Source organism: Mesorhizobium sp. M3A.F.Ca.ET.080.04.2.1, assembly GCF_003952525.1.
Classification (GTDB): domain Bacteria; phylum Pseudomonadota; class Alphaproteobacteria; order Rhizobiales; family Rhizobiaceae; genus Mesorhizobium.
In genome coordinates this window covers 346,030-403,700 of record NZ_CP034451.1, presented here as the reverse complement: position 1 = coordinate 403,700, position 57,671 = coordinate 346,030, and the positions used below count along the sequence as shown (strand labels likewise).

The window sequence follows — 57,671 nt, the reverse complement described above, 5'->3', positions numbered from 1 at the left end:
GTTTTCCAGCCACGCCAGCCCGGCGATCTCGGCGGCGACCAATTCGTCGTCGCCTTTCCCGATGCGCTCCCGGCTCTTCTTCCAAGCCGGATTCGACAGCGGTTTGATCAGGTCGACGAGATATCCGTCGCGGTTTATCGCACGGAATGTCCCCGACGAACGCTCGAGCAGATGCAACAGCTTGCGACGAAAACACACGGGACTGCTGATGCATTTGTATAAATTCAGGTTTTGGCGCTCGGAAACGGATCAAGCGCTCGCTGCTTGCCGCCACCGAAAAATCAAAAATGGCAAGAGTTGTCAAAAATATGGGAATTGACAGTCAAAATATCACATGCAACATAGGTACTGCCAACAAAAAGCCGCTAAGGCTGGCGGCGCGCACAGCCTGTCCCGGACAACGAGTAGGCTGCGTATGACGACCGAGGGAACAGGTCGCGAGAGGGAGTTCTTGCGTGAATAGCTACAAGTTCTCGGATGATGTGCCCGATGCGATACGCCAAAAGGCGATCGCCTGCCTGGAGGACTGGGACTGCATCGGCAAAGACAAGGTGCTTGATGTCTATCCGCTTGCCGGTGGCGCAAACAACATAAATCTGGTGGTTGCCGACGGTCAAAAGCAATGGGCCGTGAAGCTTCGTGATCCCGGTGCCGAGCACTTCAACAATGCTGCGCTGGTGGATGCAATTCATGGCCAGGTCGAGGCGTCACGCTTGGGCGTCGCTCCTTCGATCTATGCCTATTCCCCGGCTGGCGATTTCATTTCCGAATTCATCGTCGGCGAAACGCTGAGGCCTGCCGCAATCCGCGAAAAGGCATACGCGGCGCAAATGGTCGAGGCTATGCGCAAATTGCACAAAGCTGATCCTGGTCGCCGGCGCTTTGACGTCTTTGAAGATGTTCGTGTGTTCCTGCGCGGCGCCGAAGCCGTCAAAGGATCGCTTCCGGAAGGTTTTGATGAATGTTGGATAGCTGCTCAGGCGTTGGAAGCCGTGCTTGTGCGTTCAAATCCACCGATGGGTTTCATCCACGGCGATCTGGTCCCGCAAAACTTCCTTATGTGTGAGCAGGGGATCAAGTTCGTCGATTTCGACTACTGCGGCTACTCGTTGACAGCCCTCGATCTGGCCGGGGCCACGTCTCAGGCCGAAATGACGGCGGAGGAAACCGAAAACTTTCTCCAGCTTTACGATCCCGACCTCGACGACGGCCAGCGGGCCCGTGTCGGCATCCTGCGCTTCGTGAATGCGCTGCGCGAAGTGTCCTGGGCTGCAATGGCCGAACCGCGCATGAGCGAGCGAGCGACGCTGCTTACCGGTTGGAGCTACAAGCACCACAGCGACGTAAACATGGTCTTGGCCAGAGAATTTCTCGCCGCCACGCCACTGGACGAGGTGGCGGCTCGCGCCGCGGTCGTGAGGCATGGCGCACTGTTCTAAATCGCGATTGTTCCAGCACGAAGGATTTGCACGATGGGAATGCTGAATGGATTGCTGGCGGTCGTCACCGGCGCGGGGCAGGGAATTGGTCAAGGTATCGCTGAGCACCTGGCGGGCGAAGGTGCATCGCTTGCCCTCATGGGGCGTACCGAAAAATCCCTGAAGGAGACAGTTGCGAAGGCCGAGGCCGCTGGAGCTTCAACGGTTTCAGTCCATGTCGGCAGTGTCTCCGACGAGGCCGATGTCGAGCGGGTGATAGGCGAGATCGTAACGCGACACGGCAAGATCGATGTCCTTGTAAACAACGCGGGTATCGTTGACCAGGCCGAATTTCTCGACGTGCGATACGAAAGATGGCTGGAGGTGATCGGGACGGATCTCAACGGCACGTTCCTGATGACCCAGCGCGCCGCGCGTCGAATGAAGGACACTGGAGGCGGAGCCGTCATCAACATCGCCTCAATTGATGCCAACGGCTGGGATGGTCCGCAGTCATCCTATGTTGCCGCCAAGGCCGGGGTGGTGGGGTTCACCAAGAATGCCGCGAAGGATCTTGCTGCGCACAACATCCGGGTCAACTCGGTCAGCCCCGGCTGGACCCACACAAAAATGATCGAAGATTTCGTCTCCGCCGAGGCGCTGAACTACATGCTCACCCGCTTCGAGCGAGTGCCGATGCGGCGTCTTGTCAGGGTCAAGGAAGTGGCGGAAGCCGTAGGCTTTCTCGCTTCAAGCCGGGCGTCGGGCATTACCGGCATCGACGTGCCGGTCGACTGCGGGACGCTTGCGACATTGCACTTGTATGAATCGCTGCCCGCCTGAGGCCGCAATCACGACTTTTGTAATGATGCGTTAGCTCCGCAACCGGATTAGATCATGCAAAGCACACAGTTTTATATCGATGGCCGTTGGGTGGAGCCGCAGGAGAAGCGACTGCTCGATGTTATTGACCCTTCCAGCGAACTCGCGGTGGCGCAGATTTCGCTCGGCGGTGTGGCCGATATAGATCGGGCCGTTGCTGCGGCCCGCCGCGCCTTTCCTCTGTGGAGCGACGTCGAACTTCAAGACCGCGTCGAACTGCTCAAGCGGTTGATCGAAATCTACACCGCCAGGATTGATGAAATGGCCACGGCCATCTCTTCGGAGATGGGCGCGCCCCTGACGCTTGCAAGAACCGCACAGGCGGCCTCAGGCCTGTCACATTTGAAGATATTCCTAGCCGAGTTCGAGGATTTTCAGTTCGAACACGTGCTCAGCAGCCAAGCGCCAGATGATCGTATCATACGCGAACCTATCGGGGTTTGCGGTCTGATCACGCCTTGGAACTGGCCAATGAACCAGGTTTGTCTCAAGGCAGCCCCTGCCATGACCGTCGGATGTACAGTGATCCTGAAGCCGTCGGAAATAGCCCCACTATCCTCGATGCTGTTTGCTGAATTTGTCGATCGGGCGGGGTATCCGGCAGGAGTCTTCAATCTCGTCAATGGAGATGGCCCAACAGCCGGTGAGGCGCTGGCGCGACATGGTGATGTCGACATGATTTCGTTCACCGGTTCATCCCGGGCTGGTGCCGCCGTCTCTCGTGCTTCTGCCGACAACTTCAAGCGTGTTGCGCTCGAGCTCGGAGGCAAGAGTCCCTACATCATTTTCGACGACCTCGATGTCGCCGCCGCCGCGGCGCGCTGCGCGCGCAGTTGCTTCACCAACACCGGCCAGTCCTGCGATGCGCCGACCCGCATGTTGGTCGAGCGGTCTGCCTACGAGCAGGCTATCGACGCAGCGCGCGCCGTCGCAGCTGAAATGCAGCCTGACGACCCACGAAAAGAAGGCAGCCATATCGGACCGCTCGTCTCCAAGGCCCAATTCGATAAAGTTCAAGAGCTGATCTTTGCTGCACTTGGCGAAGGCGCGCGCCTGGTCGCGGGCGGGCCGGGCAGACCGGCAGGTTTCGACAAGGGTTACTTCGCGCGGCCGACCATCTTCGCCGACGTGACAAACGACATGCGAATTGCTCGCGAAGAGGTCTTCGGACCAGTTCTTTCAATCATGCCCTTCGATAGTGAGGAGGAGGCAATCCGCATCGCCAACGACACCGTATATGGTCTGAGTTCCTATGTTCAGAGCGGGGATCCCCTGCGCGCGCAACGGGTTGCCCGCAAAATCCGCGCCGGGATGGTCAGATTGAACGGGGCCTCCCGAGGGCCCGGCAGTCCGTTCGGCGGATACAAGCATTCGGGAATCGGCCGTGAGGGCGGACGCTGGGGCATCGAAGAGTATCTCGAAATCAAGGCCGTTGCCGGATGGTCTCGGAGCGCAGCCTGATTGAGGTATCGTATGAAGGTAGCGCACCGATTCCTCGACATTTGATAAATGATGTGGCGAAAGGTGCCTGTTGTTGTTAATTTGAGCGATGTTTTCAAGCACCTCAGCTACAGAGACGAGTTATGAGCGAACTTAGACGAAACCGCATTTTCGACATCCTGCGGGTTTCCGGGCGGGTCAATTTGCTAGACCTGGCAAACGAGCTCCAGATATCCAGCGAGACCGTTCGACGTGATCTCAAGCGAATGGCTGACGAGGGCGTGGTCGAGATCGTACGCGGCGGTGCGACGCTTCCTGACGTTCTGCGCGAGGCGGCGTTCCAGCACTGCCTGAATCTCAACGCAGACCTGAAGCGGAAGATAGCGGCCGCTGCTGCTGCCCTGGTCGAAAACGGCGATACGATCATGATCGGAGGGGGAAGCACCACGTGCTACCTCGCCTTGGCGCTGCGGGATCACCGTAACCTCAGGATCATCACCAATTCCGTGGATGCAGCACGGATTTTAGGGTCGCGAGGAGAGAACGAGGTCCATGCCGTGGGTGGCAGACTGGACGACTATCTAGGGTCGACGGTCGGCGTCGTCGCCGTTGAAAATATCAGACGCTACTCAGCCGAAAAGACCTTCTTCTCGGTTGGCGCCGTCGACGCTTCGATTGGACTGACAAGCGACACGGCCGACGAAGTGGCTTGTTGGCAGGCCATGATCGAAGCGGGTAGCCAGGCGATCGCGCTTATCGATTCCAGCAAGTTCGGGCAGCGTTGCCTTTTCAAATGTGCTTCGTTCGAGGAGATCGATACGATCGTCGCCGACAGGTCCCCCGATCCGGCCTTGGCCGCCAGCTTTGCCGCCCACAAAATCGAATTCATCAATGCGGATGGATCGGGAATGGCCGAGAAGTCGCAACCTCGCATTCATCGTGCGAACTCCTCGAAAGTGCGGGAGCAGGCGTGAACTTAGTTCAGCAAATATAACGAGTAAAACGACAGATGTGCGGCCTGCCAAATCCAGGGAGCTGATGCTCCACGTTTGGCCCTGCAATCTCACTGGTGACGGCTTGGAGAAGCCCGTTACGCGGTGGCGATACCAATTCGCCGCCGAGAGCTTCGATTGGCCGATTGTATTGAAAATGAAGGCTGGTGGGCCGGCCAAATGCAGCTATCGCGACTTGCCGATCGTGCAGTGCGTGCAGATGAGACAAAAAAATGACGCCAAGCGGGATTCGTAAATTCGAGGCAGGCAAGGTCGCCTTTTCGCCATACGGCGACGGGCCGGGCGCGGCGTCCATCAGCCGGCTGGTGGGGCCGGGCGACTCGACCACCATGGGAGCCTACCTTGCCCGCTTCGATGGACGTTCGGTGGCCTGGACTGTCCGATACGATGAGTTGATTGCGGGCATCTCGGGCAAGTTCCGCCTGAAATCTGACGGCGAAGTGCACGAGTTGGGGCCGGGCGACGTTCTGTGGATCCCTGAAGGTACCGAGCTCGAATATCAGGGCGACGACGCGATGGTGTTCATATCCATTGCGCCAGTCGACTGGCGGGCGAGGCAAGCTGCAAATCTGGAAATTGGAGGAGAGCCAGCATGAGCCCGCGCATTGCAATTATCGGCGCTGGAGTTTCCGGCTGCGGGGCTGCGCGCCGCGCAGCCGAACTGGGCGCGAAAGATATCGTCGTCATCGACAAGGCCACACCCGCATCCGGCTCCTCAGGACTGTCGGCGGGCGTCTACAACGCCCAGACTCTTCGTCCGCTGGACATCGAGATCAGAGTTCGCGAGCGCGAATTGCTGTTCCGTTTCGAGCGCGATCGAGGACTGCCGCTCGCCCGCATCGGAAACCTGCGGTTTGCAACACAGGATGCGGACGTGGGCGCCTTCGAACACTCGTTGGCCTTCCAAAGGAGTTTGGGGGCAACGGATGCGCAGATTCTTTCGCGCGCAGAGATAAAAAAGCTGGTCCCGGATCTCGCGATCGATGACGTCACCGCGGCTCTTTACGGCCCCAATGACGGCCATCTCGATGGCCATCTGCTATGCTCGGTCATGGTCGAGGAGGCGCGCGAAAAAGGCGTTCGCTTTCTGCTGAACACCCAACTCAACGCCTATCGCAAGGACGGCTCTGTGCATGTGCTGTCGACCAGCGGAGGCGAGGTCGAAGCCGACATTGTCATCAACGCCGCCGGAGCCTGGGCGCCACAGGTCGGCAAGACATTGGGTCATCCCGTGGCCGTGAACCCAGAGGTTCATGAGGTGGTACGGGTCAAGCTCCCGCGCGATCTCGGCTACACGGTGCCGATGTGCAATTTCTATGTGCCAGGACAGGCGGCCGAAGGTATCTATTTCCGGCAGGACGGCCCGGACTCGCTGATCGCCGGGTTGCACACATATGACTCCGTGCCGGGTCTGGCGGTCACTGATCCCGACAATTTCAGCCCCCCGGACGGCGATGACAATTTTCTCAAGGTAGCCCAGATGGTCAGCGAGCGCCTGAAGGTCGATGACCTAGGCTTTCGCGCCGGATGGTGCGGGCTTTATCCTTTGAGCGCGGATGGGCTGTTCCAGGTCGGACCCTATAAAGCCGACCCTTCCGTGCTTGTCGTGGCGGGCCTTGGCGGTGTCGGCATCACTAGCGGTGTTGTCCTGGGCGCTCTTGCAGCTGAATGGGCGCTGCTTGGAAAGCCGATCACCGTGCCCCAAGGCGAAGTATGTCTGCCGGATCGCCCGTCCCTGCTGCCCGAGGCAGCCTGACGTCCTTCTGCCAGCAAAGGAAACTTGACGTGAAAATCCTGCTCACGAACGATGACGGCTATCTTTCCCCGGGAGTGGCCGCCGCGCGCGACGCTCTTGTCGCTGCGGGCATGTCCGTGGTCACGGTGGCGCCGGACGGACCACGCAGCGGCACAGCCAGATCTGCTTCATTTCGCAAGCCTATCGTTTTGAACCGCGTCGGTGGCGACGATGGAAATCCCGTTTATTCAACCAACGGAACACCGACGGATTGTGTTCGGGTGGCCGTTTTTGCTGGGCTGACCGTCGACGTGGATGCCGTGGTCTCGGGGATAAACGAGGGGGCAAACCTTGGTGACGACGCGACATATTCGAGCACGTTAGGCTCTGCAATTGAGGGTGCCATGCTGGGCTTTCCGTCGCTTGCCGCCTCCCAGCAATCGCGTGACGGCCGTTTTCGGCTGGTTGATCTCGATGGTTATGATTTCGAACCTGGCGCTGCCCTGATGACTCGCCTGGTCAAGCGAATGGTGGAAGATCGCCGCCGTCTGCCAGGACGCTCAGTCCTTAATTTCAACGCGCCTGCAAGACCGGCGAGGTCGGTTGTCATGGCCTCGCTCGATCGAAGGGTGTGGCAACGTTCGAAGATACCCGTCGTTGAAACCGACGGCGGGCGCGGATGGTTGCTGTTTGCCACCCATCCCGAGCAAGACCCGGTTTTCGAGGGGAGCCCTGGTACCGACGTGCGAGCATTGTCCGACGGGTGCGCCTCCGTCACCCCGATGAACTTCGCATGGACCGACCGGCATGCCCGACGGCACTTGCTCGCGTGGACAAGAGGCACGATTGCGGATCTGAATGCCTCGATTGTGGTGGAAGAAAGCAGCGTTCCCTGACCTTGCGAGGCCAATCGCGGCCCAAAATGACATAGGTTTCCGGCGATGATTTGCGGCTTTCAGATTTGACGGCATCGAGCCTTGCTGGAGCGGGGCGCTGGATCGCGTGACTCTTGTCCACCCCGCCAAAATTCACAGGTCTTAATCTCCTCGAGTGCGGCAGATCAATCAGGCCTTGGCGTCGCCCAACCGACATCATCAACTCAATCGCGTGCGAGACCCTAGCGCGGATTGCTGCGGCAAGCTGGCGACCATACCAGTCCGAAATGTGAAGTTTTGTGGCAAATGACGGTAAATTATGTGGACAAAAGTGAGATCATGGTGTTAGCTTTTTGGTAAGTTGCGGAGCCAGGCACCCAGCGCTCCGCGGAAAATCAAATTGGTGCAGCAAGGGGAAACACAACAATGACCGAGCTATCAGGTCTCGCCGGCGCTGGTGCCGGCGGAGCGTCGGGGGACCTCTCCCGCGAACTCGACAAGGAACTGGCGTTACGGCTTCAGAGCCTCCGCATGGACCCGCATGCCTCGTCGGACTGCTTCGCCACATCAAGGCCTATCATCATCGAAGGACTGTTGTGGGCTGCCGTCGGAGCGGCGATCTGGATTGGCACGCTGGTCGTCATTGGCAGAGGTGCGCTATGAGCGGCGATGTCAAGGGAGTGCAGGCCCGCGTTGTGAGCGAGGCCCTGGCGGGCAGGCTGCCGCTTCGCAGCCATGAACGAATCTACAACAGCTATTCGTCATTCACGTGGACGTGCTGCGCTTTTAGCGCCGCCACTTGGGCGTTCCTTATCGGAGGGTATCTGCCCTATGTCGGGGATACGCGCATCGGCATCTTAGGCTATCTGGCCGGGTTGCTGATCGGGATGGCCGCGGTGACGCTGGCTTCCGCCGTTCCTTCGTACAAATATGGCGTGGACACAATCGACGCCGCCAAGTCGTCGTTCGGCACATACGGCGTGCTGCTGCCCCTGTTCGGCCTTCTGGCCACGCTCATCGGTTGGACTTACGTCGTCGTTGCCCTCACGGCGCGCGGTGCGGCCAATGTTGTTCAGACACTTGAGCAGTCCACCGATCGACCTGTCGAGGGCATGGTGATAGTGCTGGCGCTGGCGTCGCTCTTTCTGGTCTGGCTCATTGCAAGCCGCGGGCCGTGGCTTTTCGAGCGTCTGAGCAATTACATAGCGCCCGGCCACATGGTTGTGACCGCCATCATGCTGGGCATCCTTCTGTACCAGTTTGGTCCGGCCGTTTTCGCCATTGACGTTCCGGTCGATCAGGCCTTGGTCAAGACGAAGACCCAAGGCTTCGCGCTCGCCGTCGAGTTCGGCGTATCGAACTCGTTGACTTGGTGGCCCGTCATGGGCGGGCTGACACGTCTTGTCGGCAAGCGGCGCCACATCATGGGTCCTTCCGTCGTCGGCGTCGGCGTGTTGGGCGCTGCCGTGATTTCGATGGTCGCGGCTCTGGCGGCCGTGTCGGCTGGAACCCCCGATCCGACCATTTGGATGATCAAGCTTGGCGGCCCGGTGTTTGGAACGGCCATCATGTCGTTCGTTCTGCTTGCCAATGTCGCTACCATGATCATCATGATCTATCTTTCCGGCGTCTCCATCCAACAGATCCGGCCCCTGACAAGGTTGCGCTGGGACCTTCTTCTTGGCTTGATCCTGCTGCCTGGCATCTATGTCGCGTTTCGCACGGAGTGGGTCATTGCCTCGGTGATGAGTTGGCTGTCGATCAACGGTGTGATGTTCGTCGGCATCACGGGGATCACCCTTGTCGACTACTTCCTTCTGCGAAAGGAGCGGCTCGAACCGGAGCATCTGTTTTCGCGTGACTCCCGTAACATCTATTGGTTCTGGGGCGGCGTGAACTGGGTGGCGATTGTCATCTCGCTGGGGTCTATCGCGCTCTATCTTTGGATGTATGACCCGGTGGCCGCCTCGATGAACGCCTACGCAGGCTATCTGGGTGCCGGTATTCCGACCATGGTCCTGGCTGCGATCGTCTACTATGTCGCAATGCGCGCAATCGTTATTCCGTCAGGCATCGGCGGCTATGGCGAGGCTCGCAAGCCAACTCCTGAGGTCGTGCCGGCACTTTGAGCGATTGGCGCCAGGCTGGCGGGCCGCTCGCGTCGAGCTCTGCCAGCTTGGCACACACTCCCAGGCAAGCTTCGCACCCTGGTGCGAAGTGCTTCTTCTGATGCATTCAATTCTCCGACCTGTTCATTCGCCTGAAGGGCAGGCTTCTGTCACACCCGCCGGCCTGCGCAGGATTTGCGTGACGGCTTGGTCGATCTCGCGCACGATGGCTGCGTGCGCTCGCTTGCCGTCGCCGGCCTCGATCGCCGCGACCACCTCCTCGTGGTAGTCGATTTCGAGAATGCCGGCGAGGTCGTCCTCGAAGCCGATGCGCAGGTTCCTGAGGAAGGGACCCACCTGCATCCACACCGTCTCGATCAGGAAGATCATCTGCTCGTTGCCGCAATGGCGGTAGATCGAGAATTTGAAGTCGTGGTTCTTGCGCAGATAGTCATCGATGTCGCCGCTGCGGGCGGCTTGGGTGAGCTCGGTGCAGTGGCGGCGGATTGCGCGCAGATTGTTGCCGTTGATGAGTTTGGTGGCGAGCTCGGTGGCGTTGCCTTCGAGGATCGTGCGTACATCGGTCAGTTGCTGGAAGCGGTCGGCCGAGATGGTCGGCACCTCGACGCTGCCGTTCGGCATCGGGCTCAGCGCTCTCAGCGCCTGCAGTCGCATGAAGGCGCTGCGCACTGGCATGTCGCTCGTGCCGAGTTCCTTGGCCAGCTTGCGCGAGGTCAGCTTCTGGCCCGGCTGGAACTGACCCGACATCAGCGCCCGAACCAGTTCCAGATAGACTTTCTCATGCAGGGGCACCGTGTCGAGGGCTGTCAGTCCGAATTGTGTTTTGTCGGCCATTGGCTATGCGCTACTTCAGTCGTACCGATGCAATCGTTAACAGTCGTCGCCCGTTGGTAACCCGCCATTAGGCCGCGAGAATAGGCGGCAGCCAACAATGGTCCAACAGCAATACCTGGGCGCTGTCCTGTTGTGGTGGCTGCTGCGCTAGAAACTTGGTGGCGTATTTACCCAGATCAGGACCGTCGTCGTCTGGCCTGGGTTGGACCAGGAATGCTTCCAATTGCTCTTGAAGTAGATGCTTTCGCCCTGCCGCAAATGATGGACGCGGGTCTCCTCGACGGTGATCTTGAACTCCCCGAAAAGAACGTACACGAATTCCTCGCCATCATGGCTGTAGGCGCCGTGACTGTTCACGCCCGGCTCAATAAACCAGCGTTGGCAATCCATCATGTCTCTGCCAGTGGCCAGCTGTTCGATCCTCAGACCCTTGCCGAGCGTCGGCAGAACCTGACCCCCATCGGAAGAGGAAATCACTTCCTTGTTATGTTCCGTCAAGGGCGTGGCCATGAGGGAAGTCAGCGTGACGCCGTAGAATGATGCAAGCGTCTTGCCTTCGGGAATCTGCACGCCCAGCGAAGTACGCTCTATGGAGGCCAGGACCGATTGCGGAATGCCAGTCTGATTGGCAACTTCGCGTATGGTCAACTTACGGGCTTGGCGAAGCGACCTGAGCCTTGCCCCGACAGAATTGGTCGCATTGGCATCAGGCTCATTTCCAGACGTCACAGCGTTGGCATGGCCGGAAGCATCATTGCCCGGAAGAGCAGCCTTTATTGCCGCGATGCTCAAGCCTTGCAGCGTGCGCAGGCGCTTGATGTCCGCAGCCTGTTTAACGTGGTCCTGGTTGTAGATTCGATATCCCGCCGGCGTGACGCGCGGGGTGAGCAGGCCTCGTTCGCCCCAGACCCGTAAAGTGGAAACGGGCACGCCCGTGAGGCGACTGAGATCGGATATCTTCAATTCGGTGCCCGCATTCGGTTCATGCCGCATTTTCATCTCCGGGTCTGCTTCGTCGCGGGGGGCTGCCACCGCCAAGGGGGTCCTTGCCGCGTTTTGCAGACGGTCTTTCAGCACTGAGGTTGCAAAAATAACTCTACATACCGTGCTTGACAATCTACAACTCAGATGTAGAGTTTTCAGGAGCGATCGAGCGCGCCCAAGGCGCCTCCAAAAAACTAAAATATCGCCTGGGAACATAGGAGAACACTGTAGATGTGGCGCGTCGGCATTGACGTCGGTGGCACGTTCACCGATCTTTTCGCATGGGATGAATCAGACAAATCCTACACGACAGCTAAAGTCTTGACGACGAAAGATGACCGCTCAAAGGGCGTCGTCCAATCGATCGAGGCCGCCGGCATTCCCTTCGATCAGATTTCCTTCTTGATGCACGGCACCACCACCGCCACCAATTCCTTGATCGAGCGGAATTATCCGGACGCTGCCTTCATCACGACGGAAGGGTTTCGTGACACTATCGAGATCGGCCGCCAGCACCGCAAGGCTCTCTATGATCCATATCAATCGAAGCCGGAACCGCTGATTCGCCGCCGCAATCGCTTTGCGATCCCGGAGCGCATGTCGGTGAAGGGGGAGACCCGCCGTCCCCTCGATGAGAACATTGCCCAGCAGGTGGCGGAAACGATCGCGCAGCGCGGCATCCAGTCAGTGGGGATTGGGTTCATCAATTCCTACGCAAATCCAGCCCACGAACAGCGGATGCGCGAGATCGTCCGCGAGGCCAATCCGGATGTGCATATCGTCATCTCGGCTGAGACGAGGCCAATTTTCCGCGAGCATGGACGCTTCACGACGACAGCGATCCGGGCATGCATGATGCCTGTAATGACGTCCTACTTCGACCGCCTGGAGGATGCCCTGAAGTCCAAGGGTTTTCGCGGCTCGCTGCTGATCTTGAAGAGCAATGGCGGTGTCATGGGCGCCAAGAACGCCAAGGATCGGCCAGAGGAGCTCATCGAGTCCGGTCCGGCCGGCGGTGTCGCCTATGCGTCTTATCTCAGCCGTACGACCCACTTCGACAACATCATTCATACAGATGTCGGCGGCACCAGCTTCGATGCCTCCATCGTCGAGCACGGCAAGGGGCTCATCACGCGCAGCTATGAGCTGGAATGGGAGGTGCCGGTAAGCGTCCCGATGCTTGACATCCACTCGGTCGGTGCCGGCGGGGGCTCGATCGGCTGGGTCGATGAGGGTGGATCCTTGCGAGTTGGGCCACGCAGCGCTGGCTCGGAGCCCGGCCCGGCATGCTACCGCCGCGGCGGAACCGAGCCGACGATCACGGATTCCAATCTGATCCTGGGCAGGCTGAACCCGTCGCTCTCGGACAAATTCGAGCTAGACGTTGCGGCCGCCGAAATGGCGATTGATAAGCTGGCCGCCAAGATCGGCCTGTCGCGCCTCGAAACCGCTGAAGGCATGATCCGCATATCGTGTGAAACGATGGCGCAGGCGGTCAAGGGTGTGGTCGTGGCCAGGGCTCGCGACCCGCGCGACTTCGTGCTGGCAAGTTTTGGCGGCGCCGGTCCGATGCATGCGTGCTTTGTTGCTCAGGCGATGAACATCCCGAAGGTCATCATTCCAGGCCAGGCAGGCGTCGCCTCTGCCTTTGGCGCCACTGCGATGAACATTCGCCATGACGTGGAGGCCTTTCACTACGCATCCCTTGACGATGTCGACGTTTCGGATCTGAACCGTCTCTACGCCGAGTTGGAGGAAAAGGCCCGTCACCGTCTCCTGGCTGACGGTATCGGAGCCTCGGAAACCAAGATCACCCGCACCGCGCAGATGCGCTATGTCGGCCAGACTTACGAAGTCGACACGGATATTCCGAACGGAATTATCTCGAAGGGCCAGATCGCGTCGATCGCTGATGCGTTCCACAACGCCCACCGGCTCGAATATGGAGTTAGCTCGGACGACTTCCCGATTGCTTTCGTGGCACTTGGTGTGACTGCTGTCGGCGCCTTGAAGGAGCCCCCGCACTTCAACTTCGGAGCTCAGGCAGGCCGCGCCAACGGCGCCAGTCGTGACGTTTACTTCGACGGCCACTGGATCAGGTCGTCGCTATACAGCAACAGCGATCTCAAGCCCGGCTTTACGGTAACGGGCCCGAGCATCGTCGAATATACGGACTCGATAGCCGTGCTCCCGCCCGGCACCAGCGGTGCCGTAGACGACAGTGGCAATCTCATCGTGACAATCGCAAACTAAAAAAGCGACAGGGGAAAGACCATGGCTTCTTCAAGTGCCGCGGCGCAAAAGATCGACCTTCCCGAGCGTATGGACCCGGTCACGTTCGAGGTTCTTCGCAACAGCTTCGAATATGCCTGCAACCGCATGACCACTATCATGCAGAGGACATCGTTCTCGCCGATCCTGGCGGATATTCTCGACTTCTCGAACGCAATCTATGATCCGAAGGTGAGATTGCTGGCGCAGGCCGCGAACTGCCCCGTTCATCTGGCAGCGATGCAGTACAGCGCGGACGCTGCGATTGGCCGCTTCCCGATCGAGACGCTGAAGCCGGGCGATGTGATCGCGTTGAACGATCCATACCAGGGCGGCACGCACATCAACGACATCACCTTCACGATGCCCATTTTCTACGAGGGCGAACTCCTGGGCTTCGCCGTCAGCCGCGGCCACTGGATGGATCTTGGCGGCGGCGCCGCCGGGGGCATGTCGTTCTCGACGCACATCGCCGCCGAGGGTCTGCGCCTTCCGCCGATCAAGCTCTACGAGAACTACGAGATCAATCGCGACTATCTCGCGATCATCATGAACAACACGCGCACGCCGCACTACATCCGCGGCGACCTGCAGGCGCATCTGGGTGCCTTGAAAAGCGCCGAGAGCGAATTGCAGCGCGCGGCTGGGCGATACGGCATCGAAACCGTCAAGGCGGCCATGAACGAACTTATCGGCTACACGGAGCGCATCGTTCGCAAGAGCATCGAGGCAATCCCCGACGGCGTCTACTCGGCTGAAGACTTCGCGGACACGGACGGGTTCTCGCCCGATCCGATCAAGGTCAAGGTGACGCTCACCATTGCCGGTTCAGATATCACCGTCGATTTCGCCGGCAGCGATCCGATTTGCAAGGGCTCGATCAATTCGCCCTTCGCCAACACCGCATCGGCCGCCTACTACTCGCTCCAGTTCTTCCTCGCACCGCATGCGCCGTCCAATGCGGGCATGTTCGCGCCGATTAAGATCATGCTTCCCGACAACTGCTGGCTCAATGCCAAATGGCCGGCGCCCACCATCGGCTGCACGACGCTCGCCTCATCGAAAATCACGAGCGCCATCTGGCAAGCCCTGGCGAAGGCGATCCCCGAGCGAGTGACGGGGTCCACGTGTTCGGAGTGCAACTGGTTCGTGTCGACAGCTGTGAACAAGGAAACGGGCCGCGCCGACGTTTTTTCCGATCTGCCGGCCGGCGGCTGGGGCGGCACGCCGTTTAACGACGGCATGAGCGTGACCATGGATCCGCTTGGAAACTGCATGAACATGGCCGCTGAAACGGCGGAACTGTTCTTCCCCATTGAGTACGAGGCTTTCGAACTACGCCAGGATTCGGCCGGTGCTGGAAAATTCCGCGGCGGCCTAGGGGCCGTTTTCAAGGTTCGCTATCTGTGCGACGGCGAGTTGAACATGGAGACTTCACGCACCCGGGAGGGCAGCCCCGGCGTCAATGGTGGCGGCCGCAGCGCTGTGCAGCGCTCTACCCATCTCTATGCCGACGGCACGGAACTGGTGATTGGCGGCTATTCGCCGAACGGCGCCTGGACGAGCCCGCTCTTGTCTGGCCACCAGTTCTCCTATGACGAGGCATTCAAATTCGAGAGCACCGGCGGTGGTGGTTGGGGCAGACCAGAAGAACGGCCGGCGGAAAAAGTGCTTTCGGATGTCCTCGACGACTACATCTCCATTGCCGCGGCAAAAGAGACGTATCGCGTCGCGATCGATCCCAAGACGATGACCGTCGACAAGGCGGCAACGGCACGACTGCGTAGTGCCTGACTGATGGGCTGCCGGGCGACCAGTGCGCGCCCGGCAGCCCTTTTTTCCGATTGCATGGGTTCTGCCGGTCGCGCTGCGCCGGAGCGGCTTTGCCGTGCCTGCTCGGCTCAGATGACCACAGTCCAACATTTCAAAAATGGGAACACGGCCAATGTGCCGATTAGAGAGGAGCTGACAATGACCAGGCAGCAGACCGACTTTCCAATGGTGAACACAAATCGTCGCCGATTCCTGAGTGCCTCGGTAGCCGGCGCCGCTTTCGGAAGCGGTCTGCTGGCGAGCTTGAACGAGGGGCGAGCGCAGTCGGACGATGTCATTCCGATCGGACAAATGGCTTCACTGACCGGGCCCTTGGCGGTCGACGGCATAGAACACAAGCATGGGCTCGAGATGGCCTGCGAAGAGATCAACGCCGCCGGAGGCATCCTCGGTAAGAAACTGGCGCCGGTGACCGTCGACAGCAAAAATCAGACGGCTGAAGAGGTCAGAGCGGCCGCTCGCTTGCTCATCGATCGCCACGGCGTTCATGCCATCATCAACGGCTACAACGTAGGCGCCAACCAGGCAGAATATGACCCGGTGGCCGATGCCGGCATCATATACATCCACTACAACACATCCATCGGCCACCACGAGACGTTCAAGAGCGACCCTCAGCGCTACTTCGGCATCTTCATGGCTGACCCGGCAGAATACTACTATGGCGTTGGCCTCCCGGTGATGCTCGACCAGATCCGCAAGGCCGGTGTGTGGAAGCCCCAGAACAACAAGATCGCTCTGGTCACGGGCTCGCTGCCCTATTCAATCGTCATCTCGAACGCAATTCGCGAGACCGCACCCAAATACGGGTTCGAAGTTTCGTTCGAGGAGGTGGTCCCCGTTCCAACGACCGAATGGGGCTCGGTGTTGAACAAGGTCCGCGCCGATCCGCCAGCCGTCATCGCCAACACGCATTTCTTCCCGGGTGATCTCGCCCAGTGCCAGGTTCAGTTCCTGCAGCAGCCGACAAACAGTTTGTTCTATTACCAGTATGGCCCGTTGCTGAAGGCGTTCTCCGACATCGCCGGCGAAGCGGCGCGAGGCGTGTTGACCTCGACTGTCATCGGCATCCTGCCGGACGACATCGGCAACTCGTTCCGCAAAGGATACTGGGCTAAATTCGGAGAAAAGGCCGAGGCGGATCCGGGTGCTTCGACCTACTCCGAGACTTACCACTACGCTGTCGCGGCAGCTCTTGCCGGAGGGACCGGTGAGCCGGGAAATGCAAACCAGAACCGTAAGATCGCAACGAACCTGCAGCGCTTCGTATACCGGGCACCGTTCGGCGTTCTGCGCTACGACCCAAGCGTCAACGCGGCGATTCCATATCCGACCGTTTCCTCCGATCCGTCAATCGCCATGCCGCATCTGCTTTACCAGATCAAGGATCCGAAGGCTGAGGTGCCGAAAAAGCTGATCTATCCGCAACCATACAACGAGGCCAATTTCGAACTTCCGCCGTGGTTCAAGTAGGCGCTCGTCGTCCTAGAAGTTGAAAGCGCCGCGCGGAGGTAGACAGCCATGGATGTCTTGAGGGACATACTGCTCAGCGCACTCACCTTGGGTGCTCTCTATGCGGCCAGCTCAGTCGCCTTGTCGTTGATCTGGGGCAGCATTGGGATGCTCAACCTGGCCCACGGCGCCTACCTTGCGGTAGGCGCCTACGGGTCCCTGCTATTGGTGAACGCGCTCGGATTTCCGTGGTGGGCTGGCATTCTTGGCGGAGTGGCGGGCGGAATGCTTATGGGGCTCGTCACGCACCTTTTCCTGGTGCGGTGGGTTTTCGCGAAACCAAATTTCGAGATCAACATCATTATCTTGACGATGGCCCTTTCGACCATCGTCATCGACCTGATCAACAACCTGATCGGCCCAACCTCCGCGCGCCAGCCTTTCAACCTGGATGGCCGCATAGACATAGGAGGGTCAGGCATAGCCTATCAGACCCTGCTGATCATTGGCGGCTGCGCCGTCATGATCTTCGGACTGCAACTGGTGATCAAGAAAACCGAGCTCGGCAGGGCGATCCGGGCAGTTTCACAGGAGCCGACGGCGGCGCGGCTGAATGGAATTCCGCTTCAGCTGGTGGTCCTCAAAGTAATGCTGCTTGCCGGGCTGGTCGCAGGGGCGTCCGGCGTGCTTTTGACGGCGTTCACCACAGTCTATCCCACGGTCGGCTTCGACCCGCTTCTCAAGGCACTGATCATCTGTGTGGTCGGTGGGTTGGGCAGCATCCCGGGAGCGCTGAGCGCCGCGTTCCTGCTGGCTCTCGTGGAAGTGGTCGTCCAATACGTCCTAGGAACGAAATGGGGTTTTCCGGCACTTTTGGTATCCGTCGTTTTTGCTCTGATCATTCGTCCCGATGGCCTTTTCGGGAACCGCCTCCAGGTCAGGAACTGACCATGTCTCGAGATCGGCTCCAAACAGACGTTCTGATCGCGATAGCAGTCTTTGCAGGGCTGGCATTGCTTCCGCTTGTGGCTCCCGGCAGCTATGTGCTCGGGCAGGCCACCCTATTCGCGATATGGGCGGCGGTCGTGACGCAGTGGAATTTAGTCCTCGGTGTCGCCGGGATCCTGTCGATAGGACAAATGGCTCTGTTTGCAGCAGGTGGTTATGCGGTTGCGCTGCTGGGGCTTTACTTTTCGATCTCGCCTTGGTGGTCGCTGCCAATTGCCGGCCTGGCAGGAACGGCAGTCAGCCTTCTGATGGGAGGAGCAACGCTGAGGCTTAGAGGCGCATATGTGGTCGTCGTGACGCTGGCCGCCGCGATGGTCATGTATCAGCTCATCGTCACAGATGTTGCCTGTTTCCGCAAAGTCGAGATCGCCTGCTATTCGCTGACCGGCGGCGCGAGGGGACTGTCGCGGTTTGGCGATTTCGGCTTTACCAGGCTGGTCGATTACAAACATGTGGCGACGGCCGAGTATATGCTCGCACTTGCCTGTCTCGCCGTGGGGACGCTCGTCGCCATCGTGATTGTCCGCAGCCCTTACGGTAGGGCCTTCCAGGCGATGCGCGACAACGAAGTGTGTGCGGCCGCGCGTGGCATCGACGTTGCAAAATATCAGCTGGTCGTATTCGCGGTCGCCGGCTTTTTCACCGGCCTCGCAGGCGGCGTTTACGCAGGCACGATGAAGACCTTCGGGCCACAGGTGCTGGAATTGCCGACACTGCTCTTTTTATTGTCAATGATGATCGTCGGAGGGCGCGGGCGCATCTGGGGTCCGATCCTGGGGACCATCGCATTGGCCATCGTCGATGAATCGTTCCGCGATCTTGCGCAGTGGCGAAACACGGCCTTTGCCGTGGTCTTGATGGTCATGTTGGTTTTCGTGCCAGAGGGGCTGGCCGGTCGCCTTGGCCGGTTCTCGAGGGTTTGGACGCCCCTGGTCGACAGTCTGACGGGCATGCGCGATCGCGGGTCAGTACGATCATGACACAATCAATCAACGAGGCGCCTATACTGCGAGTGGAAGGTTTGACCAAGCGCTACGGCGCCATGGCCGCCGTAAGCGATCTGACCTTCCATGTACGGCAGGGCGAGGTTCTTGGCATCGGTGGCCCGAACGGCGCTGGCAAGACCACCCTTTTTGACACCATCTCCGGCGTCTCAAAGCCGACAAACGGCCGGATCGTATTTGACGGGCACGAAATTTCTGACCGATCGGCGCCGGAAATCTGTCATCTCGGCATTGCCCGAACGTTTCAGCTCAACGCTGTCTTCGACACCATGACGGTCCGCGAGAATCTGGAGAGCTGCGCCTATTTCGGCACGCGAAACCGGATCATTCCATCAATCCGGTTCGATAGAGCTTCCAAGGTGCAAGCCGACGAGGCGATGGAGGTCACCGGTCTCCAGGACTCGGCCAATACGACCGCTTCGGCTCTGTCGGTCTTGCAGAGGAAACTTCTGATGACCGCCTGTGCCATCGCCAGCCGCCCCAAGCTGTTGCTGCTTGACGAGCCTGTCGGCGGTCTGAACGCGCGGGAAATTGACCTTTGTGCCGGCGTTTTTCGCCGTCTGCGCGACTTCCATGGAATCACGATCGTCCTGATCGAGCACGTCATGAGCTTCATGACCGCGATCGCTGACAATGTGCTGATCCTGCATCACGGCCGCAAGCTCTATGAGGGCCCCGCGAGCGGGCTCGCCGAGGACGAACAGGTGGTCGAAGTCTATCTCGGATCCGCTGGCGCGCGAGCTGTCAGGGCAGCCGCAACGGAGAAGCTGTGAGATGGCGGTTCTAGAGATAGAAAGATTGTCGGCCTCCTATGGCGGCGGCGACGTAATCGAAGACGTTTCGCTGCGCATTCCCCAAGGAGAAGTCTTTGGCTTGGTAGGACCGAATGGCCACGGCAAAACCACGCTTCTGCGAGCGATCTCGGGGCTTTTGCCGCGACAGCGTGGAATAGTCCGTTTCGACGGACACGCAATCGACGGGCTGGCTGCCGAGAAAATTGCCCTGCGCGGCATCGTGCATGTGCCGCAGGGTGATCTGGTTTACAAGGACATGTCGGTTTTTGAGAACCTACTCGTTGGGGGCTACACCAACCCCTTGCCGGGACAGACCGGGTCGCGGCTGGATCTCGTCTACGAACTGTTTCCCAAGCTGAAGGAACGATCGGGACAGAAGGCCAATTCGCTGTCGGGCGGAGAGCGGCGCATGCTAGGCATCGGGCGCGGTCTGATGATGGCCGAGGCGAAATTGCTCATGCTGGACGAGCCGTCGCTTGGCCTCGCGCCGATCATCATCGAGGCCATCTACGAGGCAATCCACAGATTGCGCCAAATGGGGCTGTCGATCCTCATCGTAGAAGAGAATGTGAACCGCATCGCCTCGGTGGCCGACCATCTAAGCATGATGAGCCACGGGCATATCGTCTGGAGCGGCGACCCTGGCGAACTGAGCAGTCGGCGGGAGTTGATGGAGACTTATTTGGGAGTCTGAGCGGCTCGTGAATAGCAGGCCCAGCGCCGCAACTCGGCATCTTGCGAGACCCGGAGGGAGGATTTCAATGGCCGATCAGTTGAGCGCTGTCACGCAACGAAATCACGCCATGCGTCGACTGTCCGCGGCAGTCCTGATCAATATTGCCATGGGCGCGATCTATGCTTGGGGCGTCTTCCTGCTGCCCCTGCAGGGTTACCTCGAAATTTCCCGGACGGAGTTGAGTTCCGTTCCAACGGTTGCCTTGATCTGCTTCACGGCAGGCATGGCCTGGCATGATCGCCTGCTTCAGGCACTGGGTGGCATGAATCTCTCCGTCGTCGCATTTGCGCTCGCGGGAGGCGGGTTTTTCTTGTTTGCGGCAATGCCTTGCTACTGGTCACTGCTTGTTGGCTATGGCGGTCTCTTCGGCATCGGGTCGGGCTTGGGGTATGGGCTGGCCCTTGCGCTCGTGTCGACCTTTTCGCCGCAGAAACGACCGCTCGCCATAGGCGTTGCGATGGCGGCATTTGCATCGAGCGGCATTCTGATGCCGTTTGCATTGGCCAACAGGGTCGAGCCTCGCAACGTGGCCTTCGTCTTCGGCTGCCTGGCCATGGCGATACTGGCGACCGGAATAAGCGCCACCGCTCTTCTTGGCGAGGGACACGCGAACCGATCAGGCTTTGAAAGCAGTCGCAAATCACCAGCTCCTGCCATCGCCTCAGATTGCACCTTTCTCAAGCTGGCACTGATTTTTCTCTGTATCTGCATTGTAGGGTTGATGACGGTTTCGCAATTGACTGGGATACTGTCGCCTCTCGGCACGGAGGGCATTGTCGGCTACGGCCTCTCGATTCTGACATCTGGCTACCTCGCCGGTTCGCTGTTCGGAGGCCAGGCGGTGCGACGGCTGGGCGGCCGAAATGCGCTCCTTCTCGCGAATGCCGTGACGGCTGCCGGGCTCGCATTCCTTTATGTGGGAACGCCATCGTTTGGGATGCTGGGCGCCGCCTGCGTTGGTGCCGCATTCGGCTCTTCCGCGTCGCTGATGCCGACACTGGTTGGTGAGCTATATGGTGCTGAAAAAATTGGAGAAATCTACGGCAGGCTGATAGTTTCCTATGGAATTGCCGGGCTGGTCGCGCCTTGGGGGTCAGGGGTTCTCTACGACGCTTTCGGCGGCTATCGGATAGCCATCCTGTTGGGTATGGCCGCCTGCGCTGTTTCGGCAGTCCTTGCGTTGAACCTTAAAACGTCACGGTGAATGCGCGGGCAGGTTCGCCGGCTCGCCGGGTTGCGAGCGCCGGGGTGCCGTCGCGTCGCACCCAAAGCGTTGCGTCGATTTAAAAAGTCTATAACTCTATTGACGAGTTTGTGCGGGATGCGATAGTTTCGGTTGGTCGATCCCGGACCCTAGGCGCCGTTGATGACGCCGTTGCGAGGTGGCACAAATGACTCTTCCCGATCAGGCTCAGGTCGTCATCGTCGGTGGCGGTATCATTGGGGTCAGCATCGCATATCACCTGACCAAGCTCGGATGGCGTGATGTGGTGCTGCTCGAGCGAGGCCAACTGACCTGCGGCACGACGTGGCATGCTGCTGGATTGGTCATGCAACTGCGCACCACCCACACCATGACCGAACTCTGCCGCTACGGAACACGCCTGTTCGACGAGTTGAAAAGCGAGACAGGTCAGGACACCGGCTTTCGCCGCACAGGCAGTCTGCCGATCGCCCGAACGGCAGACCGCTTGATTGAGATCTCCCGCCTCGTGTCGCTTGGGAAGAGCTTCGGCGTGGAAGCGCATATGTTGTCGCCGCGAGAGGTCAAGCAACGCTACCCACTGCTTGACGAGAGTCACATCGTCGGAGGCGCCTTCATTCCAGGTGACGGTCAAACCAATCCCGTCGATTCAACGCAGGCGCTGGCGAAGGGCGCCCGCAACGGCGGAGCCCAGATCTTCGAAAACGTCTCCGTTGCCGGCTTCGAGATCGAAAAGGATAGGATCAAGGGCGTCGTTACAGACCAGGGCACGGTCAGATGCCAGGTGGCTGTCCTGTGCGCAGGTGCCTGGTCGCGTGATCTTGGCAGGCTGGCGGGGGTCAACGTGCCGCTCTACGCGGCCGAGCATATGTACGTGACCACGCAAGCTGATGCGGCGATACCAAGGGATCTGCCCGTTTTGCGCGATACCGATGGCTATCTCTACATTAAGGAGGACGCCGGAAAGCTCTTGGTCGGCGCCTTCGAGCCGCTCGCGAAATCGCTGCCGATGGCGAGCCTGCCCGACAGATTCGAGTTCGGTGAGCTGCCCGAGGATTGGGCGCAGTTCGAACTGCCCATGTCGAAGGCAGTGGAAGTGGTTCCACTCCTGCAATCCGTCGGCATCCGTCACTTCATGAACGGACCCGAGAGCTTCACTCCCGACAACAAGTTCATCCTCGGTGAAGCGCCGGAAGTCAGGGGCTTTTATGTCGCCGCAGGCTTCAACTCGCAAGGTATTCTCAGCGCAGCCGGCGTCGGCAAAGCGCTCTCGGAATGGATCGTCGCCGGCGAGCCTACAATCGACCTGTCCGAGGTAGACATCGCGCGCTTTCACGCCTTCCAGGGCAACCGCAAGTATCTGCACGAGCGCATTTCCGAAAGCCTTGGGCTCTTGTATGCCATGCACTGGCCACACCGTCAGTTCGAGACGGCGCGGCCGGTTCGTGAGACGCCGCTGTTTGCGCGGCTCAAGGCTCGGAACGCGGTGTTTGGGACAGCGGCAGGCTGGGAGAGGGCCAACTGGTTTGCCCCTGAGGGCAGCCCTGCCGAATACGTTTATTCCTATGGAAGGCAGAATTGGTTTGAAGTCGTCGGCGAAGAACACCGCGCGGCGCGCGAAGCGGTGGCACTGTTTGATCTGTCTTCATTCGGCAAGACCTTCATAGAAGGACCAGATGCGGAAGGCGAGCTTCAGCGGATCTGCGCCAACGACATGGCGGTCGCCACCAACAAGATCGTCTATACGCAAATGCTGAATTCGCGCGGCGGCATCGTTGCAGACGTCACATTCACCCGGCTTTCCAAAGATCGGTACATGATGGTGACGGCTGCCGCGAGCCAGGCCCAGGATATGAACTGGGTGAAGCGCAATCTGCGGGAAGAAGCTCGTGTTACAGTTACCGATGTGACATCAGGCTTTGCAGTCCTGTCAGTCATGGGCCCGCGCTCGCGCCAGCTTCTTGAGGCAGTGTCAAGCGCTGACTTCTCCAATGACGCGTTCCCGTTCGGCACCGCGCAGGAAATCGAAATCGGCTATGCGAAGGCATACGCCCTGCGGGTGACTTACGTCGGCGAGCTCGGGTGGGAGATCTACCTGCCAACGGAGTTTGCTGGGCCAGTCTTCGACTTACTGGTCAAGGAGGGGGAGCATGTGGGTCTTCGCCTGGCTGGCTATCATGCGCTGGATTCGCTGCGCAGTGAGAAAGGCTACCGCCATTTCGGCCATGACGTGACGCCCGGCGACACGCCATTGGAAGCAGGTCTTGGTTTCGCGGTGTCTTTCAAGAAAGACAGCGACTTCATCGGTCGCGCCGCGCTGGAAAGGCAGAAGGCTAAAGGGGTCAAGCGGCGCGTGGTGTTCCTGCGCCTGGAAGATGCCGGACCCATTCTTTTGCATGACGAGCCAATCTTGCGCGATGGCAAGATCGTGGGAAGGACAACCTCCGCCGCCTACGGGTATTCACTCGGCAGCTCGGTGGCTCAAGGTTATGTGGACTTGCCTGGTCCCGACTGGAAGCCGTGGCTTTCCGAGGGGCGCTTCGAAGTCGAGCTCGCGGGCATTCGCCACAGAGCGATCTGCCACGCGCGGCCTTTTTATGATCCCGACAACACGCGCCTTCGCCTGTAGGCAACCCGCTTCGAGCGTTATTCTCCGCAGGTGCATGGCTGAAGAAGCGTTGCTCGAAAAGCATACTCAATCACCATCAGCAGACTTACGCGTTGCGGTCTGGCATAACATGGTCTTCCGGCGATGAACGTTCTTGACGATTGCGAGGTGCGCGCGGACCAAGCCCCTCATGCTCCAGTCGCCGCGCGCTTTCGCTCTCGCGGAACAGGTGAGGTCGGCGCAACCTGCAAAGACACGATAAGGTTGCGCCTGCTTCTACTGCCCGGCTTCTCGCATCTTAGTCTGTCTTCTTTCGTCGACCCCCTGCGCTGCGCCAATGCGGTGACGCACGACAGGCTTTTCGAATGGCAAACCTTTGGCCTCGGAGGCAGTCCCGTTGCGAGCTCGAGCGGGATAGCCGTCGAAGTAGGCGCGAACCTTGACAGCTGCGAAGATGAGCAGAAATCCGCCCTTGTGCTTTTTGGCGGCGATCACATCGAAGGTCAATCTTCGCGGCGACTGATCGCATTCTTGCGCAGGCAAGCCCGCAGCAACGTGGCAATCTATGCCATAGGCACGGCGGCTTGGCTGTTGGCGGAAGCGGGGATTCTTCGCGACGGGGTCCGACGCACCATCCACTGGACAAAGCTGGCTGCGCTGTCGGAGACGTTTCAGGACGAGACCGCGGAGGATGCCTTGTTTGTACGTGATGGAAACATCACAACATGCGCGGGCGAGTTCGCTGCGTTCGATCTTGCAGCAGAGATCGTGGAGAATCGCTTCGGAAGCGATCTCGCACACCGGATCTGCGAGCGCTTGATCGCCGACAGATGGCGAAGTGGAGAAAGTTGCCAGTCGATACCTTTAGGCCTGAGGTTCACGGGAGCAGCGGTCAAGCTGCTCCAGGTGGTCAATCTGATGGAGAAAAACACCGAAGATCCGCTCCCGCTCGACGAAATCGCCCGCAGGGCATCGCTGTCGCGCCGCCAAGTCGAGCGCCTCTTCGAAAAGCACCTGAACACCACGCCACGTAGATACTACATGTCGATCCGGCTTGAGAAAGCAAAGCAGCTTCTCGAAACAACCAATATGCCGATCCTCGATATCGCCGTGGCCTGTGGATACCTCTCCTCGTCGCATTTCACCAAGAGCTTCAAGGACCATTTCCGCACGCTGCCGAGCAGACTTCGGGCGACGATGATGGGGCGCAGCACCACGACCTGACCAGCAACGCAGCCTGCAAGGCGCACTCAGACCTTGGGCAAGCTCGCCTTCAGGTTGGTCTCGATCCAAGTCCGGAAGGCAGATAAGTTTCGCTCGCGCCAGCGCTTAGGCAACGCTCGAAGGTAATAGCCGCCGAGCCTGACATCGGTTGCGAAAAGTTCCACCAGGCGCCCGGCAGCAATGTCAGCGCCGGCGTTCAATGGCGTCGCCAAGGCAACGCCCTGACCGGCGAGGGCAGCGTCAAGTCCAAGATTGGCGTTCCAGAGCCTGGGCCCTGCAAGGAGATGGCCGGGATCGTGCCCGATTGCCTTGAACCATGCCAGCCATTGCTGCCGGTCTTCCTCATGGATCAAGGGTACGCGCGAAAGATCTCCCGGCGAGCGCACGCCCGGATTGTCTGCCACCCAGATAGGGCTGGCTACCGGGAACATCCTGGGATGGGCAATCGCGACAGCATCTGAGGGAAGCTCGTCGAGATCGCCAAAACCGATCATGACATCCGCCTCCGATTGTTCAAGGTTCGGCGCCTTGTCCGAGGCGCGCAGCACGATTTCGACCTGCGGCATCAAGCTCTCTATCTGGGAGAGCCGCGGCGTAAGCCATCTGGTGGCAAGGCCCGGCATGCACCAAATACGCAATGTGCCTTTCCGAGTGGCGGCGCGCAGATTATCCGCTGCACCACAGATCAGATTGAAAGCCTGCGATACGGCGCTTTCGAATTGTTGCCCGTCGTGAGTAAGCGAAATCCCTCGTGGACCAGCCAGAACGAGTTTCGTCCCGAGCCATGCCTCAAGGTTCTTGACGTGCCGGCTGATCACGGTGTGGCTCAATCCGATGTCCTGCCCGGCCTTGCGCATGCTGCCGGTGCGCGCCGCCGCCTCGAAAGCCCTTACCATTGCAAGCGGCGGAAGGCGCGTTGCTGGTCGATGGATGGGGCGCATGGCAATCAGATCCAAGCCTTAATTCGATTGACGTTCGGCCGGCAATCTTGGCCACTACATGGGTACAAAATAGCACCGCTCTGGGCAAGATAATCAGATACCTGGCAACCTGCGCGGCGTCGTAATCTTCGCCGAGATTTTCATTCCCAGGAGCGCCAGATGACGAGCAACACTTCGCTGCAGCAAAGGCGGTTGTCAGCCGTGCCACGCGGTGTTGGGAACGCATTTCCAATTTTTGCCGATCGCGCCGAGGGCTCAGAGGTTTGGGACGTTGAAGGCAGGCGCTATATCGATTTCGCCGGGGGCATCGCTGTCCTGAATACCGGCCACCGGCACCCCAAAGTTCTTGCCGCGGTTCACGAGCAACTCGACAAATATACCCATACCGCTTTTCAGGTGCTGCCCTACGAACCCTATATCGAACTTGCTGAGCGGCTCAATGAGCTTGCGCCTTTCCATGGCGATGCCAAGACCATCCTGTTCTCCACCGGGGCAGAGGCGGTCGAGAACGCCATCAAGACCGCCAAGGCGCATACCAGCCGTTCAGGTGTCATTGCCTTCACGGGAGCATTCCACGGCCGCACGATGCTTGCGATGTCGCTGACCGGCAAGGTGGCGCCCTATCGCAAAAAGTTCGGGCCCGGTGTCGCAGGCGTTTACCATGTGCCCTTTCCGGCACCAGAGCACGGCGTGTCTGTTGCAGAGACGTTGCGTGCTTTGGAGTTTCTCTTCCGCGCCGATATCGAACCCAGTGAGGTTGCCGCCATTATCATCGAGCCGGTACAGGGCGAAGGCGGTTTCCATCCTGCCCCGAACGAGCTTCTCGAAGAGCTGCGCAGGATTTGCGATCAGCACGGCATCGTGCTGATAGCCGATGAGATTCAGACAGGCTTTGCGCGCACGGGCAAGATGTTCGGCATCGAAAACACCACCATCGAACCGGACCTGATCACCGTGGCGAAGTCGCTGGCCGGAGGCTTTCCGCTGTCGGCCGTGGTGGGCAAGGCTGCTATCATGGACGCAGCCGAGGCCGGTGGGTTGGGGGGCACCTATGCTGGTAGCCCCGTTGCCTGCGCGGCAGCGCTCGCCGTCCTCGACGTGATCTTTGAGGAGAAGCTGGTCGAGCGCGCCAATGTGGTAGGGGCAAAGATCAAGGCGGCTGTAAGCCGCGCCGCCCAGCGCAATGACACCGTGGCGATCGCCGGTCTGCGCGGGCCGGGCGCGATGGTGGCCTTCGATATCGTCAAGTCGCGAGGCGGCAGCGAGCCGAACGCGGATGCCACCAAGCGAGTGGTCCAGGCAGCGATTGCTGATGGGCTGGTTTTGCTTTCCTGCGGCGTGCACGGCAACACGATCCGCATCCTGGTGCCGCTCAACGTGCCCGACGCCGTACTGGAAGAGGGGCTTGCCAGGCTGGAGCGAGCGCTGGCTGTGGCCAACGTGTAGGGCGCCTATGTTGGACCGATTGAATAAGGACCTGCTGAAGTCCCAGGCATTTTTGAACGGACGGTTTGTCGGTACCGGAGAACTTCCAGTCTTCAACCCGGCAACGGGGGAGATGATTGGCCTGGTGCCGAATTTCGGCGCGGAGGAAGCAACCGCTGCCGTTGAGGCAGCGGCAGCCGCGTTTCGCCCTTGGGCCGGGGTCACGGCCAAGGAGCGCGGCAAAATCCTGAACCGCTGGTATGACCTCATCATTGCCAATCGCGCCGATCTTGCCGTCATCCTTACCGGTGAGCAGGGCAAGCCCTTGGACGAAGCTCTGGGTGAGATCGATTATGCGGCATCTTATGTCGAATTCTACGCCGAAGAAGCTAAACGCGTCGCAGGCGAGATATTGTCGTCTCATCGTGTCGATGCCAGGCTGTTCGTGTTGCGCCAGCCGATCGGTGTGGTCGCCGCAATAACCCCGTGGAACTTCCCGGCGGCCATGATCACCCGAAAGGTCGCGCCAGCTCTGGCCGCTGGCTGTCCGGTGGTTGTGAAGCCAGCGCCCGAAACGCCACTGACAGCCCTTGCGCTTGCCGAGCTTGCCAGCTGGGCCGGGTTTCCGGCCGGCGTCTTCAATGTCATCACTGGTGACGCCGTCGCCATAGGTGGCGTCCTTACCTCGCATCCCAAAGTGCGCGTGGTCGGTTTCACCGGCTCGACCGAGATCGGCAAGCTGTTGGCTCGTCAGTCGACAGGGACGTTGAAGAAAGTTGCCTTGGAGCTTGGCGGGAACGCTCCCTTCATCGTCTTCGACGACGCCGACCTCGATGCGGCGGTCACCGGCGCAATCCAGTCGAAATTCCGCAACATGGGTCAGACCTGTGTCTGCACAAATCGGATCTATGTACAATCGGGCATACACGATGCGTTCGTGGAACGCCTTGTCGACGGGGTCAAAGAACTCATCGTCGGCGATGGCTTTGACAAGGGCGTCACTCAAGGGCCTCTCATCACCGAGGAGGCTGTGCTGAAGGTTGAGTGCCACATTGCCGATGCTGTGGCCCAAGGTGCAGTAGTGAAGCTTGGCGGCAAGCGACATGCGCGCGGCCGGACATTCTTTGAGCCGACGGTGCTGACCGGTATGACCGATGTGATGGCAGTGGCTCGAGAAGAGACCTTCGGGCCAGTGGCAGCGGTGTTCAGCTTCGAGCACGAAGATGAAGTGATTGAAGCTGCCAACGCTGCCGAAACCGGTCTTGCCGCCTATTTCTATTCACGCGACGCGTCTCGAATCTTCCGGGTGATGGAGCGACTGGAATATGGCATGGTCGGCGTCAACACCGGCTTGATCTCGACCGAACTGGCTCCTTTCGGTGGAATCAAGGAAAGCGGCAACTCCCGCGAGGGCTCGCATCATGGCATGGCGGAATTCCTGGAATTGAAATACGCCTGCCTAGCCGTTTCCCTGTAGGAGGTGCCTGCGTGGCGGGTCTCCGCCAGTTGGCGGCGTCACCCCGCAGGATTCTTTCACAGCCTAACCGGACGATCCTCTGGAAGGATCCAAAAGGTTGGTGTTCGTTTAGCGATATGTAATCGTTGACGTCGATCACATCTCCGTGGTGTGTACGTTAACATGCCTCCTTACAGATCCTAGAGGCTAGACGAGATCGGGGCCTCCGACACGGCGACTTCTTCGCTCTGAATTCCCTGCGCATGGAAAAGAGATATCGCGACTCGGGTCATGATATTGGCGAGGAGGATACGCCCTACAAGGTGGTGTGGGGTTCGCGGTCTCGCTCGATACGTCCGGTGGCTTTCTAGGCCGAGATGCTCTGATCAAGCAGAAAGCTGAAGGGATCACGAAACGCGGGCTGGTGCAGATAAAACTGTCGGGCCGGCCAGTGGTGCCGATGCTCTATCATAATGAGCCGCTCATACGATACGGCAACCTTGTTGGTTTCCATCGCGTCTGGTGCCTACGGTCACCGAGTTGGTGCGTCAGTCGGCTTGGTTATGTGAACAACGCAGAATGGGTAACCAAGGAGTGGCTGGCAACAGGCAGGTGGGAAGCAGAAATCGTGATGAAGCGCTATGCCGTGAAGGTTCAGTTCGGGCCTTGGTACGATCCGGAAAACCTTCGTGTCCGCAATTGACTCCGTCGAGCCTACGACCCCAGAGGGGCCGCTCAGTTGCCTGCCGCAGAGCCCGTGACCGTCAGCTTGTCCGCGCGCCCCCTTCCGGGGTTTGCCTGCCGGGCGCGTGGGCCCGCACCGCCGACAGACTAGCGCCCGCAAACGACCCGTCTCATTTTCTCGGTCATGTGCGAAGGCACTTGGCAGCGGTTTGAGCGAGGTCGACGTCAATCCGTCCCGTCGTGGTCTCTTCGTCCGCGGTCATTGCCCGTGGACGGGCTCGTCATTCCCGCCTTCAGTGGATCACGCCGCGCAAAGCGGGCAACTCCGCTCGTGCGGAGGTCGGCCGCGACGACCATTTTCGTCGCGGCTCCCTGTGGCGAGTGCATTCACCAACGCATTGCGCATGCGTTAAGAGCGGAAGCTCTCCTCGTTGGAGTATGGAAACCACCAAAAGTCCTGCTTGGACGCCTTCGGGTCGATCATGACGAATTTGGTGTTCTGAAACTGAGCTAAGCCCTCCGGTCCCAGTTGCCGCCCGGTTCCAGAAAGCTTGCGGCCTCCGAATGGAAGGGCATCATTGTCCAACAAGGGCGCATTTATCCAAACGATCCCGGACTCGAACTCGCGAACAGCACGCATGATCTCGTCCATGTCGAGACTGTAGAGGTTGGCGCCGAGACCGAAACGGGACTGGTTTGCAAGTGTCATTGCTTCGTCGAAGCTCGACACGGAGCAAAGCGGGGCAACCGGCCCGAATGACTCTTCATTGAGAATTTCAAACTCTGGAGCAACGTCAGTCAGAACGGTTGGCTCTACAAACCATCCCTGATTCATATGTGCTGGACGACCGCCTCCAGTCTTTACGCGAGCCCCCTGTTGACGGGCATGCGCAATCATCGCCTCGAAGCGATCTCGCTGCTTGCGGGTTGCCATGGGACCAATATCGACCTGGTCGAAACCATTGCCGACCCTCAGCTTTTTGGTCTCAACAGCCAACTGTTCGGCGAATTTGTCGTAGATCGCTTCATGGACGTAGAACCGCTCAGCGGCCGTACATACCTGTCCGCAGTTCAAATACGCCGCGAACGCAGCGCCACGAGCCGCGATCTCCAGTGGCGCTGACGGCATGACGATAAAGGGGTCATTTCCCGAAGCCTCGATCAGGCATGGCTTGAACGTTTCGGCGCAGGTTCTTGCAACCTGCTGCCCGACGCTGACGGAGCCGGTATATGCTACTCCGTGGGTTTTGGGACTTGCCACGAGACGCTGGCCGACCCTGGCACCTCCCGTAACGACCTGAAACAATCCAGATGGAAGGGTAGAAAACAACTCGGCGAACTTGAGGGTCGTGAGACTTGTCTGCTCATGTGGCTTCACGATCACGGCATTGCCAGCTGCGAGAGCCGCCGCCGCTTCCCAGCAAAGAAGCACGAGAGGGAAATTGAACGGGAGAATGATCACCACCGTTCCAAGTGGCTCCTTGACGCTGAAATGAAACTGGCCAGGGACGGTCGTGCCTGCCAATCGACCGGCCTCGTGCCGAGCCATCTCCGCATAATAGTCAATCGCCGTAGCGCACCACGAGACCTCATCGACAGACTCCTTGTAGGGCTTGCCTTCTTCGAGCGTCAAAGGAGCCCCATAAAGGGCCTTCTTGTTCCTGATTTCGGCAGCGATATCGTGAAGTACAACAGCCCGACTCCTAGGGTCGAGCGCGGCCCAACGCTTCCTGGCAGATATGGCGGCCTCCAGGGCATCGTCAATCTCGGCGTCGGTTGCGTCGGCGATCCATCCCACAGGCCTTTCAGTCGCAGGATCGATGACCTCAAAACGGGTTGCCGATTCGCTTCGCACGTAACGTGCGTCGATATAGAGCGACCCGGAGAGCCGCTCGAGTTCCGAAATTGCGTTCATATGCGCTTCCTTCCCGCGGGCTGATGGCGTTTAATAAGTTTAACGGTATGTCATTTTTTTTTAACACACAAGGGATCCGCCGCGAGCCGGTCACATTGACTTCAATGAGATTGGGGCACCGTATTCACCCCAAACCAGCATCCGGCAGGAGACGGAGTTGCGAATACCTCGCGGCCTAAGAGGCTGGATGCCTACGCCTTTACAAGCAGGCTGCGATCGATTTCCTTCAGCGACCTGCAGCCACTCATAGCCATTGCCACATCGAGCTCCTCGCCAAGATTTCGCATCATCCGCAGGGCGCCCGCCGATCCAGCTATGGCGGTGCCATAGAGCAGGCTTCGGCCAAGCAGAACCGCCTTCGCTCCATTCGCAAGCAACTTGAAAATATCTGAGCCTCGCTGCACGCCGCTGTCTGCAAGGACGGTCAGACGATCACCAACCGCATCAGCAATGTTAGGCAGGACTTCAATAGGCGCGACGGCTCCGTCGAGGTTTCGTCCCCCGTGGTTGGAGACTATGATACCATCTGCGCCGATCTGCAGAGCCAACAGGGCATCGTCTGCGCGCAGGATCCCTTTGATGACCAGATTTCCCTTCCAGTTCGTCCGTATGCGCCGGACGCAATCCCAATCCAGATCAGGCGCCAAAGACATCGAACGCGCGCTTCCTCGGCTCAGGATATTGGCCCTATATTCAGGAGGATAGTTGGCGAAGTTCGGCAGGCCCCCAGCCGCCAGATAGCGGCCTAGGACCCCGACCGCCCACCGTGGATGCGTCGCGACATCGAAGACATTGCGCGGCGAGAATCTGAAAGGAATATCGAAGCCATTGCGGACGTTGTATTCCCGCTTTGGAAGAACCGGCGTATCGACGGTCACAACCAATGTTCGGGCGCCATTTGTCCAGGCTTTTTCAATAAGGTTCTGGGAAAGTTCTTCCCTGTCCCACAGATAAAGCTGAAACCAGATCGGCGTGCCAACAGCTGTTGCAATCTCTCCAACCCCGGTGATCGCTTCTGTCGCTGCACAAAAAGGGATTCCATATGCTGCTGCTGCTCTGGCCAACTCGATCTCGCCTTTGAACCAGACCAGACCTGCGAATGCGGTCGGCGCAGCCAGCAAAGGCGCGCTATAGGTTTCGCCGAAGATCTCGACCTTCTGCGAACGAGGGCTTCCTCCCGTGAGCACCCGTGGCAGGATTCTAGCCGCTTCAAACTGGCGCCTGTTGTGGCGCAGGCTGAACTCGTCTCCTGTCCCGCGATCTATGAATTCAAAGATGCCGCGGGGAAGCTTGGCCTTAGCCAGTTCTCGCGCCTCATTGTAGTTGAGAAAGTCGACCAAGAAGTCCCTCGATAAGGCGCAATGTGGCGGGAGTACTGTACCCCCGCCAGGATCGAGCAGAGCTCAATATCCTCCCTTTCCGGCCGGGCGCACGAAAAGGATCGTCAGAAGCCAGTAGACACCTCCGCCCACGACGGCGGTCGGAAGCGATGCCGTCAGATATTCATAAGGAAAGCGGCTCGCGTAGGATATAGGATTGAGAATATAGTTGTAGGTCACAAATCCGCAGACCATTGCAATGATCGAAGCAGGATTGAAGCCGCCCCAATATCGATACGCGGCGTTGGGGCCGGTCTCAAAAAGGCCACGAACGTTCACGTTGCCACGCCGGATGAAATAGTAATCCACAATTTGGATGCCGCAAAGTGGAGCAAATCCAAGTCCGATAAACGCCAGGAAAGTCCCGAAGTTTGCAAAAAACATCTCAGGTATTAGCAGCCCCACGATAGCCACTGGCGCCAAGGAGATCGCCAGAAGTACCGGCCATGGGGATCTCGACAAAACGGGAATGTGGCGGAGTCCTATCGAGGAGGCGTAGACGCCGGCCACTGCAGTTCCGAGATTGGCCGCTGCCACGAAAATCAAGGCGACAACGCCGTAAATCGGTCCGCCGATTGTTCTCAACCACTGCGCAGGATCGGAGACCTGAAGAACCAGAATGCCTGCAATTCCGATCGCGCACAAAAGCGGAACCGGCGCGCCCATTCCTAGCATGATCGGAAGAGCCGCGGTGCGCCCGTTGGGGGCCATTCGTACCATAGCGCCTATATAGGGCCACCAGGACAGCAGCGAGACGATGCCGATCTCGATCCCCGTTACGTAATTCCATTGCGCGTCGGCGTTAGCAGAAGCTGGCACCGCCGAGATGAGCTTATCCCATTCGTGGGTAAGCAACACGTAGAGCATCCAGAAACCAATGAACACATGGGCGACCAGAACCTTTGCGACGCGATCGACTCCCAGAGAGCCTTTCAGCAAAAAGAAGAAGGTCAGGGACACAGCAACGACAACGGTGATTGGCACCAACACGGCGCCAGACCCTTCGCTGATAATGCCAAGAGCATAGAAAAGCTGTGTGGTCGACCGCCCAAAAAATATCAGCAGCAGCGAGTTCCAACCGACAATCGATATGAATTGCAACATGGCCGGGATGATCCACCCCGAGGTACCGAACTGGGGCTTTGCCGAGGCGATTGAATCGACACCGAAACGGATACAGACTGGAACTGCCGCTAGAGCAACGATAAGCATGCCGATCATGCTTCCGGCGAAAAGTGTGGCAAAGCCCCTCCAGAAACCGAGGTAGTAGCCGACGTACTCCCCGATGATGTAGCACCAGGTTGCCGCGGCAGCGGTGGCGAGAGAAATACCCAATCGCCAGCCTCCCCATGTGCGCTCACCTGGCAAAAGTGGCCATGCGCTCTTGTCGGCTTCAACCAAAAAGTCATCAGCAACCTTTGTCATGCCAAGCCTCCAACCAGAAGCAGGATGACAGGTAGCACCACCCCAAGAGCAATCAGCGCAATCCAGGCCGTTAAATCAAAATCGGCGCTCAAGCTGTCCTGAGCCTCGATGAGGGCCAGGCGTCTCTCAAGCTCGGGTTCAAGTGTTTCGGTTCGCATAGTCTCTCTCCCTGCTATATTTGGTTCATGCCCTTGCACGCTCTTTCACAAGAGGCGATGTTCTTTACGCCGACATGTCAGGTGGCGCCGTTCTGCAGGCTCCCGGCGGAATGCTATTGTCAAAAATTTCATCCATATTGGCATAATTTATTTAACAAACAAGAGGCTTGTCGCCGCTTGACGCGCTTGTATTCGCGTTGCATCCCATCAGAAATGTTTGGTTGTGGAGCATGGCACTTGGCACGCAGACAATTATCGACCGCAATCGGCGACCGGCGGGGCGCAAAGCAGACCGACGAGGCGGCCGATTTGGCTGTGGGAGCGCGCCTAAAGGTTCTGAGAGAGGCCGCAGGCATTTCCCAACGCGAACTGGCCAAGCGGTCTGGTGTGACCCACGCTACGATTTCGCTTATCGAACAGGAGTCGCATGCGCCATCGCTGGTTTCTCTGCATCGCATTCTCCAGGCCTTTCCTGTGAGTTTGGCGGACTTTTTTGCTCTGCCGATCTCCCAGACAAATGTGATTTTCGCCGAAGCTCAGGAGTTGACAGTCGTCTTCCGCGGCGAAACGGATATCCGCATGCTGGCCGCGGAGCGCCGAGACAAGCGGCTACAGCTGTTTTTCGAGCACTACCAGCCCGGCGCGGGAACCGGGGAGGAACCGATCATTCACCAGGGAGAGACGGCCGCTATGGTGATCCAAGGTACTGTCGAGGTCGAAGCCGGTGGTTTAGTTCGCCGCATTGGACCGGAAGGCGGATTTCAAGTCCTTAACGGCGAGCCGTACAAGCTTAAAAACATCGGAGATGAGATTGCTGTCGTTGTGTGTGCATGCACTCCTCCAATGATTTGAGATGGGGCTGGCTGGGTCCTCTAGAAGCGGGGTTCATCGGCGGTGCGCAATGCGCCGGCAAAGAGCGTCCTGAGGGATCGTGAGGCCGCAACGCGAACTCGCGAAGGCAGAACCCGAGTCAGCCGGTTACCCAGCATTTCGACAACGCATAGCCGCCCATCAGTTCCTCGTTGCCATTGGGAGCCCATCCGCCGACCTTCGGCCCGACAGCGTCAATGAAGTCATTGAACATGGGTACAATAACTCCACCCTCGTCGCGTACAATCGACCCCATGTCGGCGTAGATCGCCTTGCGTTTGTCGTGGTCAAGCTCGGCGCGCGCCTGGAACAGCATCTTGTCGAACTTCTCGTTGAAGAAGCGCGTGTCATTCCAGTCGGCCTTGGAGTAATAGGCGGTAGAAAACATCTGGTCCTGGGTCGGCCGGCCACTCCAGTAGGAGGCGCAGAACGGCTGTTTGTTCCAGACGCTCGACCAGTAGCCGTCTCCCGGCTCCCGCCTGACTTCGATCTTGATACCGCACTTGGCGGCGCTCTGCTGATAGAGTTGCGCGGCGTCGATCGCGCCAGGGAAGGCGACGTCTGATGTGCGCAGTAGCACTGAGCCGCTGTGGCCTGACTTCTTGTAGTGGAATGCCGCCTTTTCGGGATCGAACTTGCGTTGCTCAAGTTCAGTGTAAAGCGGATAGGCCTTGTTGATGGGCGTGTCGTTGCCAACTGAGCCATAACCCATCAAGATCTTCTGGACTATCTCCTCACGATTGAGGGCGTATTTTAGAGCCAGACGCAAATCATTATTGTCGAATGGCACCGTGTTGCAATGCATGATGAAGACGTAATGGCCTCTCCCGGCAACGTTGTGGACTGTAACCCCTGGTGCCCGCTTGATCAGGTTGACAATCTTTGGCTCAACTCGGTTGATCATGTGGACTTGTCCGCCTTGCAAGGCCGCAGTACGGGCAGTCGTGTCATTGACGACAATGATTTCGATTTGATCGGCAAAGCCGCGATCATCACGCCAGTAATTAGCAAACTTCTCGCCGCCAAGCCGAACGCCAGCTTCGTTTACCGCGATCTTGTACGGCCCTGTGCCAATGCCCGCTGTCGGATTGTCCTTGCCGCCGTTTGGCTGGATCATCAGGTGGTAGTCATCCATCAGGAATGGCAGATCGGCATTGGGGTCCTTCAGCGTGAATACGACAGTGTCGCCGTCTGCCTTGACGCCGGCGATGCCACCCATGATGCCAAGCGCCCCTGACTGGGACTTTGCGTCTGAATGACGCTCCATGGTGGCTACGACGTCGGCCGGCGTCATTTCCTTGCCGTTGTGGAACTGCACGCCTTTGCGGATCTTGAACGTCCAGACCTTCGCGTCCTTGGAGGAGCCCCACTCAGTGGCGAGCGCCGGCTGCGCCGCGCCGGCGGCGTCAATCTGGACAAGTTGCTCGCCCCACTGGCGCCCGAAGCAATAAGGCACCTGGCTTGTCCATACGGCCGGATCAAGGCTGTCTGTCGTAGCGCCGCCCTGCATGCCGGCCCGCAGGATGCCGCCCTTCTGCGGCGTCTGCGCTTTCGCGGAGCTCGAGATCATTGAATTAGCGACTAGTGCTGTTATTCCGGCTGCTGCCGCGCCACCAATGAATTCGCGTCGATTGATTTCGCTGACGGTAGCTAGACAATTTGTGGCTTTGCGCTCAGTCGACATGCGTAGCTCCTCCCTTGCCGCGTTGTGCGGCTTCTAACGAACGTTAGATCCCGAGCCCGAGACTATCGTCGACTGCTAAACTGTCAAGATGATATATAGAGTTTTTTCTTGGATATCTGCCCGGCAGAGCCTGGTCGCATCGTCTTCAATAGCGCCAAAAAGGCGTGCCATTCTGCGAGATTGCGAAATTTCGTTAGGGCCCCCGAAGTAACGGCGGATTATCGATTCCCGGCGGATCGTGCAACCGAGTTGTAGGTTTTATGCTGGGATGATTGGATTTTCCCAACCGTCGCAGGACGAATGCCTTTTGGTCCTTGGTTGAATGTGGTTGGGGCGCCTGGAGTGGGAAAAAACTGCCCCTATCGATCGGTGCCGCGGCGCGCAGAAGGAGGTCGCTTGATGCTCTTGTTTTCGGACGGAGCCCTCAAAGGGATTAAGATTTGAAACGAGGGCGCCAATCTTGGCGATGACGCGACGTACTCAAGCACGCTGGGCTCTGCCATTCAGGGAGCCATGTTGAGCTTCCTTCGCTTGCCGCCTCCCAGCCATCACGTGACGGGCGCCTTCGGTTGGTTGATCTCGACGGTTATTATTTCGAACCTGGCGCGACTTTGATGGCCCGCTTGGGCAAGCGAATAGTAGAAGACCGCGACCGTCTTCTCCGGCGCTCGGTCCTCAACTTCAATCCGCCTGCAAACCCAGCGAGAATCCTAGTCCTGGCTTCGCTTGATCGCAGGGGTTAGCAAGGCAGTGCGCGCAATCGCTATTCCGTTAGGCGTCGGCGGCTATGGCGAGGCCTGAGGTCGTGCCGGCACTTTCAGCGATTGGCGCCAGGCTGGCGGGCCGCTCGCGTCGAGCTCTGCCAGCCTGGCCAACCATTTGTAGCGAGCACGCTTTGCACTGGCGCGACTGCACGGGCTTTTGATGCACCTTGAAGCTGCGTCTCACCTCGCCGATTTACCGGGCCGCTTTGCGATAAAACGCAGCACCTGGGAACTATCCTAGTACGCTGCATTCTTGCCCATCGTGGCTGGTTGAGCGAGAAGTGATCTAAATTTACTGACGCTCGCGCCTGCCGACGATGACAACAGCCTCACATCACTCGCCACTGTCGTCATATCGAAGCCCCACCCAACAGCTCGCTGGGCATATTCTGGCGTCGCGCAGTGGAGGCCGGCTCGGATGCCACTTGCCCTGCAAACCGATGCTATTTCCTGCAGGGCGACAATGATCTCGGGTTCCTCGCGATCAAATCCCGCTGGAAGGCGGCCTTTCGTCAGGCCAAGGGTGAGATCGGCCGGGCCGACATAAATACCGTCAAGGCCGGGCGTAGTGGCAATTTCCTTGAGTTCAGCCATGCCTTGAGCGGTCTCAATCATCGCGAAAGCAAGGATTTCGTCGTTCGCCTCGCTGGCGTAGTTGCTGCCGGCCGAGAACGAGACCCGCGTGGGCCCGTAGCTTCTCTGGCCAAGCGGCGGATAGCGCATATAGCTGACAAATTCCGCTGCCTGCGCGGCGGTGCTGACCATCGGGCAGATGATGCCGTATGCCCCGGCATCTAGAGCCTTCATGATAATCCCGGGCTCCATCCATGGCACCCGGACCATCGGCACGGTGCCCGACGCCAGCATCGCCTGAAGCATGGAGAGTATGTGGGAATAGTCGAGCGCACCGTGCTGCGCGTCGATCGTCACGGAGTCGTAGCCTTGGTTCGCCATGATCTCGGCGACGAACGAGTTGCCGATCGAGCACCAGCCGTTGATGGTGGGCTTGCCTTCTGCCCATAGCTTTTTCAGTCGATTTGGGGTCACGGGATTTCACCTTGGCGAAAAGGACTTGCAGAGGGCACGCGCGATACACCGAGCGTCCATCTGGGCGCCATAGCGACCTTCAAGGTCAGCACGTCACGCGGCTGGAGGATCAGGAGATCGGCATTTGCCAAGCGGGTGTGATTCCAGCCTGCAGGCTCAATCGACCTCGGCTTGCAGCACGATGATACAGGGTGATTTGAACACGATCTCCGGGACCGGATAGAGCATGCGGGTGTGGAGGCCGCGGTCGCCGAAAATGCCCTTCACGACCGCCGAAGCACCGTCGAGAGCCTTGGCTGTCTCATTGATATGCCCGGGAGCATAGCTGATTGTACCTTCCACCCGCACAATGCAGCGCACACGCTCCAAATCGCCCACCGCGTCCTTGATCTGCGCGATGGAGTTCAACGTAGCCTGCTTGCATGCTTCCGCCGCCTGTTCGACGGTGATCCCCGCGCCGATCGAGCCTTCGTGGATCAGGGTCTTGGCGTCCTTCCATGGCAGCTGACCGGAGATCAGGATCGTATTGCCGGTTCTTACCCAGGGTACATAGCCCGATGTAACGGCCTTGGGCGCCTTTGGCAAAACCAGCCCGAGCTCGGCGATACGTTGTTCTGCAGTGGTCATGAGGTTCGCTCCCTGGATTGAATTCATGCTTGGCGCCGGCGCTGGTCGACGACGACCGCCCCGACGATGATGGTGCCCTTGATGATGTCTTGGTAATAAGTCCCGACACCAAGGAATGTGAAACCTGAGGTCACGACACCTAGGATCAGCGTTCCGATGACCGTACCCCCGATGCTGCCCGTCCCCCCGGCCAAAGAAGCCCCGCCAATGACAGCGCCGGCGATGGCGTCAAGTTCATACCCGGAGCCCATGCCAGGTTGACCAGATGCGGCACGGGCGGCAGTCATGACGCCCGCCAGTCCGGAAAGTATCCCGGCCACGGCATACACCTTGATCAGGTGGCTGCTGATATTGATACCTGAGACGCGTGCCGCCAATGCATTGGCGCCAATTGCATACGTGAATTTGCCGTATCGCGTGTAGCCGAGCGCGATGTGGCAAATCACTGCCAGGGCAAGAAAGACAATGACTGGCATTGGCACAGGGAAGCCCAGCACGTTGAAGCTTCTCGCCAGCCAGGTGAATTGAGGGGTCAACATGGCAACCGGAACGCCGTCTGTGTACCACTGAGTGAGGCCCCGCGCCGAGACCATCATACCCAGGGTGACAATGAAGGAAGGTATCTTCTCTTTGGCTATGATGATCCCGTTGACCGCGCCGGCAGCCAGACCAACCGCCAGACCTGCCAGTATCGGCAAGATTGCCGGCAGGTCGGTCAGCTTGGGGTAAACCGCCGCGTCGTTGAACGAGGCCTGCGCCAATGAGGCTGAGACCATCGCAACCAGACCTGCGATCGAGCCCGAGGAAAGATCGATTCCGCCGGCGATGATGACCTGCGTCACCCCGATTGCAATGACGCCGACGACGGAGACCTGCAGGACGATAATGGAAAGTCTGGGTTTGTTGGCCAGAAACGATTGGCCCATGTAAATCCAACCCAGGATCTCAAACACCAGCGCGATGCCCAACAACACCGCCAGCATCGAGAATTCAACCGAAAGCTCGCGCTTTTTCATGCCGATGCTAGCTCCATGATCTTGTGCTGGTCGGCTTCATGGCGACCGAGAATGCCGGTCACGCGGCCCGCGTGGACAACCATGATCCTGTCGCTCATGCCAAGCACTTCGGGGAGTTCGGATGAGATCATGACGACCGCTGCGCCGGAACCTGCGAGCCTGGAGATAAGGCTGTGGATCTCAGCCTTCGCGCCTACGTCGACGCCACGCGTCGGCTCATCGAGGATCAGGATTTTGGGGTTCGTCAGCAGCCAGCGACCAATCAACACCTTTTGCTGGTTGCCCCCCGAGAGGTAGACAATGGGCTGGCGCATGCTGGGGGTCTTGACGTGAAGCGTCTGGACCATCCGGCCGGCATCCAGCGACAGCTTCCCTCGCTCCACGAAGCCGCACCTTACATAAGCGCTCTGGAGGGCCGCCATCTGGGTATTCTCCTGAATCCCCAGCGTGAGAAAACAGCCTGATGCCTTTCGGTCCTCCGTCAAAAGGGCCATGCCGTTCTTCATGGCCTCCCGCGGAGACCCGATGCTAACTGACTTTCCGCCAACTTCGATCGATCCCGAGGTGGCGGGAGAAATGCCGAAGATCGTTTCGGCAATATTTGATCGGCCCGATCCCACAAGACCAGCAACGCCAAGGATTTCTCCCGCGCGGACCTCGAACGAAATATTTTCAATGACGCCCGCCAGGCACAGGTCTCTGACGCGAAGCACCACATCCCCGATCGGCACCGTCTGTTTGGGGAACATTTGGGTGAGCTCACGCCCGATCATCATGCGGATCACGTCGTTGCGGGTGACGGCGTTGGACGGCCTGGTATCGATGTATTTGCCATCCCGGAATACGGATACCTCGTCGGCGATTTCGAAGAGCTCATCCATCTTGTGGGTGATGTAGATGATGCCTTTGCCCTTCGCCCTCAGCATGCGGATGATCCGGAAGAGCTGCCCTACCTCACGTTCGGTCAAAGCCGACGTTGGTTCATCCATGATCAAGACATCGGATTCGTAGGACACCGCCTTGGCAATCTCGACCATCTGCTGGCTTGCGACCGTCAGCTTGCCGACCCGGATGTCGGGATCGATGTCGACTTCAAGCTGCCTGAACGCCTCGACTGTCCTACGGCGCATTTCGGCATGGTCGATCAAGCCCAAGCGGTTCTTGGGCTCACGCCTTATCCAGATGTTTTCAGCAACCGTCATCGAATCCATCAAGTTAAGCTCTTGATGGATCATCGCGATTCCGCTCTGCAGTGCCTGGAGCGGATTGGCAAGACGAACGTCCCGACCATGCAGACGAATGGCGCCACTGTCCGGCTGGATAATGCCGGCGGCAATTTTCATCAGCGTGGATTTGCCGGCGCCATTCTCTCCCATGAGCGCATGCACCGTCCCCCGCTTTATCCGGAGCGAAACGCCGTCAAGTGCCAACACGCCGGGGAATGATTTGGTCACATTGTCGATTTCCAGAACACAATCAGACTGGCTGCAATCAAGTGCTTGTGCCGCGCTTGCCATGCCCTGAGGTCCTCCCGTGACCGACTGGCCTTGAGAGCATCGCCATTGAGCGCGCCCCACTGAGGCGCGCTCCGGGGTTGCCAGTGCTATTTCTGAACGAAGTCATTCATGTTGGCCGGGGTGACCAATTGGAACGGGATCCAGACCTTCGAGTCGACCTTTTCGCCTTTAGCAAGCTTCATCGCCGTCGTCACAGCGGATCGACCCTGGCCCGCCGCGTCCTGATAGATCGTCACGTCTAGGTCACCCTGTTTCATGTATGAGAGCGCCTCGGCGGTTGCGTCGATGCCTGCTACGACGACCTCTTTTGGATCCCATCCCGCCGCAGCCATTGCACGGATGGCGCCGACCGCCTGGTCATCATTGTTGGCGATGACGGCATCTGGCTTGATGCCTGCCGCAATCCAGTTGGTCATGAGATCCTGCGCCTTGACAGGATCCCAACCGGGGGCCTGTTGCTGGATGACCTTCATGAAGCTGCATTCGTCCGTTGCGATAACATCGTGAATGTCCTTGGTGCGCTGGATGGCGGCCTGGTTTCTGAGATCGCCCTGAATGATCGCTACCGTCGACTTGCCGCCTTCCTTCAGAAGGCGACAGACCTCCTTGGTCTCAAGCGTTCCGGACTCACTCTCGTTGGAGCCGACGAACGCACCCTTTGGCCCCAGCTGGTCGATGTCGATAGGTTGGCTGTTTACGTAGACGATCGGGATTCCCGCATCTTGCGCAAGCTTTGTCATCGAGGCGGTTGTCGAGGTGTCGATGGCGTAGACTATGATGGCGTCGACCTTCGCGGCGACGAAATTCTGGATTTGCGAGATTTGAGTGTTGACGTCGGAGTTTGCGATTTCGACGGTCAGCGGCTGGTTTTGAGCCTTCGCCTCCTGCTCCATCGCTTTGCGCATCTTCGTCAGGTACGTGTTGGTGAAGGCGATCGACACGCCAATGGTGCCGGCGTTCGCGACCGAACTGACCAACACGGAAAGTGCAACGCCAAGCAGTAGCTTCTTCATTTTAAACCTCCCTTTGTTTTGAGCCGCGCCGCCGCGACAGAGATAGCCGCTGCCGCTCAAAGGCATGCCACGTTCAAGATCTTCGGTTCCCTCCCGAGCTTGAACGGCCGGTTTGGCCGTTTCCGGCCCTGCAGTGCGGGGTAGGAGTCGACTCTCGACTGCACTTGCCGATTGCCTGTTGCCTACTGTCGACAATGACTAAGGGGCGTCGCCTCCCTGTGTCAAGGTAAAATCGTCGCTCTCACCGGCCGACCTGCACCATGCCCTTCGCTCAAAGGACACTTGACAAAGCCACCTATCGCGCGCCAATGTCGGTTGTCGACAGTCGCCACAAGGCAATTTTTGCGACAGATTTCAATTTCGGAGGAAGCCATGTCCCTTCACAGCCCGGCGGTGGTCAAAGAGGAGTTGCCGTTCAATACAGCACGCCTTGACGCTTTGATGGACACCGCGGGGCTCGACGTCCTCCTTGTCTGCTCCAAGCACAATGTGCAGTATATGCTCGGCGGGTACCGGTTCTTCTTTTTTGAATATATGGATGCAATAGGTGTAAGCAGGTATTTGTCGTTTTTCATTTATGAAAAAGGCAGCCCAGAACATGCCGGATATATTGGAAATCCGATGGAACGCGATGAGAAACAGCGCTTCTCGCACTGGGTGCATGAAAGTGATCTGGGATCCTGGAAGAGCGTCGATTCGATGAACCAGGCCATCGCGTTTATCCGCCGCAATGGGCTTGCGGCCGGGCGCATTGGTGTGGAATCGGCTTTTCTGCCAGCTGATGCTTATAACGCGCTACGTGCCGGCCTCCCGAATAGCGACGTCGTTGATGCGACCATCGTTCTGGAGCGACTTCGGGCAATCAAGACCCCGCAGGAACTTGATATGCTGCGCAACGCCTCGGAAAAGGTCGTGGATTCGATGGCTGCTGTCGTTGCCATCCACGGAGCTGGGGCCACCAAAAATGATCTCGTGCATGCTCTTCAGCGCGAGGAAGTAGCGCGCGGACTGACCTGGCAATTTTGCCTTATATCGATGGGGCAGAGCTTCAATCGCGCGCCGTCTGAGCAAATATGGCAGCCTGGCGATGTGTTGTGCCTCGATTCGGGTGGCAACTATAATGGTTGGGTGGGCGACATGGCGCGAATGGCCATCCTTGGCGCGCCGGATTCAGAGTTGCAGGATTTGTTGAGCGTGATCGACGAAATTCAGCAGGCTTGCCGGCGCTTGATACGGCCCGGTACGCTTGGACGGGATCTCTTCCCCGAAGCGCAGGCATTGGTCGATGTTTCGCGTCACAAGGACTATCTTAGCTTTGTTATCCATGGCATGGGCCTCATTACGCACGAGGCGCCGCGCCTGACCCCGAACGGATCGGTACCTTATGAGGCCTCGGATGCCGCTTTGCCCTTGGAGGAGGGAATGGTCCTGTCCGTCGAGACGACTATGCTTCACCCGCGGCGAGGGTTTATCAAATTGGAAGACACGATCGCGGTGACGTCGAACGGTTACGAGCCGTTTGGCGACGGGCATCGTGGATGGAACCAGGCCGGTGGCTGATATACGATCCTTCATTTGAAGGGAGACAGGTAAGATGAGTGCAAACCTGGAAGAAGAGTGGGGGCAGATCGAGAGGGGGCAGTCTCTCTCGGAGAAGACCTACGTCCGGGTGAAGAACCTGATCCTGTCGTGCGACCTCAAGCCTAAGCAGGACATCAACGAATTCGAACTGGCCCGGCGGCTTGGAATAAGCCGCTCGCCACTGCGCGAAGCGCTTAGCAAGTTGGCTGAAGAAAGCCTCGTCGAGCCCTTGGGACGAGGTATGCGCGTCACTCCGGTCACGCGTCTCAATGTGGTGGAGTTGTACCAGTTTCGGATGGTGCTTGAATCCTTCGCGGCGCGCAATGCGGTTGGCCGCATCACTTGGCAGGAAATCGAGGCCGCCCAGTCCGATCTGGAGTCAACCTTGCCGTCCTTGGAAGCAGGCGACCCATGGCCTTTCAGCAACCTCGATTTCCAGTTTCACGATCTTTATGTCCGCAATTGCGGCAACAGCCTCATTATTGACCGCCTGGCCCGGCTTCGCGATCAGTTGCGCCGGATCTGGAAGCACGTCGGCATTTCCGCGGAAGACACACGGTTGAGCTATCGCGAGCATGTGGAGATTCTGGAAGCTGTCCGGCGAGGCGATCGTGACCAGTTACAAAGTGCCGTCGAGCGGCATATCACGAATGTAGGCAATCGGGTTGCCAGCACCGTAAGGGAAGCCGAGCCCGGTCTAGCCGCAGCGGGATCCTAGGTAAGCCCGTAGTCAGCAGATACTTTGGAAGATGAAGCCGAAGGCCCGGGCGGAAGCGTCCGCTGGCATGACGCATGACGCGATTTGCCCCGCGAGAAGGGGGGCGTCCTCAGCGGAAGGATTGGAAAATGAAAACTTTGAACGCAGCTGTCATTGGGACCGGCTTCATGGGCAAGGCACATTCCGTGGCCATGGCGGTCGTCCCAATCATCTTTGAACCTTCTGTCGGAATCGACCGCACTGTAATCGTTGACATTGACGAGGCTGCCGTGAAGAAGGCGCAGGTCCAGTACGGGTTCCGCGAGTACGCGACCGACTGGCGCGAGGTCGTCAATCGCCCGGACATCGACGTTGTGGTCATCTGCACGCCCAATGATTCCCACGCCGAGATAGCCATTGCCGCCGCGAAGTCGGGCAAGCATGTGATGTGCGAGAAGCCGATGGCATTGACCTCGCAGGATGGCGAGAAAATGCTGGCGGCCGCCAAGCAGGCTGGGATCGTACACCAGCTCGCGTTCAATTTTCGGCACAGCCCCGCCTTGCAAATGGCCCACCGGCTCGTCGAGCAGGGCCGCATTGGCAAGATTCTGGCGTTCCGCGGCTATTATCTTCAGGATTGGAGTGCGGATCCGAGCACTCCGCTGTCGTGGCGTTTCAACAAAGCCAAGGCCGGGTCCGGTGCGCTGGGAGATATCGGCAGCCACATCATCGACGCAGCTCGGCTGCTTGTAGGAGAGTTTGAGGCTGTGACCTCGGTTATGAAGACCTTCATCCCGGAGCGACCGCTCCCAGAAGGGCGGTTCTTCGGGCACAAGGGAGCTGCGTCAGCCGAAAAGGGTACGGTTGACGTGGATGATACGGCTATCACCATGGTCAAATTCGCCAGCGGTGTGCACGGGACAATCGAGGTCACCCGCAACGCCTATGGTCATCACAATCAAATGGGATTCGAGATCAACGCGACGCGCGGCACCATTGCCTTCGATTATCAGCGCTTGAACGAGCTGCGCGTCGCATTCGCCGATGATCCGGCAGATGCGTTCGGCTTTCGCACGATCTATTCCGGCCCCAATCAGCCCTATGGCGACAAGCTGTGGCCGGTTGCCGGAATGGGGCAGGGCTATATCGATGTGAAGTCCATCGAATGGTACAACTTCCTCCAAGCGATCGCCGAAAACAGGCCCGCATCGCCGAACTTCGAGGACGGTGTGCAAATCGAACGCATCATCGACGCCATCCAGGCATCCGCCAAGAGCGCCGCCTGGGAACGCGTAGCCTGATGGGGACCGTGGCGTGAAGCTCTTGGGCACGGGATGGAGTCTCGGCCGGATGGTCAAGATGCTCATGCCCATTGTTTTGAGGACATCGTTCTATGAACGCCTCTACCGTGGAATCCTGAATCGAAAAATCGTGAAAAGCCTGCCGTGGCGGCAACGGTAGCGGCCGAGGCAAAGGCCGAGGTGAACTGCAGCAAGGTCTTGAAGGCCGTGGGGTTGCGCGAACCGAACCGGCTTCGTCCAATGGACTCTCGCGCTTGCGAGGATCCGCGAAAAGCGTTCGTGTCTTTCGAAACCTGAGGGAAGGAGCGCTCCTCGAGTTTTACAACAGCACCTTCACTATGAAGGCCTCCGGCGAGGGGCTCGTCAGAGGATCGCTTGCCTGGCATTGGGCGAATACCGCCGCGTCAGCGGAGCGTAGCGCGGGGTCGATCGAGCGATGGCGTCGCAACCTTTGGTGGGGGTGGAGTTAACTCCGTCGTTGAGAGCGCGCATTCGAGCACGTTGGATCATGGGAGAGAGCGATGACAAAGCGATGGCAGGTTCGACCGCCCAACTCGAACTGGGGCCAGTTCGGGGACGACGATCAGATCGGTCGTCTCAACTTGATCACACCGGAGTGCCGGAAAAAGGCGATCAAAGAGGCCATCGAAGGTCTGGCGTTCTGTCTGAGCATTCCGCTCGATCTTCCTGGCGGCAACAAGCTCGTCGAGAGCCGTCATCCTCCACTGCGCACGCCCGCAAGAAAACGCGGTGGCCCGGTGGTGAACTATCCGTATTGCTGTGAGAATCCCGCCTGGAACGACATCGTATGCGATGACGCGGTGACCATCTATATGCAGTATTCGACCCAGTGGGACGCGTTGAGCCATATCGGCTACGAGTTCGACGCCGACGGGGACGGTGTTGCCGAGGTCGTCTACTACAACGGTTATCGGGGCGGCCAGGACATCGTGGGGCCAGACGCACCAGGTGGCGCCGGCGCCCGCAAGCTTGGCATTGAAAATATGGCTGAAACCTGCGTCCAGGGTCGCGGCGTGATGGTAGACCTGCATGAACGCTTGGGCATGGAGCGCAAATTCGTCGGGTACGATGACCTTATGCGCATCATGGAAGAAGACCAGATCGAGCTCGAGACGGGCGACATGCTTTGTCTGCATACGGGATGGGTGAAGGCGGTGGTCGACCGAAAGGACAGCCTCGACAGCCAATTGCTCCACGGAAGTTGCAGTGTTCTCGACGGCACTGACGAGCGGCTTCTCAAATGGATTGATGCTAGTGGTTTGTCAGTCATCATCGCTGACAATTTAGCGGTTGAAGGCGTTCAGACCGGCGGCCCTGACGGAGATCAGAACTTCGCTGCGTTGCCACTCCATCGCCGCTGCATTGCCGAGCTCGGCATCCATTTGGGCGAGCTTTGGAATCTGACGCCGCTCAACACCTGGCTCAAGCAGAACGGACGTTATCGGTTTTTGCTTACCGCTCCGCCCCTGAGGGTGCCCGGATCGTTCGGGTCTCCCGTGACCCCGGTTGCCACCGTATGATCGAGCCGGCTTGTTTCGAACCGATCGGAGAAAAGGGAACGGGCTCGCAACATCTGCGAGCCCGTTCCTCTTTCCAGCTTGAAGTGAGCTGCCTCCAACGTCAGGCGGATGCACCGTAACGGGTGCGTCCGCCCTGAAGATCTACTGCTTGCAAGGCCCGACCCGCGGCATTCCTTTGCATACGGCTTCCTTGGTCACAGCACCGTCCTCGATGACGAGATTCATGTTGTCGAGCGTGATGACATTTGGCGTAACCTGCGCCCATGGCACGTCGACCATCTCGTTGTTCATCTTTGCGCCACCGAACAGGTCGGCCGAAGGAGTTTCTCCCTTCAGGAGCGCGGCGACGATCTGGGCAGTCTTGTTCGATTCGTCCTTGAGCGATCTCCACACCGTCATGGACTGCTTACCCTGAAGGATCAGTTGCAGGCTGTTAAGCGTCCCATCGAGACCCGTCACCGGAACTTTTCCTGCAAGCTGCTGCCCGTCAAGTGCAGCGATGATGCCGCCGGCCATGCCATCATTGGGCGACAGCACGGCGTCGACCCCATTATTTGTCGCGGTCAGAATTTGTTCCATCTGGGCCTGTGCCTTCGACGGATCCCAAAGCGGCACCCAGGGGTCTGCGACCAGCACCCGGCTTTTTTTGTCGAACAGAGGCTGCAACACGCTCATGTAGCCTTTCCTGAAAAGAAACGCGTTGTCGTCCAGCTTCGAGCCGTTGATGATTGCGATCCGCCCGCCTTCCTTGGTGTTGTCGGCAATGAACTGTCCTTGGAGCTCGCCAATCTTCACGCCATCGACCGAGACGTAATATGCGACCGGCGCGTTGTGAATGAGTCGGTCGTAGGCGATGACTGGAACGCCTTGTCTTTTGGCGTCGTTCACGATGACCGCGGCGCCCTTCTGGTCGATTGCGGTGACAACCAGGACCTTCGCGCCGCTGGCAAGCGCCGCCTCTGCCTGTGCCTGCTGCTTCGAGGCATCGTTGAGCGCATTTTCCACCTTCACCCTGGCGCCCGGATAGGCGCGCTTCATCGCTTCGGTGAACATCGGCTTGTCCTGGCCTTCCCAGCGGGCCGTTACATTCTCTGGCAAGAGCATGACCACCAGCGGTGCGTCCTCAGAGCGTGCAGGAAGCATTCCCGCGGTGCTGACGATCGCAAGAGCGGCCAGGCCCGCATAGGCCCAGCGGTTGATGAGTTTCATAGAAAAACCTCCCAGATTGGCGATATTCGCCGTTGAAAACTCGGCAAAACTTGCCGGCGACATGCATGGTGAAGACGCAGACAGTCGATCGGCATTTCTGCCGCGGAAGGTCAAATGAGGTCAGATTCCGCGCTGCCCTATATTCTCGGCCTGTATGCGCTCTACACATTATTAGCGTAGTAAATAACAAAAATAATGTCAATAAAATCAAGTCGTTAATAAATAAAAAGCTGCAGTAGAAAGTTTTAATGTGAGATTACCAAATGGTTGCGTCCGCCAATCTCTTGCTTAGAGTTTGGCGTTGCGATATGGCGCGTCAATATCTTTTCACACAGCTGTGTTTAGCGGTATGCCCTGTGAATATGGCTTCTGGTCGCCTTTCGAACCTCTCAAGCCGGTTCGTACAGCCCGATTGAGAAACGTCTCGCGTTTTGACAGTTGTTATCTCGCCTCAGCCAACATGACCTTTGACAATGCGTCCGAAAGAAAGCCGACGACGAGTGTTGGAGTCTAACGTGACGGCGAGCAGCAGGATTGCGCCCTCAACCATGTATTTGACGTCCGCTGGCTCACCGATCAGGTCAAGTCCGTTCGACACACTGCCGATGACCAGTGCGCCAAGCAACGCTGCCCACACCCTGCCGCGCCCCCCGAAGAGGCTTGTCCCACCGATGACTGCGGCCGCGATTGCCTCCAAGAGCAATGTCCCTCCGCCAGTTTGGGTGCTCGCAGCCTGGAGGCGCGCCGTCGAGATCAGCCCCCCTGCGGCGGCAAGGAACCCAGCAATGGCGAACACGCTTATACGGATACGCGCAACCGAGATGCCAGCCCGGCGCGCCGCCTCCGCCTGACCGCCGACGGCATAGATGTGACGTCCAAAGGTGGTGCGGCGTGCTATCCAGTCGAACACGGCAACGAGAACGAATAGCACCACACCTGCGGTCGGAACGCCGTAAGCAGCGTTGAGCACGGCCACGGCACCAAACAGGGCAATGCCGGTCGCGATCGTTTGCACAAGAAGGACTGGAGCCGACTTGAAGGTCATGCCCGCCCGTTGGCGAAGTCCGTTTTCCCTCAGCCGTGTGCCGCCAAACCATAGGATCGCAAGCACCGCGAACACCCAGCCCCAAAACGGCGGCAGGAATGTCGAAGCGATAGCCGTTATGTGAGGGTCGAACACGTTCAGCGTGCCGGCATCACCAAGCACGTGCAACTGAACTCCGAGCCAGATGAGAAGACCTGCCAGGGTGACTACGAACGAGGGAACGCCCATTAGGGCATACCAGGCGCCTTGGATGACGCCGGTGAAGGTGCCGAAGGCCAGCATGACGATAATGGCCGCCCACCAAGGCCAGTCCTGATTGACCATCAGGACGCCAAGCACTGCTGCCGACGCTCCCGCAACGGAACCGACCGAGAGATCGATCTCTCCCAGCAGCAGGACGAAAACCACTCCGATCGCAATCGTCCCAGACACGGAGATCTGCAGAACCAGGTTTGACATGTTCCTGGGCGTCAGGAAATGTGCGTCCTGGAATTGAAAGAACAGCCAGATCAAGGCAAGACCGAGCACGACAGGTGCTGCGCCTAGCTCGCCCCCACTCAGGTTCTGCCGCAGTTCGCCCAAGATACCTGCGGGGCGAGCCTTCGGGCTGCTTGATATGGTTTCAACGCTCACTTGGTTCTTCACCCGACTTCCTCCTCCTGAAGCGTTTCTCGTCAGCTCGCCCCAGAGGCGCCGGTGATAGCGGCAACAACCTCTTCCGGCGTGCTGGTCGTCGGCCGAAAAGTGGCCAGACGTTTCCCGAGACGCAGGACAACGATCCTGTCAGATACCTCGAACACATCGCGCAGGTTGTGGGAGATCAGAACCACTCCGAGACCCTGGTGACGCAGGCGCTTGATGAGTTCGAGCACCTGGTGGGTCTGCGCGACACCCAACGCTGCCGTCGGTTCGTCCAAAAGCACGACTTTCGAGTTCCACATCACAGCGCGCGAGATCGCCACGGACTGCCGCTGACCACCTGAAAGGGCGGCAACGGGGGCACGCACGCTCCTGATCGTCGTCACGTTGAGGCGCTTCAGCACCTCAAGTGCGCGCCGTTCCATCTCAAGTTCCGACAGTCGCCGCAGCGCCCGAGGCGAGGAAACGGTCTCGCGACCAAGGAACATGTTGGCCACGACGTCCAGGTTGTCGCATAAGGCGAGGTCCTGGTAGACCGTCTCAATGCCAAGATGCGTTGCGTGCCAGGGGGAGCGAAACTGGACTTCCTCGCCATCAAAGCGAATGGTTCCGGCGTCCGGGGCATGGGTGCCCGCGATAATCTTGACGAGAGTGGATTTGCCCGCCCCGTTGTCGCCGACAAGCGATACGACCTCGGATGGATAGACCTCAAAGTCCACGCCGGAAAGGGCGTCAACTGCGCCGAATCTTTTGCCTATTCCCTTCATTTCCAGGACCGGACTGGCGGCCGCTGCGTCTGCGAAAGGGGCGCTGGCAGCCGCGCTCATTGTGAACTCCAGCGGCATGCGGCCACGGCTGCCGGAACCAAGTCATGTTGAAGCTTGTGGTCCATCATGTCCTCCCAGTGCGCTGAGATGGCGCTGGCCAGTCACTCTGCCAGCGCCGATCGACAAGACTGTCAAGCCGCTTGTTCCTCAACGCTGAGCGGCGTGTCGGTGGGGCCGTAGACGATCTGGTCGAAATCGATATTGGCGCCAGTCATCAAACCCGACTCGTCGGAGGCCAGGTACAAACAGGCCCGCGCGATCTCATCGGGCATGATCAAACGGCCGAAGGGCTTGGATTTGATGACCTGATCATACCAGTCCTTGGGAAGGCCGTGATGCTCACGCTGGATCCGGTCTTCTCCCGGCGTGAGCGTCCAGCCGACATTAATCCCGTTGACGCGGATACGATGGCTAAGCAACGCATTGGCGAGGTTCAGAGTTAGGGTCAACAACGCGCCCTTTGACGAGGAGTAAGCCGAGAGGTACGGCTGGCCGCCATGCGCACAGATGGACTGGATGTTGACAATCGACCCATGGATACGCTCTCTCCGCATGATCTTGACGGCCTCCTGGATCAAAAAGAACGGGGCACGCACATTCACGGCGAAGATCTCGTCGAAACGCTCTTCGGTTGTGTCGAGAATAGTGCCGCGATCGGTCAGGCCGGCTGCGTTTATGAGCACGTCTACCCGTTTAAACTTCTCATCGGCCGCCCTGATGACTTTGCGAGCGTCGGCGACCTTTTGAAGGTCAGCAGTTACGAAGATCGTGGGGCAGCCGAGCGCCTCAATGGCGTCGGCTACGCGCTGTCCCTTCTGCTGGTCCCTGCCGCAGATAACGAGGCCTGCTGCGCCAGACGAGGCGAATCGGCGCGCGATCGCCTCGCCCAATCCCTGCGATCCCCCCGTAACAACTGCAACCTTTCCCTCAAGCGTCCCTAAAGCCATTTGCTGATCCTCCCATGACAAATCGCACTGAAAGTGTTGAAGACGTCTCGTGGGTGCCGACTAGACACCCTTGCCGATGGAGTAGCCCTGGTCGACGACCATCAAATGCGCATTCATCCCCGACGACGCGTCGGACAGGAGGAAAGCTATCGAATGGGCGACCTCATCGGGATGTATGAAACGACCCGACGGGATGTCGGCCAGCCACAAGTCCCGGACCTCGGGTTTTTCGCGGCCGACCTGGGCGAGCATTTCCGTATCTGTGTAACCGGGGGCAATGGCGTTCACGCGGACCCCTCGCTTGGCCCACTCAACACCTAGCGAACGCGCCATGTGGGCGACCGCGGCCTTTGAAACGTCATAACCAACGTGGCGCTCGGGTCGGGCAACGATCAAAGCCGACATCGATGCGACAAGGACGATTGCGCCAGATCCCCGCGACAGCATTGGCGCCGCGAAAGCCTGGGTCGAGAAGAACACCGAGTCCACATTCAGGTCCATCACTCGGCGCCAATCTTCGACAGAGTAGTCTTGCGCGAAGCGGTCGCCCGCAATGCCGGCGTTAGCAACGAAGGCGTCGACCTTTCCGCACTTGCCAACGACTCTGTCGACGGCTGCTTGAACCGCCGAATTATCTTTCACGTCAAAAATCAGATGATCGACTTTAAGACCTTCCGCGGTGAGACCCTTGGCAGTCGCTTCGACCGTGGGGCTGAGGTCTGTCAGCACAACTGTTGCGCCGAGCTCCGCCAGACACCGCGCGGTAGCGGCTCCAATTCCTCGCGCCGCTCCTGTCACCACAGCAACGCGTTCGTTGAGGCTGAAACGATTGGCGGGCGAGGTAACCATAAGGGTCAGTCCTTCGTATTGGAGCTGGGGTTGTTTCGAGCGTGGAGGCGCGCAAAAGCGGTGAATGCAATACGCAGTGGCAATGCTCCTCCTCCTTGCAGCCAGAAGCGTTTTCTGCCCAATGCCGGCTGTCGACAATCGACTATAAGGTCACCTAGTTCGCTGTCAAGGCCTCAAAAAGTCCATAAAACGCGCGAAAACCGCGATTCGGCACCAATATGTTGTCGACAGTAGTCGGTAGACAACCTCCTTACTGTTCGGCCGCCCGGACTTGGAGTTCGGGGGGATTGATGGTCGATGGCCTGAATGCGGCATCAGGTCCGGGCCCAGACCTCCAAGCGGATCGCAAGGATGTCGGAGGCGAGCCTCGGTGACTATAATATGTATTTACGTATTTACAATATCTGAAAAAGCGGAACCCGTGTTCTCTGGCGGTATCGCTGAGATGGGATTTCCTGGAATTTGGGGAATGTTGGGGACTGGATCACCCGGTCCAGTTAGACTAGCCGCTCAAATCCTTCGGCGCCGGCCCCCATGGTATGAGCGCACACGTTCATCAGCGGTGGCTAAATAAGTGAACGTTGGTGGGCGGTCGCTGTTCACTCTCACGGGAGGAACATGTCGTTTCAGACGCCAAAACCGGTCGAGATTTTTGAGTCGTCAGCACATGTCGGCGACTATTGCGTCCGCTGCATCGCACCACGATGCCACAGGTCTGTTAGTGATGACGAGGACGGTCGCAAGACGTTGGGCGTGAAGCCTTAGGAGACTGTGTGGTTGACCAAAGCTCTCTGATCTTTGACCGCTGATCGTTGGCAGGCTGTGGACGCAGACCGTTGCCCCTGGGAGAGACAATTTTGTCGTTTGTCCAGCACGCGGTCAGCCGCTAGACAGACGCAATTTGCGCCAAGTCGTCTGGCACGAACAGCCGGAGCATCACCCAGTGAAGATGGATAGCCGAATGCCGTCAGGCCGTGCGCAGGATTTGACGCCCAAGCAGTCTCGGCAAGCGCGCGCCCTATTGAAGTGGACGCAGGTGCGGCTAGCCGCCAAGCCAAGTATGAGCGAGGGGACAATCCGCGATTTTGAGAACGGGAAAAGATTGCTGCCGCCTACTAGGATTGAAGCAATCCGACACGCCCTTGAATCGGCCGGCGTGGTGATTGCGCCGGAGAGCGTTTCTCTTCGGTCGCAGGTCGCTATCCAGTAAGTTCGAACTAGCGGATGGCAGAATCCCACGCCCTACGGCGAGGCACCGTTTGAAAGCAGTGGCTTTCAAATTAACTTTCACCATTTCTCCCGGTGCCAGTCGGTCTAGCGGCAACGATGGTCTCAACGAGTTGGGGTGAACTTGAAATCTCGCGAGAGAGACCTGTACATATGTACACATGAAAGGAGGCCACCATGGCAGATAATACCGACAACATGGTGCTCCGAACCATTTATCTCTCGAAGGACCTCGATCAAACGCTCAAGTTGGCGGCGATCCGTGGAGGCTGTAGCAAGGGCGAACTTATTCGCGACCTCATCCTCACTGGCCTGAACGAGAAGCGCAAAGACCCGCAGAGCTATTTCGTCGAATCGAAGGGTGAGAAGAAAAGCGTGCGGCCGATCTCGCCCAAGGCCAAGATCGTAGCGAAAGGGAAATCAAAACCAGCTCGCAAAAAGGCTGCGGTTGCAGCCTAGCCGAGGTGAGCGTGGCAACTGCGCGCTCCATGTCGGATGTTTAAATCGGGTGCAACCTGATGGCGGCAAACTTGGCGGTGGCGTAGCCTCGGCCTTGTCCACGTTATCCTAGGCCGATGCGCACTTTTCAGGCGTGATTCGCCGATGATGGCGGTTTCCTAGAGAGGCGGCTTTGCGCCACCTTGTCGGACGTTAAGATTTTCGTGCGCCTGAAAGCGGACATTTTAGAATAGAAGCCCGCTGGGCCGCATCCAAGCGTGATGCGAAAGGGGTTCGGCGATCAACGAGCTCCCATTTTTGTCCGAGCGTGCTTAGCTGATATCCTCGGCGTTCTCCGGATCGGCCAGGGTCACGAAGATCACCTGTGCCCCTTGCGTCCATGCTTCGAGTGCGACGATCGCGGCCATGCCGTCGAGGGGAGTCTTTGCCCGTGCGAGGATCGCTTCGGCCCTATCGGACCGAAGCAATCGCGGTCCTCGTCGGGGCCTTTCGCGCGCATAGAGCCGCTTGATCTGATCGCCAAGCGTCTCGCTTTGCCCCCCAAGCTGTTCGCGCACCCGCATTGCCACCTGTTGCGGCCGGTACTCTGGAATGGTGCGCGGCTCGGAGCAGACATATCGCCGCGAACGGTCATACGCGATGCGGTGCACACCTGTGGCGGCAGTGGCACCGCCCAATTCATGCAGGATCTCCGAGGGTTTCGTCAAAAGGGATCTCTCCAGCACATCGCCCTTATGGAAGGCGGTGTCATAGTCCTGCCATGTGGCGAACCGCGGCGCGATATAGAACACCTCGGCACCATTATTCTCGAACTCGATAAGGCGCAGGAATTGATGGCCGACAACATCGATTCGGAATTGCCAGAAGGGATGATCGAGGTCCGGCACCGCAGTCTCGTGCGCCGCCAGGCGGAACCGCCTGAGCTCCTGCCCAAGCTTGAACTGGGCAAGTACCACCCTTCCCGGTTTTGCAAAACCGACATCGAAGCCCAGCTCCTCTTCGTGGATCAGGCTTGGCAGGAACGGCGTCGCCTCACAGCCGACCGACCTGAGGAGCAGCTCGATCTCGCGAGTGACACCATACCCATACGAGAACTCGGAGAGGCGTTCAGAAAGATTTATGACCATAAGTATGCGATCTCTGGTGCGTTATTAGGAATCAAAACGAAAATACACTACCGCAACTATCTGCCTACGTAGTTCAAAGAGGGGCCTGATAGGCGCCGAGGGGGGACGTTATGCTCAACCGTGGATCAGAGTGGCATCGCTGGGAGCCACATATCCATGCGCCGGGTACGATCTTCAACGATCAGTTCGGCGCGGATTCGATGGACGCTTATCTGACGGCACTGGAGACGGCGAGCCCGGTCCTGAAGGCCATTGGCATCACCGACTATTATGGCATCGGAACGTATCAAGCCGTCCGTGAAGAAAAGGAGTCGGGTCGGCTTCCGAAATGTGAGCTTCTCTTCCCGAACATCGAGATGCGGCTCGCTATCGGTACTCTGAAGGGCAATTTCGTCAATGTCCATCTGCTCGTGGATCCTTCTGGTCCTGACCATGTCGAGCGCGTGAACACGATACTCGCCAGGCTGACCTTCAGGGTGAATGACCAGGACTATGGATGCACCGCCAGTGAGCTCACCCGCCTCGGCACCGCGCTCGATCCGGCCAAAACGGGTCGAGCGGCGCTTGCTCACGGGTCGCAACAATACAAGGTGTCCCTGGAGGATCTGCGACGTGCGCTAGACAATGCCTGGGCTCACGACAACATCCTCGTTGCGGTCGCTGCCGGCAATGACGGAAGTGGCGGCGTGCGCGAGGGGGCGGACGAAGCCTTACGCCGGGAGATTGAGCGGTTCGCCCAGATCATTTTCTCAGGCTCGCCCCGTGATCGCGATTTCTGGCTCGGTCAGAAAGAAGGCTCGTCGCCGCAATCCATCATCGCGCAGTACGGCTCCCTGAAGCCGACCCTGTGGGGAAGC

Annotated in this window: 49 protein-coding genes and 1 pseudogene (2 of these 50 only partly in view); 30 read left to right on the top strand and 20 right to left on the bottom strand. The window is 58.8% G+C overall.

Going from position 1 to position 57,671, the window contains the following annotated elements; genetic code table 11:
- A pseudogene (locus tag EJ074_RS01760) lies at positions 1–198 on the bottom strand (GSU2403 family nucleotidyltransferase fold protein) (it extends 269 nt beyond the left edge of the window).
- Between the two features lie 257 nt (positions 199–455).
- Here EJ074_RS01760 and EJ074_RS01755 point away from each other — a divergent pair.
- The 9 genes from EJ074_RS01755 (at position 456) to EJ074_RS01715 (ending at position 9,492) form a co-directional block, all read left to right on the top strand.
- Positions 456–1,439, top strand: coding sequence for a phosphotransferase (locus tag EJ074_RS01755; protein ID WP_129552732.1), 984 nt, complete (start codon positions 456–458; stop codon positions 1,437–1,439).
- Between the two features lie 33 nt (positions 1,440–1,472).
- Complete coding sequence (locus tag EJ074_RS01750; protein ID WP_129552731.1) at positions 1,473–2,261, top strand: SDR family oxidoreductase; 789 nt, start codon at positions 1,473–1,475, stop codon at positions 2,259–2,261.
- Between the two features lie 54 nt (positions 2,262–2,315).
- Positions 2,316–3,761, top strand: coding sequence for an aldehyde dehydrogenase family protein (locus EJ074_RS01745; protein WP_129552730.1), 1,446 nt, complete (start codon positions 2,316–2,318; stop codon positions 3,759–3,761).
- Positions 3,762–3,883: 122 nt separating this feature from the next.
- Complete coding sequence (locus EJ074_RS01740) at positions 3,884–4,714, top strand: DeoR/GlpR family DNA-binding transcription regulator (protein WP_129552729.1); 831 nt, start codon at positions 3,884–3,886, stop codon at positions 4,712–4,714.
- Positions 4,715–4,965: 251 nt separating this feature from the next.
- On the top strand, positions 4,966–5,349 hold the full coding sequence (locus EJ074_RS01735; protein WP_129552728.1) for a cupin domain-containing protein: 384 nt from the start codon (positions 4,966–4,968) through the stop codon (positions 5,347–5,349).
- A complete protein-coding gene (locus EJ074_RS01730) occupies positions 5,346–6,509 on the top strand; it encodes an FAD-binding oxidoreductase (protein WP_129552727.1) in 1,164 nt (387 codons plus the stop codon). The genes EJ074_RS01735 and EJ074_RS01730 overlap by 4 nt, the downstream gene beginning before the upstream one ends.
- Before the next feature lie 29 nt (positions 6,510–6,538).
- A complete protein-coding gene (gene surE, locus EJ074_RS01725) occupies positions 6,539–7,384 on the top strand; it encodes a 5'/3'-nucleotidase SurE (RefSeq protein ID WP_165349822.1) in 846 nt (281 codons plus the stop codon).
- 405 nt (positions 7,385–7,789) lie between these two features.
- Positions 7,790–8,026 (top strand): hypothetical protein, encoded by a 237-nt coding sequence (locus EJ074_RS01720; RefSeq protein WP_127426980.1) that lies wholly within the window; start codon positions 7,790–7,792, stop codon positions 8,024–8,026.
- The gene (locus tag EJ074_RS01715; RefSeq protein ID WP_127426981.1) at positions 8,023–9,492 is read left to right on the top strand and encodes a cytosine permease; all 1,470 of its coding nucleotides are present in this window, start codon (positions 8,023–8,025) and stop codon (positions 9,490–9,492) included. Before EJ074_RS01720 ends, EJ074_RS01715 begins: the two co-directional genes overlap by 4 nt.
- Before the next feature lie 123 nt (positions 9,493–9,615).
- On the opposite strand, the gene EJ074_RS01710 is transcribed toward EJ074_RS01715, so the two are convergent.
- Together EJ074_RS01710 and EJ074_RS01705 are read right to left on the bottom strand one after the other, a co-directional pair.
- The gene (locus EJ074_RS01710) at positions 9,616–10,326 is read right to left on the bottom strand and encodes a GntR family transcriptional regulator (protein ID WP_129552725.1); all 711 of its coding nucleotides are present in this window, start codon (positions 10,324–10,326) and stop codon (positions 9,616–9,618) included.
- A gap of 147 nt (positions 10,327–10,473) precedes the next feature.
- Complete coding sequence (locus tag EJ074_RS01705; protein WP_165349821.1) at positions 10,474–11,319, bottom strand: MerR family transcriptional regulator; 846 nt, start codon at positions 11,317–11,319, stop codon at positions 10,474–10,476.
- Positions 11,320–11,541: 222 nt separating this feature from the next.
- Between EJ074_RS01705 and EJ074_RS01700 the strand changes: the two genes are divergently transcribed.
- The 10 genes from EJ074_RS01700 (at position 11,542) to EJ074_RS01655 (ending at position 25,444) form a co-directional block, all read left to right on the top strand.
- Positions 11,542–13,563: a hydantoinase/oxoprolinase family protein gene (locus tag EJ074_RS01700; protein ID WP_129552723.1), complete on the top strand. Its 2,022-nt coding sequence runs from the start codon at positions 11,542–11,544 to the stop codon at positions 13,561–13,563.
- Positions 13,564–13,584: 21 nt separating this feature from the next.
- Positions 13,585–15,375, top strand: coding sequence for a hydantoinase B/oxoprolinase family protein (locus EJ074_RS01695; protein ID WP_245454788.1), 1,791 nt, complete (start codon positions 13,585–13,587; stop codon positions 15,373–15,375).
- 177 nt (positions 15,376–15,552) lie between these two features.
- Positions 15,553–16,887 carry an ABC transporter substrate-binding protein gene (locus tag EJ074_RS01690; RefSeq protein ID WP_245454787.1) on the top strand — a complete coding sequence of 445 codons (1,335 nt, stop codon included), beginning with the start codon at positions 15,553–15,555 and terminating at the stop codon, positions 16,885–16,887.
- Positions 16,888–16,935: 48 nt separating this feature from the next.
- Positions 16,936–17,814: a branched-chain amino acid ABC transporter permease gene (locus EJ074_RS01685; RefSeq protein ID WP_129552722.1), complete on the top strand. Its 879-nt coding sequence runs from the start codon at positions 16,936–16,938 to the stop codon at positions 17,812–17,814.
- A 2-nt stretch (positions 17,815–17,816) separates the two neighbouring features.
- Complete coding sequence (locus tag EJ074_RS01680) at positions 17,817–18,854, top strand: branched-chain amino acid ABC transporter permease (RefSeq protein ID WP_165349820.1); 1,038 nt, start codon at positions 17,817–17,819, stop codon at positions 18,852–18,854.
- A complete protein-coding gene (locus EJ074_RS01675) occupies positions 18,851–19,651 on the top strand; it encodes an ABC transporter ATP-binding protein (RefSeq protein WP_129553981.1) in 801 nt (266 codons plus the stop codon). Before EJ074_RS01680 ends, EJ074_RS01675 begins: the two co-directional genes overlap by 4 nt.
- A 1-nt stretch (position 19,652) precedes the next feature.
- Entirely contained in the window at positions 19,653–20,366 is a 714-nt protein-coding gene (locus tag EJ074_RS01670) for an ABC transporter ATP-binding protein (protein ID WP_129552720.1), read from the top strand.
- 67 nt (positions 20,367–20,433) lie between these two features.
- Positions 20,434–21,612: an MFS transporter gene (locus tag EJ074_RS01665; protein WP_129552719.1), complete on the top strand. Its 1,179-nt coding sequence runs from the start codon at positions 20,434–20,436 to the stop codon at positions 21,610–21,612.
- A gap of 187 nt (positions 21,613–21,799) precedes the next feature.
- Positions 21,800–24,241: an FAD-dependent oxidoreductase gene (locus EJ074_RS01660; RefSeq protein ID WP_129552718.1), complete on the top strand. Its 2,442-nt coding sequence runs from the start codon at positions 21,800–21,802 to the stop codon at positions 24,239–24,241.
- A gap of 123 nt (positions 24,242–24,364) precedes the next feature.
- A complete protein-coding gene (locus EJ074_RS01655; RefSeq protein ID WP_129552717.1) occupies positions 24,365–25,444 on the top strand; it encodes a GlxA family transcriptional regulator in 1,080 nt (359 codons plus the stop codon).
- Between the two features lie 26 nt (positions 25,445–25,470).
- Here EJ074_RS01655 and EJ074_RS01650 read toward each other — a convergent pair whose 3' ends face one another.
- Entirely contained in the window at positions 25,471–26,400 is a 930-nt protein-coding gene (locus tag EJ074_RS01650; RefSeq protein ID WP_245454786.1) for a LysR substrate-binding domain-containing protein, read from the bottom strand.
- 144 nt (positions 26,401–26,544) lie between these two features.
- Here EJ074_RS01650 and gabT point away from each other — a divergent pair, with 144 nt between their 5' ends.
- The 3 genes from gabT to EJ074_RS01630 all read left to right on the top strand — a co-directional run bounded on the left by gabT (position 26,545) and on the right by EJ074_RS01630 (position 29,969).
- A complete protein-coding gene (gene gabT / locus EJ074_RS01645) occupies positions 26,545–27,831 on the top strand; it encodes a 4-aminobutyrate--2-oxoglutarate transaminase (RefSeq protein WP_129552716.1) in 1,287 nt (428 codons plus the stop codon).
- Between the two features lie 7 nt (positions 27,832–27,838).
- Positions 27,839–29,287 (top strand): NAD-dependent succinate-semialdehyde dehydrogenase, encoded by a 1,449-nt coding sequence (locus EJ074_RS01640; RefSeq protein WP_129552715.1) that lies wholly within the window; start codon positions 27,839–27,841, stop codon positions 29,285–29,287.
- 307 nt (positions 29,288–29,594) lie between these two features.
- Positions 29,595–29,969, top strand: coding sequence for a hypothetical protein (locus EJ074_RS01630; RefSeq protein WP_129552714.1), 375 nt, complete (start codon positions 29,595–29,597; stop codon positions 29,967–29,969).
- Positions 29,970–30,359: 390 nt separating this feature from the next.
- Here EJ074_RS01630 and EJ074_RS01625 read toward each other — a convergent pair whose 3' ends face one another.
- From EJ074_RS01625 to EJ074_RS29495, 4 genes are all read right to left on the bottom strand, one after another.
- Positions 30,360–31,865 carry an aldehyde dehydrogenase family protein gene (locus EJ074_RS01625; protein ID WP_129552713.1) on the bottom strand — a complete coding sequence of 502 codons (1,506 nt, stop codon included), beginning with the start codon at positions 31,863–31,865 and terminating at the stop codon, positions 30,360–30,362.
- A 191-nt stretch (positions 31,866–32,056) separates the two neighbouring features.
- Complete coding sequence (locus EJ074_RS01620; RefSeq protein ID WP_129552712.1) at positions 32,057–33,205, bottom strand: alpha-hydroxy acid oxidase; 1,149 nt, start codon at positions 33,203–33,205, stop codon at positions 32,057–32,059.
- Between the two features lie 63 nt (positions 33,206–33,268).
- Complete coding sequence (locus tag EJ074_RS01615) at positions 33,269–34,669, bottom strand: cytosine permease (RefSeq protein WP_129552711.1); 1,401 nt, start codon at positions 34,667–34,669, stop codon at positions 33,269–33,271.
- The gene (locus EJ074_RS29495) at positions 34,666–34,827 is read right to left on the bottom strand and encodes a hypothetical protein (RefSeq protein ID WP_165349819.1); all 162 of its coding nucleotides are present in this window, start codon (positions 34,825–34,827) and stop codon (positions 34,666–34,668) included. Before EJ074_RS29495 ends, EJ074_RS01615 begins: the two co-directional genes overlap by 4 nt.
- Before the next feature lie 237 nt (positions 34,828–35,064).
- On the opposite strand from EJ074_RS29495, the gene EJ074_RS01610 reads away from it, so the two are divergent.
- Entirely contained in the window at positions 35,065–35,679 is a 615-nt protein-coding gene (locus EJ074_RS01610; RefSeq protein ID WP_245454785.1) for a helix-turn-helix domain-containing protein, read from the top strand.
- Between the two features lie 118 nt (positions 35,680–35,797).
- Here EJ074_RS01610 and EJ074_RS01605 read toward each other — a convergent pair whose 3' ends face one another.
- The 6 genes from EJ074_RS01605 to EJ074_RS01580 form a co-directional block, all read right to left on the bottom strand.
- The gene (locus EJ074_RS01605) at positions 35,798–37,381 is read right to left on the bottom strand and encodes an ABC transporter substrate-binding protein (RefSeq protein ID WP_129552710.1); all 1,584 of its coding nucleotides are present in this window, start codon (positions 37,379–37,381) and stop codon (positions 35,798–35,800) included.
- A gap of 1,001 nt (positions 37,382–38,382) precedes the next feature.
- On the bottom strand, positions 38,383–39,192 hold the full coding sequence (locus EJ074_RS01600; protein WP_129552709.1) for an aldolase/citrate lyase family protein: 810 nt from the start codon (positions 39,190–39,192) through the stop codon (positions 38,383–38,385).
- A gap of 156 nt (positions 39,193–39,348) precedes the next feature.
- Complete coding sequence (locus EJ074_RS01595) at positions 39,349–39,819, bottom strand: RidA family protein (protein WP_165349818.1); 471 nt, start codon at positions 39,817–39,819, stop codon at positions 39,349–39,351.
- Positions 39,820–39,842: 23 nt separating this feature from the next.
- Positions 39,843–40,835 (bottom strand): ABC transporter permease, encoded by a 993-nt coding sequence (locus EJ074_RS01590; protein ID WP_129552707.1) that lies wholly within the window; start codon positions 40,833–40,835, stop codon positions 39,843–39,845.
- Positions 40,832–42,352 carry a sugar ABC transporter ATP-binding protein gene (locus tag EJ074_RS01585; protein ID WP_129552706.1) on the bottom strand — a complete coding sequence of 507 codons (1,521 nt, stop codon included), beginning with the start codon at positions 42,350–42,352 and terminating at the stop codon, positions 40,832–40,834. Before EJ074_RS01585 ends, EJ074_RS01590 begins: the two co-directional genes overlap by 4 nt.
- Before the next feature lie 86 nt (positions 42,353–42,438).
- Positions 42,439–43,365: a substrate-binding domain-containing protein gene (locus EJ074_RS01580; RefSeq protein ID WP_129552705.1), complete on the bottom strand. Its 927-nt coding sequence runs from the start codon at positions 43,363–43,365 to the stop codon at positions 42,439–42,441.
- Positions 43,366–43,737: 372 nt separating this feature from the next.
- On the opposite strand from EJ074_RS01580, the gene EJ074_RS01575 reads away from it, so the two are divergent.
- The 4 genes from EJ074_RS01575 (at position 43,738) to EJ074_RS01560 (ending at position 48,485) form a co-directional block, all read left to right on the top strand.
- The gene (locus EJ074_RS01575; RefSeq protein ID WP_129552704.1) at positions 43,738–44,925 is read left to right on the top strand and encodes a Xaa-Pro peptidase family protein; all 1,188 of its coding nucleotides are present in this window, start codon (positions 43,738–43,740) and stop codon (positions 44,923–44,925) included.
- Between the two features lie 34 nt (positions 44,926–44,959).
- Positions 44,960–45,664, top strand: coding sequence for a GntR family transcriptional regulator (locus EJ074_RS01570; protein ID WP_095808448.1), 705 nt, complete (start codon positions 44,960–44,962; stop codon positions 45,662–45,664).
- Positions 45,665–45,792: 128 nt separating this feature from the next.
- Positions 45,793–46,944: a Gfo/Idh/MocA family oxidoreductase gene (locus EJ074_RS01565; RefSeq protein ID WP_129552703.1), complete on the top strand. Its 1,152-nt coding sequence runs from the start codon at positions 45,793–45,795 to the stop codon at positions 46,942–46,944.
- 521 nt (positions 46,945–47,465) lie between these two features.
- Positions 47,466–48,485, top strand: coding sequence for a cyclase family protein (locus EJ074_RS01560; protein ID WP_129552702.1), 1,020 nt, complete (start codon positions 47,466–47,468; stop codon positions 48,483–48,485).
- 141 nt (positions 48,486–48,626) lie between these two features.
- Here the strand turns inward: EJ074_RS01560 and EJ074_RS01555 are convergent, their stop codons facing one another.
- From EJ074_RS01555 to EJ074_RS01535, 5 genes are all read right to left on the bottom strand, one after another.
- On the bottom strand, positions 48,627–49,694 hold the full coding sequence (locus tag EJ074_RS01555; RefSeq protein WP_165349817.1) for a sugar ABC transporter substrate-binding protein: 1,068 nt from the start codon (positions 49,692–49,694) through the stop codon (positions 48,627–48,629).
- Positions 49,695–50,145: 451 nt separating this feature from the next.
- Positions 50,146–51,384, bottom strand: a complete 1,239-nt coding sequence (locus tag EJ074_RS01550) for a sugar ABC transporter permease (RefSeq protein WP_129552700.1) — start codon at positions 51,382–51,384, stop codon at positions 50,146–50,148.
- A gap of 29 nt (positions 51,385–51,413) precedes the next feature.
- Complete coding sequence (locus EJ074_RS01545) at positions 51,414–52,205, bottom strand: ATP-binding cassette domain-containing protein (RefSeq protein WP_129552699.1); 792 nt, start codon at positions 52,203–52,205, stop codon at positions 51,414–51,416.
- 131 nt (positions 52,206–52,336) lie between these two features.
- Positions 52,337–53,152, bottom strand: coding sequence for an SDR family oxidoreductase (locus EJ074_RS01540; protein WP_129552698.1), 816 nt, complete (start codon positions 53,150–53,152; stop codon positions 52,337–52,339).
- A gap of 60 nt (positions 53,153–53,212) precedes the next feature.
- Entirely contained in the window at positions 53,213–54,001 is a 789-nt protein-coding gene (locus EJ074_RS01535) for an SDR family oxidoreductase (protein ID WP_129552697.1), read from the bottom strand.
- 949 nt (positions 54,002–54,950) lie between these two features.
- On the opposite strand from EJ074_RS01535, the gene EJ074_RS30520 reads away from it, so the two are divergent.
- On the top strand, positions 54,951–55,211 hold the full coding sequence (locus EJ074_RS30520; protein ID WP_348627017.1) for a helix-turn-helix transcriptional regulator: 261 nt from the start codon (positions 54,951–54,953) through the stop codon (positions 55,209–55,211).
- A gap of 194 nt (positions 55,212–55,405) precedes the next feature.
- A complete protein-coding gene (locus EJ074_RS01525) occupies positions 55,406–55,687 on the top strand; it encodes a CopG family transcriptional regulator (protein WP_129552696.1) in 282 nt (93 codons plus the stop codon).
- 311 nt (positions 55,688–55,998) lie between these two features.
- Here the strand turns inward: EJ074_RS01525 and EJ074_RS01520 are convergent, their stop codons facing one another.
- Positions 55,999–56,814 carry a hypothetical protein gene (locus tag EJ074_RS01520; RefSeq protein ID WP_129552695.1) on the bottom strand — a complete coding sequence of 272 codons (816 nt, stop codon included), beginning with the start codon at positions 56,812–56,814 and terminating at the stop codon, positions 55,999–56,001.
- A gap of 110 nt (positions 56,815–56,924) precedes the next feature.
- Here EJ074_RS01520 and EJ074_RS01515 point away from each other — a divergent pair, with 110 nt between their 5' ends.
- Positions 56,925–57,671: the beginning of a TrlF family AAA-like ATPase gene (locus tag EJ074_RS01515; RefSeq protein WP_129552694.1), read on the top strand. 2,214 nt of this gene lie beyond the right edge of the window; only the first 747 of its 2,961 coding nucleotides appear in the window; it begins with the start codon at positions 56,925–56,927; its stop codon lies beyond the right edge, outside the window.

Bases quoted from the DNA above. Each gene is read 5' to 3' on its own strand.
- EJ074_RS01750 (WP_129552731.1), top strand. From the start codon at position 1,473: ATGGGAATGCTGAATGGATTGCTGGCGGTCGTCACCGGCGCGGGGCAG.
- EJ074_RS01745 (WP_129552730.1), top strand. From the start codon at position 2,316: ATGCAAAGCACACAGTTTTATATCGATGGCCGTTGGGTGGAGCCGCAG.
- EJ074_RS01740 (WP_129552729.1), top strand. From the start codon at position 3,884: ATGAGCGAACTTAGACGAAACCGCATTTTCGACATCCTGCGGGTTTCC.
- EJ074_RS01735 (WP_129552728.1), top strand. From the start codon at position 4,966: ATGACGCCAAGCGGGATTCGTAAATTCGAGGCAGGCAAGGTCGCCTTT.
- EJ074_RS01730 (WP_129552727.1), top strand. From the start codon at position 5,346: ATGAGCCCGCGCATTGCAATTATCGGCGCTGGAGTTTCCGGCTGCGGG.
- EJ074_RS01720 (WP_127426980.1), top strand. From the start codon at position 7,790: ATGACCGAGCTATCAGGTCTCGCCGGCGCTGGTGCCGGCGGAGCGTCG.
- EJ074_RS01715 (WP_127426981.1), top strand. From the start codon at position 8,023: ATGAGCGGCGATGTCAAGGGAGTGCAGGCCCGCGTTGTGAGCGAGGCC.
- EJ074_RS01710 (WP_129552725.1), bottom strand. From the start codon at position 10,326: ATGGCCGACAAAACACAATTCGGACTGACAGCCCTCGACACGGTGCCC.
- EJ074_RS01705 (WP_165349821.1), bottom strand. From the start codon at position 11,319: ATGCGGCATGAACCGAATGCGGGCACCGAATTGAAGATATCCGATCTC.
- EJ074_RS01700 (WP_129552723.1), top strand. From the start codon at position 11,542: ATGTGGCGCGTCGGCATTGACGTCGGTGGCACGTTCACCGATCTTTTC.
- EJ074_RS01695 (WP_245454788.1), top strand. From the start codon at position 13,585: ATGGCTTCTTCAAGTGCCGCGGCGCAAAAGATCGACCTTCCCGAGCGT.
- EJ074_RS01690 (WP_245454787.1), top strand. From the start codon at position 15,553: ATGACCAGGCAGCAGACCGACTTTCCAATGGTGAACACAAATCGTCGC.
- EJ074_RS01685 (WP_129552722.1), top strand. From the start codon at position 16,936: ATGGATGTCTTGAGGGACATACTGCTCAGCGCACTCACCTTGGGTGCT.
- EJ074_RS01680 (WP_165349820.1), top strand. From the start codon at position 17,817: ATGTCTCGAGATCGGCTCCAAACAGACGTTCTGATCGCGATAGCAGTC.
- EJ074_RS01675 (WP_129553981.1), top strand. From the start codon at position 18,851: ATGACACAATCAATCAACGAGGCGCCTATACTGCGAGTGGAAGGTTTG.
- EJ074_RS01670 (WP_129552720.1), top strand. From the start codon at position 19,653: ATGGCGGTTCTAGAGATAGAAAGATTGTCGGCCTCCTATGGCGGCGGC.
- EJ074_RS01665 (WP_129552719.1), top strand. From the start codon at position 20,434: ATGGCCGATCAGTTGAGCGCTGTCACGCAACGAAATCACGCCATGCGT.
- EJ074_RS01660 (WP_129552718.1), top strand. From the start codon at position 21,800: ATGACTCTTCCCGATCAGGCTCAGGTCGTCATCGTCGGTGGCGGTATC.
- EJ074_RS01655 (WP_129552717.1), top strand. From the start codon at position 24,365: ATGAACGTTCTTGACGATTGCGAGGTGCGCGCGGACCAAGCCCCTCAT.
- gabT (WP_129552716.1), top strand. From the start codon at position 26,545: ATGACGAGCAACACTTCGCTGCAGCAAAGGCGGTTGTCAGCCGTGCCA.
- EJ074_RS01640 (WP_129552715.1), top strand. From the start codon at position 27,839: ATGTTGGACCGATTGAATAAGGACCTGCTGAAGTCCCAGGCATTTTTG.
- EJ074_RS01625 (WP_129552713.1), bottom strand. From the start codon at position 31,865: ATGAACGCAATTTCGGAACTCGAGCGGCTCTCCGGGTCGCTCTATATC.
- EJ074_RS01615 (WP_129552711.1), bottom strand. From the start codon at position 34,669: ATGACAAAGGTTGCTGATGACTTTTTGGTTGAAGCCGACAAGAGCGCA.
- EJ074_RS29495 (WP_165349819.1), bottom strand. From the start codon at position 34,827: ATGCGAACCGAAACACTTGAACCCGAGCTTGAGAGACGCCTGGCCCTC.
- EJ074_RS01605 (WP_129552710.1), bottom strand. From the start codon at position 37,381: ATGTCGACTGAGCGCAAAGCCACAAATTGTCTAGCTACCGTCAGCGAA.
- EJ074_RS01595 (WP_165349818.1), bottom strand. From the start codon at position 39,819: ATGACCACTGCAGAACAACGTATCGCCGAGCTCGGGCTGGTTTTGCCA.
- EJ074_RS01590 (WP_129552707.1), bottom strand. From the start codon at position 40,835: ATGAAAAAGCGCGAGCTTTCGGTTGAATTCTCGATGCTGGCGGTGTTG.
- EJ074_RS01585 (WP_129552706.1), bottom strand. From the start codon at position 42,352: ATGGCAAGCGCGGCACAAGCACTTGATTGCAGCCAGTCTGATTGTGTT.
- EJ074_RS01580 (WP_129552705.1), bottom strand. From the start codon at position 43,365: ATGAAGAAGCTACTGCTTGGCGTTGCACTTTCCGTGTTGGTCAGTTCG.
- EJ074_RS01575 (WP_129552704.1), top strand. From the start codon at position 43,738: ATGTCCCTTCACAGCCCGGCGGTGGTCAAAGAGGAGTTGCCGTTCAAT.
- EJ074_RS01570 (WP_095808448.1), top strand. From the start codon at position 44,960: ATGAGTGCAAACCTGGAAGAAGAGTGGGGGCAGATCGAGAGGGGGCAG.
- EJ074_RS01565 (WP_129552703.1), top strand. From the start codon at position 45,793: ATGAAAACTTTGAACGCAGCTGTCATTGGGACCGGCTTCATGGGCAAG.
- EJ074_RS01560 (WP_129552702.1), top strand. From the start codon at position 47,466: ATGACAAAGCGATGGCAGGTTCGACCGCCCAACTCGAACTGGGGCCAG.
- EJ074_RS01555 (WP_165349817.1), bottom strand. From the start codon at position 49,694: ATGAAACTCATCAACCGCTGGGCCTATGCGGGCCTGGCCGCTCTTGCG.
- EJ074_RS01545 (WP_129552699.1), bottom strand. From the start codon at position 52,205: ATGAGCGCGGCTGCCAGCGCCCCTTTCGCAGACGCAGCGGCCGCCAGT.
- EJ074_RS01540 (WP_129552698.1), bottom strand. From the start codon at position 53,152: ATGGCTTTAGGGACGCTTGAGGGAAAGGTTGCAGTTGTTACGGGGGGA.
- EJ074_RS01535 (WP_129552697.1), bottom strand. From the start codon at position 54,001: ATGGTTACCTCGCCCGCCAATCGTTTCAGCCTCAACGAACGCGTTGCT.
- EJ074_RS30520 (WP_348627017.1), top strand. From the start codon at position 54,951: ATGGATAGCCGAATGCCGTCAGGCCGTGCGCAGGATTTGACGCCCAAG.
- EJ074_RS01525 (WP_129552696.1), top strand. From the start codon at position 55,406: ATGGCAGATAATACCGACAACATGGTGCTCCGAACCATTTATCTCTCG.
- EJ074_RS01520 (WP_129552695.1), bottom strand. From the start codon at position 56,814: ATGGTCATAAATCTTTCTGAACGCCTCTCCGAGTTCTCGTATGGGTAT.